General features: G+C 69.3%; 49 protein-coding genes (1 of these 49 only partly in view). 27 read left to right on the plus strand and 22 right to left on the minus strand.

What is annotated here, in order from left to right; all coding sequences use genetic code 11:
* The 6 genes in view from PV762_RS08985 to PV762_RS09010 are tightly spaced (at most 32 nt apart) and all read left to right on the plus strand, a layout consistent with a single transcriptional unit that may run on beyond the window.
* Positions 1-653, plus strand: the 3' end of a protein-coding gene (locus PV762_RS08985; RefSeq protein ID WP_421034681.1) for an ABC transporter substrate-binding protein. It extends 706 nt beyond the left edge of the window; the window shows 653 of its 1359 coding nt (coding positions 707-1359); the start codon falls outside the window, past its left edge; the stop codon is at positions 651-653.
* Between the two features lie 6 nt (positions 654-659).
* Positions 660-1520 (plus strand): carbohydrate ABC transporter permease, encoded by an 861-nt coding sequence (locus tag PV762_RS08990; RefSeq protein WP_421034682.1) that lies wholly within the window; start codon positions 660-662, stop codon positions 1518-1520.
* Positions 1521-1533: 13 nt separating this feature from the next.
* On the plus strand, positions 1534-2370 hold the full coding sequence (locus PV762_RS08995; protein ID WP_421034683.1) for a carbohydrate ABC transporter permease: 837 nt from the start codon (positions 1534-1536) through the stop codon (positions 2368-2370).
* A gap of 32 nt (positions 2371-2402) precedes the next feature.
* Positions 2403-3491 (plus strand): ABC transporter ATP-binding protein, encoded by a 1089-nt coding sequence (locus tag PV762_RS09000; RefSeq protein WP_421034684.1) that lies wholly within the window; start codon positions 2403-2405, stop codon positions 3489-3491.
* On the plus strand, positions 3488-4930 hold the full coding sequence (gene dalD, locus PV762_RS09005; RefSeq protein WP_421034685.1) for a D-arabinitol 4-dehydrogenase: 1443 nt from the start codon (positions 3488-3490) through the stop codon (positions 4928-4930). Before PV762_RS09000 ends, dalD begins: the two co-directional genes overlap by 4 nt.
* Positions 4930-5859, plus strand: coding sequence for an AraC family transcriptional regulator (locus PV762_RS09010; RefSeq protein ID WP_421034686.1), 930 nt, complete (start codon positions 4930-4932; stop codon positions 5857-5859). The genes dalD and PV762_RS09010 overlap by 1 nt, the downstream gene beginning before the upstream one ends.
* 84 nt (positions 5860-5943) lie before the next feature.
* Here the strand turns inward: PV762_RS09010 and PV762_RS09015 are convergent, their stop codons facing one another.
* From PV762_RS09015 to PV762_RS09045, 7 genes are all read right to left on the minus strand, one after another.
* A complete protein-coding gene (locus PV762_RS09015; protein WP_421034687.1) occupies positions 5944-6705 on the minus strand; it encodes an enoyl-CoA hydratase in 762 nt (253 codons plus the stop codon).
* A 93-nt stretch (positions 6706-6798) separates the two neighbouring features.
* Positions 6799-7650, minus strand: coding sequence for an alpha/beta fold hydrolase (locus PV762_RS09020; RefSeq protein WP_421034688.1), 852 nt, complete (start codon positions 7648-7650; stop codon positions 6799-6801).
* A 168-nt stretch (positions 7651-7818) separates the two neighbouring features.
* Positions 7819-9033 carry an acetyl-CoA C-acyltransferase gene (locus PV762_RS09025; protein WP_088406167.1) on the minus strand — a complete coding sequence of 405 codons (1215 nt, stop codon included), beginning with the start codon at positions 9031-9033 and terminating at the stop codon, positions 7819-7821.
* Positions 9034-9059: 26 nt separating this feature from the next.
* The gene (locus PV762_RS09030; protein WP_421034689.1) at positions 9060-11456 is read right to left on the minus strand and encodes a 3-hydroxyacyl-CoA dehydrogenase/enoyl-CoA hydratase family protein; all 2397 of its coding nucleotides are present in this window, start codon (positions 11454-11456) and stop codon (positions 9060-9062) included.
* Positions 11457-11532: 76 nt separating this feature from the next.
* Positions 11533-12009, minus strand: a complete 477-nt coding sequence (locus PV762_RS09035) for a DUF2147 domain-containing protein (protein ID WP_421034690.1) — start codon at positions 12007-12009, stop codon at positions 11533-11535.
* 80 nt (positions 12010-12089) lie between these two features.
* The gene (locus PV762_RS09040) at positions 12090-13880 is read right to left on the minus strand and encodes an acyl-CoA dehydrogenase C-terminal domain-containing protein (protein ID WP_421034691.1); all 1791 of its coding nucleotides are present in this window, start codon (positions 13878-13880) and stop codon (positions 12090-12092) included.
* A 64-nt stretch (positions 13881-13944) separates the two neighbouring features.
* Entirely contained in the window at positions 13945-14631 is a 687-nt protein-coding gene (locus tag PV762_RS09045) for a TetR/AcrR family transcriptional regulator (RefSeq protein ID WP_421034835.1), read from the minus strand.
* 323 nt (positions 14632-14954) lie between these two features.
* Here PV762_RS09045 and PV762_RS09050 point away from each other — a divergent pair, with 323 nt between their 5' ends.
* The 9 genes from PV762_RS09050 (at position 14955) to PV762_RS09090 (ending at position 26971) form a co-directional block, all read left to right on the plus strand.
* Positions 14955-15533 carry a chemotaxis protein CheW gene (locus tag PV762_RS09050; RefSeq protein ID WP_421034692.1) on the plus strand — a complete coding sequence of 193 codons (579 nt, stop codon included), beginning with the start codon at positions 14955-14957 and terminating at the stop codon, positions 15531-15533.
* On the plus strand, positions 15530-16978 hold the full coding sequence (locus tag PV762_RS09055; protein ID WP_421034693.1) for a CheR family methyltransferase: 1449 nt from the start codon (positions 15530-15532) through the stop codon (positions 16976-16978). The genes PV762_RS09050 and PV762_RS09055 overlap by 4 nt, the downstream gene beginning before the upstream one ends.
* The gene (locus PV762_RS09060) at positions 16975-17541 is read left to right on the plus strand and encodes a chemotaxis protein CheW (RefSeq protein ID WP_421034694.1); all 567 of its coding nucleotides are present in this window, start codon (positions 16975-16977) and stop codon (positions 17539-17541) included. The genes PV762_RS09055 and PV762_RS09060 overlap by 4 nt, the downstream gene beginning before the upstream one ends.
* Before the next feature lie 16 nt (positions 17542-17557).
* A complete protein-coding gene (locus tag PV762_RS09065) occupies positions 17558-19018 on the plus strand; it encodes a CHASE3 domain-containing protein (RefSeq protein ID WP_421034695.1) in 1461 nt (486 codons plus the stop codon).
* Between the two features lie 63 nt (positions 19019-19081).
* Positions 19082-21220, plus strand: a complete 2139-nt coding sequence (locus PV762_RS09070; protein WP_421034696.1) for a hybrid sensor histidine kinase/response regulator — start codon at positions 19082-19084, stop codon at positions 21218-21220.
* Complete coding sequence (gene cheB / locus PV762_RS09075; RefSeq protein ID WP_421034697.1) at positions 21217-22410, plus strand: chemotaxis-specific protein-glutamate methyltransferase CheB; 1194 nt, start codon at positions 21217-21219, stop codon at positions 22408-22410. Before PV762_RS09070 ends, cheB begins: the two co-directional genes overlap by 4 nt.
* Positions 22407-25415, plus strand: a complete 3009-nt coding sequence (locus PV762_RS09080) for a response regulator (protein ID WP_421034698.1) — start codon at positions 22407-22409, stop codon at positions 25413-25415. Before cheB ends, PV762_RS09080 begins: the two co-directional genes overlap by 4 nt.
* A 59-nt stretch (positions 25416-25474) precedes the next feature.
* Complete coding sequence (locus tag PV762_RS09085) at positions 25475-26209, plus strand: response regulator (protein WP_421034699.1); 735 nt, start codon at positions 25475-25477, stop codon at positions 26207-26209.
* 201 nt (positions 26210-26410) lie between these two features.
* Positions 26411-26971 (plus strand): HNH endonuclease, encoded by a 561-nt coding sequence (locus PV762_RS09090; RefSeq protein ID WP_421034700.1) that lies wholly within the window; start codon positions 26411-26413, stop codon positions 26969-26971.
* Here the strand turns inward: PV762_RS09090 and PV762_RS09095 are convergent.
* From PV762_RS09095 to PV762_RS09105, 3 genes are read right to left on the minus strand one after another with little or no spacing between them, the layout of a single operon-like run.
* Entirely contained in the window at positions 26959-29172 is a 2214-nt protein-coding gene (locus tag PV762_RS09095; protein ID WP_421034701.1) for a xanthine dehydrogenase family protein molybdopterin-binding subunit, read from the minus strand. The genes PV762_RS09090 and PV762_RS09095 overlap by 13 nt on opposite strands.
* A gap of 1 nt (position 29173) precedes the next feature.
* Positions 29174-30169, minus strand: a complete 996-nt coding sequence (locus PV762_RS09100) for an FAD binding domain-containing protein (protein ID WP_421034702.1) — start codon at positions 30167-30169, stop codon at positions 29174-29176.
* Positions 30162-30773 (minus strand): (2Fe-2S)-binding protein, encoded by a 612-nt coding sequence (locus PV762_RS09105; RefSeq protein WP_421034703.1) that lies wholly within the window; start codon positions 30771-30773, stop codon positions 30162-30164. The genes PV762_RS09100 and PV762_RS09105 overlap by 8 nt, the downstream gene beginning before the upstream one ends.
* 111 nt (positions 30774-30884) lie before the next feature.
* Here PV762_RS09105 and PV762_RS09110 point away from each other — a divergent pair, with 111 nt between their 5' ends.
* The 4 genes from PV762_RS09110 to PV762_RS09125 all read left to right on the plus strand — a co-directional run bounded on the left by PV762_RS09110 (position 30885) and on the right by PV762_RS09125 (position 33819).
* Positions 30885-31325, plus strand: coding sequence for a winged helix-turn-helix transcriptional regulator (locus tag PV762_RS09110; protein WP_421034704.1), 441 nt, complete (start codon positions 30885-30887; stop codon positions 31323-31325).
* A 207-nt stretch (positions 31326-31532) separates the two neighbouring features.
* The gene (locus PV762_RS09115; RefSeq protein WP_088406184.1) at positions 31533-32000 is read left to right on the plus strand and encodes a glycine zipper 2TM domain-containing protein; all 468 of its coding nucleotides are present in this window, start codon (positions 31533-31535) and stop codon (positions 31998-32000) included.
* Positions 32001-32206: 206 nt separating this feature from the next.
* Positions 32207-33058 (plus strand): three-Cys-motif partner protein TcmP, encoded by an 852-nt coding sequence (gene tcmP, locus PV762_RS09120; protein ID WP_421034705.1) that lies wholly within the window; start codon positions 32207-32209, stop codon positions 33056-33058.
* 20 nt (positions 33059-33078) lie between these two features.
* Positions 33079-33819: a DUF5131 family protein gene (locus tag PV762_RS09125; RefSeq protein ID WP_421034706.1), complete on the plus strand. Its 741-nt coding sequence runs from the start codon at positions 33079-33081 to the stop codon at positions 33817-33819.
* Between the two features lie 26 nt (positions 33820-33845).
* Here the strand turns inward: PV762_RS09125 and PV762_RS09130 are convergent, their stop codons facing one another.
* The 7 genes from PV762_RS09130 to cyoA all read right to left on the minus strand — a co-directional run bounded on the left by PV762_RS09130 (position 33846) and on the right by cyoA (position 40690).
* Positions 33846-34418 carry a response regulator transcription factor gene (locus PV762_RS09130; RefSeq protein WP_421034707.1) on the minus strand — a complete coding sequence of 191 codons (573 nt, stop codon included), beginning with the start codon at positions 34416-34418 and terminating at the stop codon, positions 33846-33848.
* Positions 34405-35814, minus strand: coding sequence for an ATP-binding protein (locus tag PV762_RS09135; RefSeq protein WP_421034708.1), 1410 nt, complete (start codon positions 35812-35814; stop codon positions 34405-34407). The genes PV762_RS09130 and PV762_RS09135 overlap by 14 nt, the downstream gene beginning before the upstream one ends.
* Positions 35815-35824: 10 nt before the next feature.
* Positions 35825-36601 (minus strand): SURF1 family protein, encoded by a 777-nt coding sequence (locus PV762_RS09140; RefSeq protein ID WP_421034709.1) that lies wholly within the window; start codon positions 36599-36601, stop codon positions 35825-35827.
* Entirely contained in the window at positions 36601-37011 is a 411-nt protein-coding gene (gene cyoD, locus PV762_RS09145) for a cytochrome o ubiquinol oxidase subunit IV (protein WP_421034710.1), read from the minus strand. The genes PV762_RS09140 and cyoD overlap by 1 nt, the downstream gene beginning before the upstream one ends.
* Positions 37008-37631, minus strand: a complete 624-nt coding sequence (gene cyoC / locus PV762_RS09150; RefSeq protein ID WP_421034711.1) for a cytochrome o ubiquinol oxidase subunit III — start codon at positions 37629-37631, stop codon at positions 37008-37010. The genes cyoD and cyoC overlap by 4 nt, the downstream gene beginning before the upstream one ends.
* 23 nt (positions 37632-37654) lie before the next feature.
* Positions 37655-39649 carry a cytochrome o ubiquinol oxidase subunit I gene (cyoB, locus tag PV762_RS09155; RefSeq protein ID WP_421034712.1) on the minus strand — a complete coding sequence of 665 codons (1995 nt, stop codon included), beginning with the start codon at positions 39647-39649 and terminating at the stop codon, positions 37655-37657.
* 66 nt (positions 39650-39715) lie between these two features.
* Positions 39716-40690: a ubiquinol oxidase subunit II gene (gene cyoA / locus PV762_RS09160; protein WP_421034836.1), complete on the minus strand. Its 975-nt coding sequence runs from the start codon at positions 40688-40690 to the stop codon at positions 39716-39718.
* 346 nt (positions 40691-41036) lie between these two features.
* On the opposite strand from cyoA, the gene PV762_RS09165 reads away from it, so the two are divergent.
* The 6 genes from PV762_RS09165 to PV762_RS09190 all read left to right on the plus strand — a co-directional run bounded on the left by PV762_RS09165 (position 41037) and on the right by PV762_RS09190 (position 48016).
* Positions 41037-42395 carry an MFS transporter gene (locus tag PV762_RS09165; RefSeq protein ID WP_421034713.1) on the plus strand — a complete coding sequence of 453 codons (1359 nt, stop codon included), beginning with the start codon at positions 41037-41039 and terminating at the stop codon, positions 42393-42395.
* A gap of 209 nt (positions 42396-42604) precedes the next feature.
* Positions 42605-43111, plus strand: a complete 507-nt coding sequence (locus PV762_RS09170; protein WP_421034714.1) for a MarR family winged helix-turn-helix transcriptional regulator — start codon at positions 42605-42607, stop codon at positions 43109-43111.
* A 25-nt stretch (positions 43112-43136) separates the two neighbouring features.
* Complete coding sequence (locus PV762_RS09175; RefSeq protein ID WP_421034715.1) at positions 43137-45365, plus strand: FUSC family protein; 2229 nt, start codon at positions 43137-43139, stop codon at positions 45363-45365.
* Positions 45362-45571 carry a DUF1656 domain-containing protein gene (locus tag PV762_RS09180; protein ID WP_421034716.1) on the plus strand — a complete coding sequence of 70 codons (210 nt, stop codon included), beginning with the start codon at positions 45362-45364 and terminating at the stop codon, positions 45569-45571. The genes PV762_RS09175 and PV762_RS09180 overlap by 4 nt, the downstream gene beginning before the upstream one ends.
* 1 nt (position 45572) lies before the next feature.
* Positions 45573-46514: an efflux RND transporter periplasmic adaptor subunit gene (locus PV762_RS09185; protein WP_421034717.1), complete on the plus strand. Its 942-nt coding sequence runs from the start codon at positions 45573-45575 to the stop codon at positions 46512-46514.
* 8 nt (positions 46515-46522) lie between these two features.
* Positions 46523-48016 (plus strand): efflux transporter outer membrane subunit, encoded by a 1494-nt coding sequence (locus PV762_RS09190; RefSeq protein WP_421034718.1) that lies wholly within the window; start codon positions 46523-46525, stop codon positions 48014-48016.
* A gap of 149 nt (positions 48017-48165) precedes the next feature.
* Here the strand turns inward: PV762_RS09190 and PV762_RS09195 are convergent, their stop codons facing one another.
* Together PV762_RS09195 and PV762_RS09200 are read right to left on the minus strand one after the other, a co-directional pair.
* Complete coding sequence (locus PV762_RS09195; RefSeq protein WP_421034719.1) at positions 48166-50637, minus strand: CehA/McbA family metallohydrolase; 2472 nt, start codon at positions 50635-50637, stop codon at positions 48166-48168.
* Between the two features lie 137 nt (positions 50638-50774).
* On the minus strand, positions 50775-51485 hold the full coding sequence (locus tag PV762_RS09200) for a PEP-CTERM sorting domain-containing protein (protein WP_421034720.1): 711 nt from the start codon (positions 51483-51485) through the stop codon (positions 50775-50777).
* A gap of 407 nt (positions 51486-51892) precedes the next feature.
* Here PV762_RS09200 and PV762_RS09205 point away from each other — a divergent pair, with 407 nt between their 5' ends.
* Positions 51893-52957: a flavodoxin family protein gene (locus PV762_RS09205; protein WP_421034721.1), complete on the plus strand. Its 1065-nt coding sequence runs from the start codon at positions 51893-51895 to the stop codon at positions 52955-52957.
* Positions 52958-53027: 70 nt separating this feature from the next.
* Positions 53028-53273 carry a hypothetical protein gene (locus tag PV762_RS09210; RefSeq protein WP_421034722.1) on the plus strand — a complete coding sequence of 82 codons (246 nt, stop codon included), beginning with the start codon at positions 53028-53030 and terminating at the stop codon, positions 53271-53273.
* Between the two features lie 117 nt (positions 53274-53390).
* Here PV762_RS09210 and ubiE read toward each other — a convergent pair whose 3' ends face one another.
* The 3 genes from ubiE to PV762_RS09225 form a co-directional block, all read right to left on the minus strand.
* Positions 53391-54122 carry a bifunctional demethylmenaquinone methyltransferase/2-methoxy-6-polyprenyl-1,4-benzoquinol methylase UbiE gene (ubiE, locus tag PV762_RS09215; protein WP_421034723.1) on the minus strand — a complete coding sequence of 244 codons (732 nt, stop codon included), beginning with the start codon at positions 54120-54122 and terminating at the stop codon, positions 53391-53393.
* 55 nt (positions 54123-54177) lie between these two features.
* Complete coding sequence (locus PV762_RS09220) at positions 54178-54612, minus strand: gamma-butyrobetaine hydroxylase-like domain-containing protein (RefSeq protein ID WP_421034724.1); 435 nt, start codon at positions 54610-54612, stop codon at positions 54178-54180.
* Between the two features lie 200 nt (positions 54613-54812).
* Positions 54813-56621 (minus strand): S8 family peptidase, encoded by a 1809-nt coding sequence (locus PV762_RS09225; RefSeq protein WP_421034725.1) that lies wholly within the window; start codon positions 56619-56621, stop codon positions 54813-54815.
* Positions 56622-56937: the final 316 nt, after the last annotated feature.

Raw genomic sequence — 56937 nt, forward strand, 5'->3', positions numbered from 1 at the left:
ACGCGACCGCCTTCTACGTCGACCTGCTCAAGCAATACGGCCCGCCCGGATCGGCCTCCAACAGCTTCAACGAGATCCTCGCGCTGACCAACGCCGGCAAGTGCGGCCTGTGGGTGGACGCCACCATCGCCGCGTCCTTCGTCTCCGATCCCAAACAGAGTCAGGTCGCCGCGCAGATGGCCTTCGCGCAGGCGCCGACGATGAACACGCCCAAGGGCGCGAACTGGCTCTGGTCCTGGAACCTCGCGATCCCCGCCGGCTCGCGCAAGGTCGCCGCGGCGCAGAAGTTCATCACCTGGTCCACGAGCAAGGACTACATCCAGCTCGTGGCGAAGACGCAGGGCTGGGCCAAGGTGCCGACCGGCACGCGCAAGAGCACCTACGCGAATCCGGAGTTCCAGAAGGCCGCGCGCTTCGCCGCCGCGGAGAAGGCCGCCATCGACTCGGCCAGCCCGAACGACCCCACGCTGCCCAAGAGCCCGTATGTCGGCATCCAGTTCGCCGCGATCCCTGAATTCCAGGCGATCGGCATCGCCGTCGGACAGCAGCTGAGCGCGGCACTGGCCGGCAAGACCACCGTGGACGCCGCGCTCAAGGCCGGCCAGACGACGGCCGAGCGCGAGCTCACCAAGGCAGGCTACTACCGGAAGTAAGCGGCCATGAATCGCTCCATGCCGCGCCTGCTGCTGGCGCCCGCCGTCGGCACGCTGTTCCTGTGGATGATCGTGCCGCTGGGCATGACGATCTACTTCTCGCTGGTCCGCTACAACCTGCTGCAGCCGGACCAGACCGGTTTCGCGGGCCTTGAGAATTTCGAGTTCTTCGTCACCGATCCGTCCTTCGGCACGGCGGTCACCAACACCCTGCTGCTGCTCGGCAGCGTGATCGGGATCACCGTGGGGATCGGCCTCGCGATCGCGCTGCTGATCAACGAGCCCTTCCCCGGCCGCGGGATCGTGCGCGTGCTGCTGATCTCGCCCTTCTTCGTCATGCCCACGGTCAACGCGCTGCTGTGGAAGAACATGATGATGAATCCGATCTACGGCGTGCTGGCGCAGGTCTGGACGGCTTTCGGCGCTCAGCCGGTGGACTGGCTGACCGATCACCCGCTGTTCTCGGTCATCGTGATGGTGGCCTGGCAGTGGCTGCCCTTCGCGACGCTGATCTTCATGACCGCGCTGCAGGGCATGGACCGCGAACAGCTGGAAGCGGCGCGCATGGACGGCGCCAACTACGCGCAGCAGGTGCGCTTCCTCTACCTGCCGCATCTGGCGCGGTCCGTCGCCGTCGTCGTGATGATCGAGCTGATCTTCCTGCTCGGCATCTTCGCGGAGATCTACACCACCACCGGCGGCGGCCCCGGCGACGCCAGCACCAACGTGACCTTCCTGATCTTCAAGCAGGCGCTGCTGAACTTCGATGCCGGCGTGGCCTCCGCCGGCGCGCTGTTCGCGGTGCTGCTGGCCAACATCGTCGCGGTCTTCCTGATACGCCTGGTCGGCAAGAACCTGGACCGCTGAGGAGACGCCCGTCATGACCCCGAGACGACCTGCCCCCTTCCCCGTCGCCACGGCGCTGCGCGCCGTCGCCGCCTGGGCCGTGGCGCTGCTGCTGTTCTTCCCGATCGCCTGGCTGGGCCTGACCGCCTTCAAGACCGAGCTGCAGGCGGTCGCCGTGCCGCCGCAATGGCTGTTCGCGCCCACGCTGGAGAACTTCCACGAGGTCCAGGGCCGCAGCGACTACCTGCACTACGCCCTCAACTCGGTGGTGACCAGCGTGCTGTCCACCGTGCTCGGGTTGATGCTGGCCGCGCCGGCGGCCTACGCGATGGCCTTCTTCCGCGGCCGCTGGACCCGCGACATCCTGATGTGGATGCTCTCCACCAAGATGATGCCGGCCGTCGGCGCGCTGGTGCCGGTCTACGTGCTGGCGCAGAAGAGCCAGCTGCTGGACACGCAGGCGGCGCTGATCATCGTCTTCGCGCTGACCAACCTGCCCATCATGGTGTGGATGCTGTACTCGCACTTCCGCGACATCCCGCCGGAGATCCTCGAGGCGGCCCGCATGGACGGCGCCACGCTCTGGCAGGAGGTGCGGCTCGTGCTGCTGCCGCTGGGCATGGGCGGCATCGCCTCCACGGGCCTGCTGTGCCTGGTGCTGTCCTGGAACGAGGCGTTCTGGAGCCTCAACCTCAGCGCCGCCAAGGCCGGCACGCTGGCCACGCTGATCGCCTCCTACTCCAGCCCCGAAGGCCTGTTCTGGGCCAAGCTCTCCGCCGCCTCGCTGATGGCCATCGCGCCCATCGTCGTGTTCGGCTGGTTCAGCCAGAAGCAGCTCGTGCAAGGGCTGACCTTCGGCGCCGTCAAATGACCCGGACCTCCCGGGACCTGCAGGACATTCCCATGGCATTCCTTGAACTGAACGGCGTCGAGAAATTCTTTGCCCAGCACCGCGCCATCCGCGGCATCGACCTGAGCATCGAACGGGGCGAGTTCATCGTCTTCGTCGGACCCTCGGGCTGCGGCAAGTCGACGCTGCTGCGACTGATCGCGGGCCTGGAGCGCATCGACGGCGGCTCGCTCCGGCTGGACGGCCGCGACATCACGGACCTGCCCTCCAGTCGCAGGGACCTGGCGATGGTCTTCCAGAGCTACGCGCTCTACCCGCACATGAGCGTCTACGACAACATGAGCTTCGCGCTCAAGCTCGCCGGCGCGCCGCCGGAGGAGATCCGCGCCAAGGTGGAACGGGCCGCGGAGGTGCTGAACCTGACCGCCTACCTCGATCGCACGCCCAAGGCGCTGTCGGGCGGCCAGCGGCAGCGCGTGGCGATCGGGCGGGCCATCGTGCGTTCGCCCAAGGTGTTCCTCTTCGACGAGCCGCTGTCCAACCTGGACGCCGCGCTGCGCGGGCAGACGCGCGTGGAGATCGCCAAGCTGCACCGCGACCTCGGCGCGACGACGATCTACGTGACCCACGACCAGGTCGAGGCGATGACGCTGGCGAGTCGCGTGGTGGTCCTGCGCGACGGGCAGGTCGAGCAGGTGGGCACGCCGCTGGAACTCTACGACCGGCCGGCCAACCAGTTCGTGGCGCAATTCATCGGCACGCCGCGGATGAACCTGGTGCCGTGCGGCCGGCTGCCCGAGGCGCTGCAGCGGCACGCCCCGCGCGCCGCGGCGAACGGCAGCATGGGGTTGAGGCCGGAGGCCATCGGCGTGGCGCCGCGCGGTCAGGGCGCGATGGGTGGCGCAGTGGGTGGCGCAGTGGGCGGTGCGATGGGCGGCACCGTGGAGCTGGTGGAAGCGCTGGGCGCCGAGACGCTGCTCTACGTGCGCACCGTCGAAGGCTCGCAGCTGGTGGCGCGGCTCAGTGAACGCACACGCTGCGAGGCCGGGGACGAGGTCTCGCTGCAGCTCGACACCGCGCAGGCGCTGTGGTTCGACGACGCCGGCCGCGTCGTGGCGCCGCAGGAGGGACTCGCCGCATGAGCATCGCGCAGGACACCCGCTTCGACGCCGCCACCGCCCCCGCCCCCGCCGGACCCTTCACCATCCTGCACCTGGGACTGGGCGCCTTCCATCGCGCGCATCAGGCGCTCTACCTGCAGGCGCTGCACGACCGCGGCGACGCCCGCTGGGTGCTGGCCGGCGGCAACCTGCGTCCGGACATGCCCGACACCATCGACGCCTTGCGGGCGCAAGGCGGCGCCTACACGCTGGAGACGGTGTCGGCGCAGGGGGAGCGCCGCTACGCCTGGGTGCAAACCATCCGTACGGTCGTGCCGTACACACCGGACCTCGCCGGCCTGATCGCCATCGCCGCGGATCCCGCCACGCGCATCCTGTCCTTCACGGTGACGGAAGCCGGCTACTACCTGGACAGCCGGAACGACCTCGACTGGTCGCAGGCGCCGGAACTGGGCGCCGACCTGGCCGCCGCGCGCGAAGGTCGTCCGGGCAGCACGCTTTACGGCGCGCTGACCGCGCTGCTGCGCGCGCGCAAGGCGGCAGGTGCGGGGCCGATCACGCTGCTCAACTGCGACAACCTGCGGCACAACGGCGACCGATCGCGCGAGGGCCTGCTGCAATTCGTGCGCGCGCTGGGCGACGACGCGCTGGCGACATGGATCGTGTCGAACACGACGAGCCCGAACGCGATGGTCGACCGCATCACGCCGCGCCCGACGCCGGAGGTCGCCGACCGTGTGCGCGCCGCCACCGGTCGCGACGATCGCGCCGCCCTGATGAGCGAAAGCTTCACCCAATGGGTCATCGAGGACCGCTTCGCCGCCGGTCGTCCCGCCTGGGAGACGGTGGGGGTGGACATGGTCGACTCGGTGCTGCCCTACGAAGAGGCCAAGATCCGCCTGCTGAATGCCACGCACAGCTGCGTCGCGTGGGCGGGCACGCTGGCGGGTTACCGCTTCATCCACGAAGGCACGCAGGATCCGCGCATCCGGCGGATGGCGGCCGACTACGCCACCGACGACGCCATCCCCGTGCTGCAGCCGAGCCCGCTGGACCTGGCGGCCTACCGCGACGTGGTGCTGGAACGCTTCGCCAATCCGGCCATCGCCGACACCAACCAGCGCGTGGCCATGGACGGCTTCAGCAAGATCCCGGGCTTCATCACGCCGACGATCCGCGAGCGTCTGGCGCGGGGCGAGGGGATCGCCAGCGTCGCGATGCTGCCGGCGCTGTTCCTGGCCTACCTGCAGCGCTGGCACGCCGGCCTGCTGCCTCATGAGTACCAGGATCAGGTGATGGACGTCGACGCGGCCCATGCGATCTGCGCCGCGGCAGATCCGGTGGCGGCCTTCGCCGACGATCGGCTGCTGTGGGGAGAACTGGCCGGCGATCCCCGGCTGGAGACTGCCTTGCGCGCGGCAACCGGACGGGTGCGACACTTCATCGGGGAGAGCCCTTGATGCCGACGACGCAAGCCGCACCGCGACGCACCCAGCCCGAGCTGGAGTACGCCTACTCCCGATCGCCGGAGCTGGGTTACGAGCCGTCGGAGAACGCGGGCTTCATCCGCTGCCTGTCGCACGGCTTCCCGACCCCGCTGGCGCGCTGGCACTGCCACGACGAGTACGAGCTGCACCTGATCACCGCGTCGTCGGGCAAGGTGTTCGTCGGCGACTGGATCGGCCAGTTCCAGCCGGGCCAGCTGGTGCTGACGGGTCCGCGCCTGCCGCACAACTGGATCAGCATGGACGTGCCCGAGACAGGCATTCCGGAACGCGACCTGGTCGTCCAGTTCCCGCATGAGCCCTTCGCCGCGGCCGCCGACGGCATCCCGGAACTGCGCGAGGTGATGCCGCTGCTGGAGCGCGCCCGCCACGGCATCGAGTTCTTCGGTCTGCAGGCGCAGGCCACCGCGCACTGGCGCCGCGTGAAGGCACGACAGGGCCTGGCGCGCTTCGGCGCCTTCTGCGACTGGATGGGGGAACTGGCCCGCTGCAGCGACTATCGCCTGCTGTCCAGCGCGCCGCTGCGCAGCGAGGACAGCGACATCGAGCTCGCGCAGGTGGACGTGCTGGTCAGCCGCATCACCGGGCAGCTCGGCGCGCCGCTGTCCGCCGCCGATCTGGCGCGGGAAATGGGCATGACGGAGAGCCGCTTCTCGCGCTTCTTCCGGCGCGCGACGGGCAACACCTTCACCGACTTCGTGAACCGCGTGCGCGTGAACCGGGCCTGCCAGCTGCTGCAGGAGTCCGACCGCACCATCACGCTGATCGCCTACGAGGTCGGTTTCAACAACATGGCCAACTTCAACCGGCGCTTCCTGGACATCAAGGGCGTGACGCCCAGCGAGTACCGCAAGCGGTCGGCCGGCCGCTTCGGCCTGACGTGAGCGGCCCGACCGGAGCGTGCGCTCCGGCAGGCCCCTGGCTCTCACGGGCAAGCCGCGAGGGGGGCGCGAGGCGGGGAGCGTCGCTCAGAACTTCGAGAAGTCCGGCTGGCGCTTCTGGAAGAAGGCCTGGAAGGCTTCCGTGGCCTCAGGGCTGCGCAGACGCGCGCTGAAGATCTCGGCCTCGGCCTGGATGGTCGCCAGCAGCTCGTCCTTGGACGTGCGACGCATCAGCTGCTTGCTCTCGCGCACGGCGCTCGGAGGCAGCTTGTTGAAACGCTCGGCGACGCGGCGCGCGTGCGCCACCACTTCCGACGCCGGCAGCACCGCGTTGGCGACGCCGCACTCGACCGCCTGCTCGCCGGTGAACGGATCGCCCAGCAGGATCTTCTCGGCGGCGCGGCGCGGCCCCATCAGGCGCGGCACCAGCAGGCTGGAGCCGAACTCCGGCACCAGGCCCAGACTCACGAACGGCATCGCCAGACGCGCGTCGTCGGCCACGTAGACGAAGTCGCAATGCAGCAGCAGCGTCGTGCCGATGCCGATCGCCGCGCCGTTCACCGCCGCCACGATGGGCTTGTCGCAGCCGATCATCGCGCGCATGAACTGGAACACCGGCGCGTCTTCATCGCGCGGCGGGCTGCCCATGAAATCCTCGATGTCGTTGCCCGAGGTGAAAATCTGCGGCTGGCCCTGGATCAGCACCGCACGCACGGCGTTGTCGGCGTTGGCCGTGACCAGCGCATCGGCCATATCCTGGTACATCGCGCGGGTCAGCGCATTCTTCTTCTCCGGACGCGCGATCTCGATGGTCTGCACGCCGTTGACGATGGCGGTCTTGATGCTCATGGAGCACTCTCCTCGTTGGGACGGCCGGTCTCGCGACGGCCGATGGGGGGACGACCGTTTCTCAACGGCCGTCTGTTCGAATGAATGTCGCGATCATGCCAGCCACGCGCTGACCTGCGGCCAGAGGCTGCGCTCGAAACGATCGCGGAAGAACCCGAAATGGCCGATGCGACGCTCGCCGATGTCCTTGGGAGCGATGCGGCGCATCTCGGGATGGGCGCCGGCGTAGAAGCCGTGCAAGGATTCCGTGTTGCGACGGGACATGAACTCGTCGTCGGTGAATGCCAGCGAGAGCATGGGCATCGACAGCGACGCGTACCGCGCGCGCAAGGCGTCGCCGCCCTCGCCCATCATGTACTCGCGGTCCAGGCACCAGCGGCGCCACTGCGCCATCACGCCGCGCGGCAGGTCGCCGACCTTGCGCAGCTTGCGGCCCGGGAAGTAGCCGAAAGCCGGCAGCGCCAGCGGGACCACGACGTACCAGAGCCACCAGACGTAGCGACGCAGGCCGATGGCGTTCTCGCGCCAGTAGCCGCTGCCGCAGCCGACCGTCACCGCGCGCGACACGCGCGTGCGGTTGGGAAGCATGCCGAGGATCTGCCCGCCGAGGCTGTGGCCGAGCCAGTGGATCTCGCGGCGGTCGCCGAGCAGTCGGTCGAGATGCGACAGCGCCGCAGCGGCGTCGCGCTCGGCCCAGGTGTGGATGTCGGCGTCGAGCCCTTTGAGAGACCGCTTCATCGCGTCCGGACGCGAGGCGCCCATGCCGCGATAGTCGAAGCTCATGACGAGCCAACCCTGCTGCGCCATCCAGCGCGCGAAGGCGGCGTAGTAACGCTGTTCGACACCCATCGCAGGAGCGATCAGCAAGCCCGCCTTCGCGGTCGCCGCGTCGCCGTAGAGATGGCCTCGAAGCTCGAAACCATCCTCCGCTCGGAAACTGATCATCGCGATCTCCCGATGCTCTTCGCGTCCTGCTCAGGGCGCCTACCTGCGCCTGGCCAAGCGCGGGCTCTCCACGCAGCAGGGGGCATCCCTCCGGGAACCCCCAGCAGCATTCCGGCCCCACTCGCAGCCGCTGCCCAAGGACGAGCGGACTGCGAAGGGATGCGCCTCTCAGAGACGCTCGATGATGCCCGCGGCGCCCTGGCCAGCGCCGACGCACATCGTCACCATGCCGTACTTGCCGCCAGTGCGACGCAGACCGTGGATCACGGAAGCCGCACGGATCGCGCCCGTCGCGCCCAGCGGGTGACCCAGGGCGATCGCGCCGCCGTTGGGGTTCACCTTGGAGCGGTCCAGCACGATGCCTTTGCTGTCCAGATCGTTCAGCACAGCCAGCGATTGCGCGGCAAACGCTTCGTTCAGTTCGATCCAGCCCAAGTCCTCGGCCTTGATGCCAGCCAGCTTCAATGCCGCCGGGATCGCTTCGATCGGGCCGATGCCCATGATCTCGGGCGGCACGCCGCGCACGGCGAAGGACACGAAGCGCGCCAGCGGGGTCAGGCCGAAACGCTTGACCGCGGCTTCGGAGGCCACGATCAGCGCGCCCGCGCCGTCTGAGGTCTGCGAGCTGTTGCCGGCCGTGACGCTGCCCTTGGCGGCGAACACCGGCTTGAGCTTGGCCAGACCTTCCATCGAGGTGTCCTTGCGCGGGCCCTCGTCGGTGTCGACGATGCGGCTCTTGACGATGACGCCGTCGCCGTTCAGGTCCGGCTGGCGGTCCTTCAGTTCGAACGGGGTGATCTCGTCCTTGAAGAAGCCGCCCTCGATCGCGGCCAGCGCGCGGCGGTGCGATTCCAGCGAGAACTCGTCCTGCGCCTGGCGCGAGACCTTCCACTTGTCCGCGACCTTCTCAGCCGTCAGACCCATGCCGTAGGCCAGGCCGATGTTCTCGTCGCGCTCGAAGATCGCGGGCGGGAACGAGGGCTTGTTGCCGCCCATCGGGACCATGGACATCGATTCGACGCCGCCGGCGATCATGACTTCGGATTCGCCCACGCGGATGCGGTCCGCGGCCATCGCCAGGGCGGTGATGCCCGAGGCGCAGTAGCGGTTCACCGTGACGCCGCCGACCGTGTTCGGCAGGCCCGACAGGACCGCCGCGACACGCGCGATGTTCATGCCCTGCTCACCTTCGGGGAAGGAGCAGCCGATGATGGCGTCCTCGATCACCGACGGGTCCAGGCCCGGCACCTGGGCCATGGCGGCCTGGATGACGCGCGACAGCATCTCGTCCGGACGGGTATTCTTGAAGTAGCCCCGGCCCGACTTGCCGATGGGCAGACGGGTGGCGGCGCAGATGTAGGCGTCTTGAACTTGCTTGCTCATGATGTGTTCCTTGTGTGCCGCTCGGATCAGTTGCGCACCGGCTTGCCGGTCTGCAGCATGCCCATGATGCGTTCCTGGGTCTTCGGATGCTCCAGCAGCGAGCAGAAGTGCTTGCGCTCCAGCGACATCAGGTATTCCTCGGTTACGAGCGAGCCGGCTTCGACTTCGCCGCCGCAGACGACGTCGGCGATCAGCGAGGCCAGGTGGAAGTCGTGCGCGCTGATGAAGCCGCCGTCACGCATGTTGGCCAGCTGGGCCTTCACGGTGGCGATGCCGGAACGGCCCGCGACCGGGAACTTGGCCTTGAGCGGGGCGCGGTAGCCGGAGTCCGCCATCGCCTTGGCCTGGGCCGTGGCGACGAACAGCAGCTCGTCCTTGTTGGGGACGATGATGTCGCTGTCGAGCAGGTAGCCCAGCTTCTGCGCTTCCAGCGCGGAGGTCGCCACCTTGGCCATCGCGGCGTTGGTGAAGCCGTCCTTCAGGAAGGCGAAGATGTCCGCGTTGGCGTTGCCGGCCGAGGCCATCTCCGCCGCGCGGCGCGCGATGTAGGTCAGGCCGCCGCCGCCCGGGATCAGGCCGACGCCCACTTCCACCAGGCCGACATACGACTCCATGTGCGCGACGCGGCGGGCGCAATGCACCGCCAGTTCGCAGCCGCCGCCCAGCGCCAGGCCGCGCATCGCGGCGATGACCGGGACGCTGGCGTAACGCACACGCAGCATCATGTCCTGCAGCTTCTTCTCTTCCGGCGCAATGCCCTTGGCGCCCTTGGTCATGAAGACCGGCATCAGCGCTTCGAGGTTGGCACCGGCGGAGAACACGTCGTCCGGCGACCAGATGACCAGGCCCTTGTACTTGGCCTCGGCGATCTCGACGGCCTTGAGCAGGCCTTCGGTCACGGTCGGGCTGATCAGGTGCAGCTTGGCGTTGATCGAGGCGATCAGCACTTCGCCGTCCAGCGACCAGACGCGGACTTCCTCGTTCTTGAACTCTTCGGTGCCGGCCTTGAGCGGCTCGACGGCGCCTTCGCCGACCAGCGACTCGGGGAAGGCCTGGCGCTCATAGACCGGCAGCTTGGCACGCGGCTTGAACTTGCCTTCGGCGGCGCTCCACGAGCCGTCCTTCGAGTGCACGCCGCCGTTCTCGGCGACCGGGCCTTCGAAGACCCACGCGGGCAGCGGCGCGCTCGACAGCGTCTTGCCGGCGTCGATGTCGGCCTTGACCCACTCCGCGACCTGCTTCCAGCCGGCGGCCTGCCACAGCTCGAAGGGGCCCTGCTGCGAGCCGAAGCCCCAGCGCATGGCGAAGTCGATCTCGCGCGCGGTGTCGGCCACGGTGTCCAGGTGCACGGCGACGTACTGGAACGAGTCGCGCAGGATGGACCACAGGAACTGCGCCTGCGGGTTGCTGGATTCGCGCAGCAGCTTGAGGCGGTCGGCGGGCTGCTTCTTCAGCATGCGCGCGACGATCTCCTCGGCTTTGCCACCGCCGGTGACGTACTCACCGGTGGCGAAGTCCAGGCGCTGGATGTCCTTGCCGACCTTCTTGTAGAAACCGGCGCCGGCCTTCTGGCCCAGCGCGCCCTTCTCGATCAGGCCCGCCAGCACCTTGGGCGTGGCGTAGGTCGAGTAGAAGGGGTCGTCCTTCAGGTTGTCCTGCATCGTCTTGACGACGTGCGCCATCGTGTCCAGGCCCACCACGTCCGCGGTGCGGAAGGTGCCCGAGGAGGCGCGGCCCAGCTTCTTGCCGGTCAGGTCGTCGACGACGTCGACGGACAGGCCGAACTTCTCGGCCTCGATCATCGTGGCCATCATGCCGGCGATGCCGACGCGGTTGGCGACGAAGTTGGGCGTGTCGTTGGCGCGCACGACGCCCTTGCCGACGGCCGAGGTCACGAAGCTTTCCAGCTGATCGATGACTTCAGGGTGGGTGGTCGGCGTGTTGATCAGCTCGACGAGGTACATGTACCGCGGCGGGTTGAAGAAGTGGATGCCGCAGAAACGCGGCTTGATCGATTCCGGCAGGACTTCCGACAGCTTGGTGATCGACAGGCCGGAGGTGTTGGACGCGACGATCGCGTGCGGCGCGACGAACGGAGCGATCTTCGTGTAGAGATCCAGCTTCCAGTCCATGCGCTCGGCGATGGCCTCGATGATCAGGTCGCAGTCCTTGAGCAGCTCGAGGTGCTCTTCGTAGTTGGCCTGCTGGATCAGCGCGGCGTTCTCGGGCACGCCCAGCGGCGCCGGCTTGAGCTTCTTCAGGCCCTCGACGGCCTTGGTGACGATGCCGTTCTTCGGGCCTTCCTTGGCGGGCAGGTCGAACAGGACGACCGGCACCTTCACGTTGACCAGATGGGCGGCGATCTGCGCGCCCATCACGCCGGCGCCGAGCACGGCCACCTTGCGAACTTGGAATCGACTCATGGTTTCTCCAATGAACATCCCGAGGATGTAGGAATGGGGTTGTACGGCGCGCTCGTGACGGCGCGTCCATCAATGCTTATTCGACGCGGATCCAGGTCTGGGTGCGGCCCAGCATCGGCATGCCGACGAAGCCGCGGACCTCCAGCTTCTTGCCTCCGTCGACCGGACGCAAGCGGACGCGATAGACCTTGCCGTTGCCCGGGTCGAGGATGTCGCCGCCGTCCCAGAGCGCGGCGTCGCCGACGTTCTTCTTGACGCCGCGCAGGATCGTCAGCCCGATGATGGGCTGGCCCTTGCGCTCGTCGCTGCATTCGTCGCACTTGGCGTCCTGCTTGCCCGGATCGGTGATCTTCTCGATCTTGCCGGAGAGCACGCCGTTGGTCTCGCTGATGCGGACCGTCGAGCGCTCCTGCTTGGTGTCGTCGTCGATGGTCTTCCAGACGCCGACCGGCGTGGTGGCCGTGGCAGCCGGGGCCGAAGCCTGCGCCAGCGCGAGGTTGGCGGACATGCCGAGGCCCAGGGCGACGGCGGTGGCGAACAGCGGTTTCATCATGTCTCTCTCCGATTCTTATTGGCGAACGCTGGTGGGGGAACGCGGGCGCCCCGCTCGAGGGGGCGCCCGTGACGCTGTCCTCAGAACAGCGCCTCGTCCATTTCCATGAGCGGGTTCAGGCCGGCGCGCGCGGTGCGGATCAGGCTCGCGGTCTCGGGCAGCAGCTTGGCGAAGTAGAAGCGCGCGGTCGACAGCTTGGCGGTGTAGAACGGATCGCCGCCGTCCTTCTTCTCCAGCGCCAGCTTGGCCATGCGCGCCCACATGTAGGCGAAGCACAGGTGACCGACGACGCGCAGGTAGTCCACCGCGGCGGCGCCGACTTCATCGGGGTTCTGGAAGGCCTTCATGCCGATCTCGGTGGTCAGCTTGGTGACCTTGTCGCCGATGTCGGCCAGCGGGTTGATGAACTCCTGCATCGCTTCGCTGGTGCCCTCTTCCTCGACGAACTCGGCGATCTTCTTGCCGAACTTCTTCAGGGTCGCGCCGTTGTTGGCCAGGATCTTGCGGCCCAGCAGGTCCAGCGACTGCACGGTGTTCGTGCCTTCGTAGGTCATGTTGATGCGCGAGTCGCGCACGAACTGCTCCATGCCCCACTCGTGGATGTAGCCGTGGCCGCCGAAGACCTGCATGCAGTGCGAGGTGGCGATCCAGGCGTTGTCCGAGATGAAGGCCTTGATGATCGGCGTCAGCAGGGCGACTTCGTCCTCGCAGGCCTTGCGCTCGTCGGCGTCGTCGCTGCTCAGCGCCTTGTCCAGCTGCAGCGCGGTGTAGGCCGACAGCGCGCGGCCGCCTTCGGCGAAGGCGCGCGCGGTCAGCAGCATCTTGCGGACGTCGGGGTGGACGATGATCGGGTCGGCGGCCTTGTCCGGCGCCTTCGGGCCCGACAGCGCGCGCATCTGGATGCGGTCCTTGGCGTAGACGACGGCGTTCTGGTACGCCACTTCCGTCAGGCCCAGCGACTGGTTGCCGACGCCCAGGCGGGCGGCGTTCATCATCACGAACATCGCCTGCAGGCCCTTGTTGGGCTGGCCGACCAGCGTGCCGACGGCGCCGTCCAGCACGATCTGCGCGGTGGCATTGCCGTGGATGCCCATCTTGTGTTCCAGGCCGCCGCAATACACGGGGTTGCGCTCGCCCAGCGAGCCGTCGGCGTTCACCTTGAACTTGGGCACGACGAACAGCGAGATGCCCTTGGAGCCCTGCGGCGCGTCCGGCAGGCGCGCCAGCACCAGGTGGATGATGTTCTCGGCCAGGTCGTGCTCGCCGGCGGAGATGAAGATCTTCTGTCCGGTGATCTTGTAGCTGCCGTCGGCCTGCGGCTCGGCCTTGGAACGCAGCAGTCCCAGGTCGGTCCCGCAATGCGGTTCGGTCAGGCACATCGTGCCGGTCCACACGCCCGAGGTCAGCTTGGGCAGGTAGGTGCTCTTCTGCTCGGGCGTGCCGTGCGCGTGCAGCGCCTCATACGCGCCGTGGCTCAGGCCCGGGTACATGGTCCAGGCCTGGTTGGCCGAGTTCATCATCTCGTACATGAACTGGTTCAGCAGGACCGGCAGGCCCTGGCCGCCGTATTCCGGATCGCACGACAGCGCGGGCCAGCCGCCCTCGACGTACTGCGCGTAGGCTTCCTTGAAGCCCTTGGGCGCCTTGACCTCGTGCGTGGCCTTGTCCAGCGTGCAGCCTTCCTGGTCGCCCGACAGGTTGATCGGGGTCAGCACTTCCTTGGCGAACTTGCCGCCCTCTTCCAGCACCGCATTGACGGTGTCCTCGTCGATCTCGGCATGCGCGGGCAGCAGTTTCAGCTCGTCGACCGCGTGCAGCAGCTCATGCAGCACGAACTGCATGTCGCGCAGGGGCGGGTTGTACTGGGGCATGGGGTCTCTCCTGAGGAATGGTTCTGAAAAAAGATCGGACGGGATCGGAAAGGTCTCGCCCCGCTCAGGCGCGCTTGCGGCCGGGAACCGGAGTTCCCGCGGCGGCGGCGCTGGCGGCGTGGGCGGCGGTCTGCCGCGTCTCGGCGTCGGCCTTGCGGCCGGCCGGCGTGGCGAAGCTGTCGAGGATGCGTTCCAGGCCCGTGCGGGCGCGGGCCAGCGCGCCCTCGCTGCGCAGGAAACGCGCGTCGTGATGCAGCGACAGGATCAGGCCGTGCATCTCGAAGAGCACCTGGTCCGGATCGGCGTCCGGCACCAGATGGCCGACCTCCTGCGCCAGCAGGATGGCCTTGCGGATGGCGGCGTGCCAGTCGCGCACCATGCCGACCAGGGCGTCGCGCACGAGGCCCGGCCGGTCGTCGAATTCGACGGCGCCGCTGATGTAGATGCAGCCCGAGTCGACCTCGACCGAGGTGCGGTGCACCCAGCGCTCGAACAGCGCGCGCAGACGCGGCAGGCCGCGCGGCTGGCGGATCGCGGTGTAGAAGACTTCTTCCTCGAACTTGGCGTGGTACTCGCGCACCACGGCGATCTGCAGTTCCTCGCGCGAGCCGAAATGGGCGAACACGCCGGACTTGCTCATCTTCGTCACATCGGCGAGCGCGCCGATCGACAGCCCCTCCAGCCCCATGTGCGAGGCCAGGCCCAGCGCCGCGTCGAGGATCGCGGCACGGGTCTGCGCGCCCTTGTGCATCGAGCGCGAGCCGCTGCGCGACGACGCGACCGGCTTGGCGCCCGTCGGCTTGGCGGTGGTGAAGGAGGAGGTGGACACGGTGCCCGGAATAATAAAACGAACGATCGTTCTATTTTGAGCAGTTCCGGGCCGGAAACGCAATCCTTGACCACCCTTTTTTAGTGATGGCGGCCTAAAAAGCAGCTCCGGGTTTACCCGGACCCGTAAGCGCCGACTTCTCTGCGACGCTGGGTCATCCGCGGGGCGTCGTCGCCGAAGTGACCTTCGACGAACCGGGCCCGCCGGATGCCGGCATAGACTGGCACAAACAGGGAGCCAGAAGAATGCACGAGCCATCGAATGGCGCGACTGGCGCGACTGGTGTTGCCCGGGTTTTCCGGGTGCTGGTGTGCCGGGTGCAGTCCCGCCTGTGCGGCCTGCCGCTGGACGCCGTCGAGGAAACCCTGCGCCCGCAGCCGTTGAAGCCGCTGGCGTCGCCGGTCGTCCACGTCCTGGGCCTGGCGCGGATCCGCGGCGACTGGGTGGCCGTCGTCGACCTGGCCGGGCTGCTCGGCCTCCCCTCCGGCCCGGCCGACCTCCAGCCGCGCCGCTACGTGATCGTGCGCGCGGGCGAACGACGCGTCGCGCTGGCCGTCACCGACGTGCTGGGCCTGCAGACCCTGCCCGCCGAAGGCGTCCGTTCTCTGCCGCCGCTGCTGCGCGACCGCGAGCACGCCGCCGTCGCCGCGCTGGCCGAGCGCGACGACGACCTGATCGCCGTCCTCGACCAGGCCCGGCTGCTGCCGGACGGCGCCTTGACCGCGCTTCATGACGACGGCAACGGCCGCGACGACGACCACGACGATGCCCATGACGCCGCCGGGCCCGCGACATCGCCGCCACGCGCAGGGACCGGCTCATGACGCGCGCCGCGCCGGCCGCCGTCGACCTCCCCTCGTTGCTGCCGCGGCTGCGTGCGCTGCTCGCCGCCCGGCTCGGCCTCCATTTCGATGAACGACAGGACGACCGGCTCACCGCGGCGCTCACGCGCGTCGCGGGGCCGGTCAGTCCAGCGCGCTTCCTCGACCAGATGGAGCTGGCGCCCACGCGCGCCCGGCTCGACGCGCTGGCGGCGGAACTGACCGTCGGCGAGACCTTCTTCTTCCGGCATGCCGAGCAGTTCGACGCACTGCGCGTCGACCTGCTCCCCCTGATGACGCGCGCCGCGCCGGGGTCGCCGGCGACCGGGCCCGGCGGAACGCGCAGACGCCTCCGCGCGCTGTCCGCCGGCTGCGCCAGCGGCGAGGAGGCCTACACCCTCGCGATCACCTTGCACCGCGCCGGCCTGCTGGCGCAGGGCGTCGACTGGGACGTGCTCGCGGTCGACCTGAACCCGACGGCGCTGGCCCGCGCCACCGCGGCCCGCTACGGCGAATGGAGTCTGCGCGCGACGACGCAGGAACAGCGGTCCCTGTGGTTCCACCGTGTCGATCCAGGCCAGTGGACGCCGCTCCCGACGATCCGCGAGCGTGTGCGATTCGCGCAGCGCAACCTCGGTCAACCCGACGCGCTGTTCTGGGCGCCCGGCAGCTTCGACATCATCTTCTGCCGCAACGTGCTGATCTACTTCGAGCCCTCCGCGCTGCGCCAGGCGATCCGCAACCTGATCGGCGCCTTGGCGCCGGGCGGCGTGCTGTTCCTCGGTCACGCGGAGACACTGCGCGGCAAAGAGGCGGCGGACCAGGAGGGGCTGGTGCTCAGGCAGGCGCACGGCTGTTTCTTCTACCGTCGGGAAACGCCGGCGAGCACGCGCTCATGGCCGCTCGAATGGCCGGCCACGGCGACGCCCGGGCCGGCTGTCGCCCCCCTCGCCGGACTGCCCGCGGCGGTGACCGCGGCGGAGCCGGTCTCGGACGCCACGACGCCGGACGGGGGCGCCGGCGCGGGCACGGGCGGTGACGACCAGGCCCTGCTGGACGAGGCGCTGCACCTGATCGAAGCCGGTCAGGTGGAGGACGGGCTGCGCGCCTGCGCGCGGCTGATCTCGCCCGGCACCCCGGCGACCTTGCAGGCCGAGGGCCTGTTCCTGCACGGTCTGGCGATGGAGGAACGCGGCCAGTTGCCCGCCGCCGAATGGCACCACCAGCGCGCCGCGGCGAAGGACGCCTCGTTCGCGCTGCCGCATCTGCGTCTGGGCCTGCTGGCGCGGCGTCGGGGCGAGGTGATCGCCGCTCACCGCGAGCTGCGCCGCGCGTTGGAACTGCTCGAGCACGAATCGGGCGACCGCCTGCGCCGCTTCGGCGGCGGCTTCGACCGCGAGGACCTGCGGCGCCTGTGCCGCGACGAAATGCAGGAGATCCGCGCATGACGCAAGCGTCCCGCGAGCTGCTCGCCGAATGGCGCGACGCCTTCGACCGCTCGTTCGGCGAACCCCGACGCCACGCCGACGAAGAGGCGGTGCTGGACGTGCTGGGCATACGGATTGCCGGGGGCCCGTTCGCCCTGAACTTGGCCGACCTGGCCGGACTCACGCCCGCCATGCCCGCCGCTCCCTACCCCGCCGCCGCCCCCGGCCTGCTCGGACTCGCCGGTCATCAGGGCCAGGTCTTGCCGCTGTACGACCTGCAGGCGCTCATCGGCCGCGGCCATGCGACCGACGTGCGCTGGTGGGCGATCGCCCGCGCGGCGCCGCTCGCGCTGGGCTTCGAAGGCTTCGACGGCCAATGGCGGCTCGCCGCCGGCGACCGGCTGCAGCAGAACGACGCCGCCGGCACCGGCTGGGCCGTGCGCTGCGGGGGCGCCCTGCGCCCGCTGATCGAGTTCGACGGCCTGATCGCGGCCGTGTCCGCGAACGCCTCGATGGAAGCCACCGGCAGGTCGCCGGCGCCGGCGAACACGACGACAACAAGCGCCGGCGCCGCCGGCCGATGACAGGGAGACCCGTGCCATGTGGACCTTCGGAAGAAAGCTGTCGGTGGGCTTCGCGCTGTCCTTCGCGCTGCTGCTGCTCATCGGGATCCTGTCCTACCGCGGCGTGGACGTGCTGACGCAGACCAGCTACCAGGTCACCCGCACGCATGCGGCGCTCGCCCACGTCACCACCGTGATGAGCCTGATGAAAGATGCGGAGACCGCGCAGCGCGGTTATCTGCTGACCGGCGAGGAGGGCTACCTCGAGCCCTACCGCAGCGCGGCCGCCAACATTCCCCGGGTGCTCGCGGAGCTCAAGGCCCTGATCCGCGACAACCCGGCGCAGCAGACCCGGCTCAACCAGGCGAGCACGATGATCGACGGGCTGATGCAGCTGCACAAGGAGCGCATCGAGACGCGGCGGACCAACGGCCTGGAGGCCACGCTGAAGATGGTCGCGCTGGGCGAGGGCAAGCGCCGCATGGATGAGCTGCGCGCGGTCGTCGGCCAGATGGAGGAGGAAGAGAACGACGTGCTGCGCGAACGCGCGCGGGAAGTCGAGGCGACCTCCGGCACGGTGCGCTCGGCCATCGTCTGGGGCACGGTGGCCGGCGCGCTGCTGGTGCTGGTCGCGGCGCTGACGCTGAGCCGCGCGCTCAGCGGCCAGGTCGGCACGGCGGTGAAGCATGTGCAGCGCTCGTCCGCGGAGCTGCAGGCCGCGGCGAACCAGCAGGCCGCCGGTGCCCGCGAAACGGCGACCTCGATGACGGAGATCTCCACCACCATCTCCGAGCTGCTGGCCACCTCGCGCCAGATCGCCGACAGCGCGCAGCGGGTCGTCGTGATCGCGGAGCAGACGGCCGGCCTGGCGCGCGGCGGCGACGGCACGCTGCAGTCGGCGCGCGAGAGCATCGCCGCGATGCGGCGGCAGATCGACCTGGTGGTCGACCACATGCTGGACCTGGGTCGCAAGTCGCAGCAGATCGGCGTCGTGCTGGACCTGGTCGGCGAACTGGCCGAACAGACCAACATCCTGGCGATCAACGCGACCATCGAGGCCACCGTCGCGGGCGACGCGGGTCGGCGCTTCAGCGTGGTCGCGGACGAGATCCGCAAGCTCGCCGACCGCATGACGGCGTCGACCAAGGAGATCCGCCTGCAGATCGACGACATGCGCGGCGCGGTCAACACCACCGTCATGGCGACCGAGACCGGCTCCAAGGCGGTCGACGCCGGCGCGCGCCAGTTCGACGACGTCGCCGCGAGTTTCGCCAAGATCGCCGCGCAGGTCGTCACGACCACCGACGCGGCGCGCGAGATCGAACTGTCCACCAAGCAGCAGGCCACCGCCGTCGAACAGCTCAACGTCGCGCTGTCCAACACGGCGCAGGCATCGCGCGAGACCGAAGCCAGTTCCGGCCAGACCTCGCAGACGGCCACCGAGCTGGCGGAGATGTCCCGCGACCTGCTGCGCCTGGTGCAGGCGCAGCCGACCTGACCGACCGGAACACCCGCCCCGTCAGGACACCCGAGCAAAGACCCCCAGCAGAAACACCGCGCCGTGGCCAAGGACCCCTACCGCTTCTTCCGCGTCGAAGCCCGCGATCTGCTCAGGCAGATGAGCGAGGCCGTGCTCGCCGCCGAGCAGGCGCCCGCGCCGGACCTGCCCGCGCGGCTGCTGCGGCTGGCCCACACGCTCAAGGGCGCGGCCAGCGTCGTGCGGCTGCCTGCGATCGCCGCCCAGGCACATGCGATCGAGGACCTGCTGACGCCGCTGCGCGACAGCGGCGAGCCGCCGGGGCGCGCCGAACTCGACGCGCTGCTGGCCTTGATCGACGCGGCGGAGGAGTCGATCACGGCGCTCGACGCGCCGACGGCAGGTGCGGGGACGCCGGGACCGACCGCTTCTCCTCCGGGCGGACCGGGGCTCTCGCCGGCCCGCGGCACCGGATCGAAGGCCTCAGACACGATGCTCGCCAGCGCGTCGGGCGCTGCAACGGAAGCGCCCGTGGCGCCCGCCAGCAGCGAGCCGGCCCAGGACGCCGCCGACGATCCCGCCGGCGCGGTGCTGACCATTCCGCAGCTGGTGCCGGAGGAACTCGACGGCCTGCTCTCCGACATCGCGCGCACGCAGGGACACCTCGCGCCGCTGGAGCGCGCCGGGATGCTGCTCCGCGAGTTGCGCGGCGCGCTGCAGGGCCAGCAGGAGATCCTGGCCGGGCCGCTCGCGCGCATCGAGGATCAGATCGACCGCGGTGCGCGCCAGCTCGCGCGCGAGCTCGTCGCCCTGCGCGACAGCGCCGAACAATTGCGCCTGCTGCCGGCCATGCAGCTCTTCGCGCCGCTCCAACGCGTGGCCCGCGATGCGGCGCGCTCCCAGGACAAGCAGGCGAGGCTGACCGGCCACGGCGGCGACGTGAAACTCGAGGCCGAGCTGCTGAACGCCATCTCCGGCGCGCTGGTGCAGATGGTGCGCAACGCCGTGGCGCACGGCATCGAATCGCCGGCCGAACGCGCCGCCGCCGGCAAGCCGCCGCAGGGCCGCATCGAGCTGCGCATCGAGCGGCGCGGCCGCGAGGTGCTGTTCTGCTGCTCGGACGACGGCGCCGGTCTGGACCTGGACGCCGTGCGTCGCACCGCCGTCGACAAGGGTGTTGCCGGCGCCGCCGACCTCGATGACGAGGCCCTCGTCGAACGACTGCTGCGCGGCGGCCTGAGCACCGCGCGTCGCGTCGACGCGCTGGCCGGACGCGGCGTCGGCATGGACCTGGTGCGCGACACGGCCGACCGCCTGGGCGGCCGCCTCACGTTGCGCAGCCGGCGCGGCGAAGGCACCACCGTCGAGCTCTGCGTGCCGCTGCAGCTGGCCGCCCTGCGCGCGATCCGACTGTGCGCCGGCACCGTGTCGGCCTGGGTCCCGCTGGAAGCCGTCGAATGCGTGCTGCAGCGCCCGGAGCTGAACGGGTCGCACGTGGCCCTCGGCGACGAACTGCTGCCCCATCTCTCGCTCGCCGAGGCCTTGCGCCCCGGCGTTCCGGCCTCCGCGCCCCGCTCCGCGCTCGTGCTCCGCGCCGGCGGTCATCGCGCGGTGCTGGGCGTGGATTCGCTGGACGGCGTCACCAGCGTCGTGCTTCGACCGCCGCCGGCGCTGCTGCCGGCTTCCCCGCTGATTTCCGGCCTCGCGCTGGACGCGGCGCAGCAGCCGGTCCCGGTGCTCGCCCCGGAGGGCCTGATCGCCGCCGCGCGCCAGTCCCGCCCGCGGGCGGCCGCGCCGCCGCCGCGCACCGGCACCATCCTGGTGATCGACGACTCGCTGACGACGCGCATGCTCGAACAGAGCATCCTCGAGGCCGCCGGCTACCGCGTGCACATGGCCGCTTCCGCCGAGGACGGCCTGGAAGCCGCGAAGCGCGAGCGTTATGCGCTCATCCTCTGCGACGTGGAGATGCCCGGCATGGACGGCTTCGACTTCATGGCCCGCATCCGCGCGGACGCCGCACTGCGCGACATCCCCGCGGTGCTGGTGACCTCGCGCAACGCGCCCGAGGACCTTGCCCGCGGCAAGGCCGTCGGCGCCGACGGCTACATCGTCAAGGGCGAGTTCGCGCAGAACGAGTTCCTCGCGCAGGTCGCGCGGCTGGTCGCGCGTTCGACGCAGAAGGCCGCCAACAGCGCGCAGGCGCAGGGAGCGTCGGCATGAACGGCGGGACGGGAGACACGCGCGGCAGCAGCGGCTTCGGCGGCCTGGGCGGCGGTTCGTCGTCGCCGACGAAGACCTTGCGCGTGCTGGTGGTCGAGGACTCGATCACCGTGCTGGCCCACATCCGCGAGGTGCTCGCGGCGCATCCCGACATCGAGGTCGTCGGCGAGGCCCACGACGGCGCGACGGCCGTGGCGCTGTGCCAGCGGCTGCGGCCCGACGTCGTCTCGATGGACATGATGCTGCCCGGCATGAACGGCCAGGAGGCGACCGAGGCCATCATGGCCCACAGCCCGACGCCCATCCTGATCGTGTCGTCGTCGACCAACCGCGGCGAACTGCTGCGCACCTACGAGGCGCTGGCCGCCGGCGCCGTCGAGGTGCTGGAGAAGCCGAACGCGGGCCAGCCCGAGGGCGAATGGGAGAGGCGCTATGTGACCCTGCTGCGGCTGGTGGCGAGGATTCGCGTCATCACGCATGTACGGGCGCGTCTGGGCGGCGGTGGCGGCGGTGGCAGTGGGGTCGGCACCGCCGGCAATGCCGCCGCCGGCGCGACGTTCGCGGCCTCGCGGCCCGCACCGCTGGCGCCCCCGCTGACGCCGCGTCGCGCGGTGCTGGCGCTCGGGGCGTCCACCGGCGGCCCGGGCGCGCTGATGAAGGTGCTGCAGGCGCTGCCCGCGCCGGCGCCGCTGCCGGTGCTGATCGTGATGCACATCAACGCCGTCTTCAGCCGCGGCTTCGCCGAATGGCTGGACGCGCAGACGCCGCACCGCGTGCGCTACGCCCAGGGCGGCGAGCGGCTGCGCGACCTGGCCGGCCAGATCGTGCTGGCGCCGCCGGACGTGCACATGATCGTGCGCGGCGGACAGATCGCGCTCGTCCACACGCCGCCGCGGCATTCGTGCCGGCCGTCGGTGGACGAACTTTTCGAATCGCTGGCCGCGGAGAACGGCCCGGGCGTCGCGGCGGCGCTGCTGACCGGCATGGGACGCGACGGGGCGCAAGGCCTGCTCGCGATCCGCCGCGCCGGCGGCGCGACGCTGGCGCAGGACGAGGCCAGCTCGATGGTTTACGGCATGCCGCGGGAGGCTGCCCAGTTGGGCGCCGCCGAGCGGGTGCTGCCGCTGGCCGACATCGGCCCCGCCCTGCTGGGCTTGAGCGGCGTCGCTTGGGGAGGAGCCCACACATGAACAAGAGAACCCTCATCGTCGAGGACAGCCTGACGGTCCGGATGGACCTGCGGGAGGCGCTCGAGGAGGCCGGCTTCGACTGCGTCGAATGCGCGACGCTGGCGCAGGCCCGGGCCGCGCTGGCCGAGGCCATGCCGGCGCTGGTCCTGCTGGACAACCAGCTGCCCGACGGCGACGGCGGCAGCTGGCTGGCCGAATTGCGCGCCACGCCCCAGGGCGGCGCCGACTGCGTCGTGCTCATCCTGTCCAACGCCTCGCAGGCCGGCGACCGCCTGCGCGGCATCGCCCACGGCGCGGACGAGTACGTCGGCAAGCCCTACGACCGCAGCTACGTCGTGGACCGCGCCCGCGAGCTGGTGCGCCAGCGGCAGGCCCGGCTGCAGACGCCGGAGCCGCATATCGCCTCGGTGCTGCTGATCGACGACAGCGAGACCTTCCGCGAGGCGCTGTGCGAGGCGCTGGAGCCGCACGGCTACGACATCTACATGGCCGCGCACGGCGAGGAAGGCCTGCGCCAGGCCGCCGCGCTGCGGCCCAACGCGGTCATCGTCGACCAGCACATGCCGGGCATCGACGGCGCCTCGGTGATCCGCCGCCTGCGGCTGGATCCGGCGCTGCGCCACACGCCCTGCCTGCTGCTCACCGCGGACGAGGGTCCGGAAGCCGAGCTGCGCGCGCTGGAAGCCGGCGCCGACGCGTTCGCGCGCAAGCAGGACGACGTCGACCTGATCCTGGCGCGCGTCGCCGCGATGCTGCGCAGCGCCAAGTCCAGCCTGCCGGAACAGGGAGCGAGCCTGCTCGGCCCCAAGCGCCTGCTGCTGGTCGACGACAGCGCCAACGTGCTGGCGGAACTCGGCGCCACGCTGCGCGACGACGGCTACGACGTGATCGCCGCCGGCACCGGGGAACTGGCGCTGGAGCTGCTCGCGGTGCAACCGGTGGACGCGGTGCTGCTGGACGTGCAGATGCCGGGCATCGGCGGTCTGGAGACCTGCCGGCGCATCAAGGCCGCGCCGGCGCTGCGCGACATCCCGGTGGTGCTGCTGACGGCTTTCGAAGGACGCGCGTCGATGCTGGCCGGCCTGGAGGCCGGCGCCGACGATTACGTCGTCAAGGCCAACGGCGAGGTCGAGCTGCTGAAGGCGCGGCTGCGCGCGCAGCTGCGGCGCAAGCAGTTCGAGGACGAGGCGCGCCGGGTCCACGCCGAGCTGCACAGCAGCGCGATGGAAGCCGCCGAGGCGCGCGCCGCGCGCGAGCTGGCCGACAGCCGCGCGGAACTGCTGGCCGTGCTGCAGCAGCGCAACGACGCGCTGGAGCAGCTCAACGCGGAACTCAGCCGCGCCAGCAGCGCCAAGACGGCCTTCCTGTCGACCATGTCGCACGAGCTGCGCACGCCGCTGAACGCCGTGATCGGCTTCGCGCAGCTGATGCGCGACGGCGCGGCGGGTCCGGTCAGCGACCGGCAGTCCGAGTTCTGCAACCACATCCACAACGCGGGGCAGCATCTGCTGTCGCTGGTCAACGATCTGCTGGACATGGCCAAGATCGAGGCCGGCCGCGTCGACCTCGACATCGAGCCGGTGGACCTCGACGAGCTGCTGCGCGACGCGCTGGCGATCGTCCAGGAGCGCGCGCGGCTGAACCGCGTCCAGATGGACTTCTTCGGCGTGGGCGGCGGCCAGCGGCTGTGCGTCGACCGCCGCCGGCTGCGGCAGATCATCTACAACCTGCTGTCCAACGCCGCGAAGTTCACGCCCAAGGGCGGCAACATCCGGCTCGAGGCGCGCCGCGTGACGCGGGTCCGCGCGCGCGAGGCCCTGCCGGGCTTCCCGGACGGCCGCCGTTCGGAACTGCCGGACAGCGAGTACGGCGAGTTCATCCAGATCAGCGTCACCGACAACGGCATCGGCATTCCGCCCGAGGGGCTGGACAAGCTGTTCCAGCCCTTCAACCAGGTCCGCAACGTGCTGACGCACAAGGTCGAGGGCACGGGCCTGGGCCTGGCGACGGTGGCGCGCCTGGTGCAGCTCCACGGCGGCGCGGTTGCGGTGAGCAGCGCGCCGGACAAGGGCAGCTGCTTCACCTGCTGGCTGCCGTGGCGCGATCCGACGGTGCCCGACGTCATTCTCCCGGATGAACCCAACGCGATCCCGCTGGCGCTGGTGATCGAGCACCACGAGCCCGCGGCCGCGCTGATGCAGACGCAGCTGAACGCGGCGGGCTTCCGCGTGCGCCACGTGGCGTCGGCCGAGGCGGCGCTGGAACTCGCGCCGCAGTTGCGGCCCGACCTGATCACGCTGGAGGTCAACCTGCCGGGCGGCCTGGACGGCTGGGAGCTGCTGTCGCGTCTGAAGAACCTGCCGGGCTGGGCGCACATCCCGGTGGTGGTGGTGTCGGTGGATGCGGGGCAGGAAGTGGCGCTGTCGCTGGGTGCGTCGGCGGTGCTGCACAAGCCGGTGTCGCGCAAGGCGCTGAGCAAGGAGCTGGAGATGCTCGGCTTCAAGCCGACGGCCACGCGCAAGTTCCTGGTGCTGGCGATCAGCGACGCGCCCGGTGATCTGCAATCGCTCAGCGCGCACCTGTCGCAGCCGGGCTTCTCGGTGCTGCGCGCGACCGGGGGCAAGGAGGGCATCGAACTGGCGCGGCGCCACGTGCCCGACCTGATCGTGCTGGACCTGCTGATGACGGAGGTCGACGGCATCGGCGTCGTCGAGGCGCTGCAGCGCGATCCGCTGACGGCGGCGATCCCGGTGATCGTCGTCGCGGCCTCGCAGCTGACGACGCGCGACCGCGAGCTGCTGAACCGGCACGTGCAGCGCGCGACCCGCGATCCGGCGGCGGACGGCGCGACATCGGCGACCGGCGCGGGCGCCCCTGGCGCCGACGGCACGGCCGGCGCGCCTGGCGCTCGCGGCACGTCGAATCCTCAGGGACACTTCATGGACGAGGTCAAACGCGCGATCAGCCGCACGAGCTGGGGCGACCTCGATCCGCTGGACGAATGAACGAACGGACCGTGTGACGAGGGAGACACGACATCACGATGCAAGCGACCGCGATTCCCATGACCATCGTCCTCGTCGAGGACTCGCTGACCATCCGTCGGCAGCTGCTGCAACGGCTGGACTCGGTGCCGGGGCTGCGCGTGGTCGGCGAGGCCGCCGACGAATCCACGGCCCTCACACTGATCGGCCACCTGCGGCCGGACGCCGTGCTGCTGGACCTGTCGCTCGCGCAGGGCGGCTCGGGGCTGGCGGTGCTCAAGGCGCTGCGCAAGCAGGGCTACGCGGGGCAGGTGCACGTGCTCTCGCACCAGACCGACGCCTACCGCGCGGGGGTGCTGGCGGCCGGCGCGAACGGCTTCTTCGACAAGGCCGAGGAACTCGACGTGATGCTGCGCCACCTCACGGGCCAGCCCGAGGTGCCCGCGCCGGAACCGCTCTCCCCGGCGGCGCTGCGGGAGCGCCTGGACCGGGCGGTGAAGCTGGCGATGCGCGATGGCTCGGAGGTCGTCGTGCACGTGATCGCGGCGCCGCCCGCCTTGCTGCCGCCGCTGGCGGCGCAGTTGATCGTCGGTCTGGAGCACGGCGACCTGGTCGGCTGGAGCGGCGCGCCGGGCGATGCCCAGCTCTGTGTCGTGCAGATCGACAGCGACGACACGCCGACGCTGCGGGAGCGGTTGGACGCGTTGGCGCCCGACACGCGACTCGGACAGGCCCGGCTGCCGGACGACGCCCTCTCCGCGGGCGGGCTGGTGGCGGTCGCGGAGCTGAGAGCGCTGGGGAAATTGCCTTCCTGAGCGCATGACACGCTCGTGACCGGGAAGCCTGACCCGAAAGAGTCAACTCATCCTGGTCATTTCCCGACTTGAACCTCGTGCATCGGGCGCCTAAGTTCGGCGAACAGCTGAAAAAACGTCTCGGCGGCGCCACCGTGGGCGTCCGACACTTGAGTTGCCCCCTCCGACTGGATTACTCTCTGTCGCAGGAGGTCAACGACCGTGGACGTTCTCCAGCTGGACATCTCGGGCCGACCGCAGGCCTGGATCTCGTCGAAGGAAGCAGCGGTGCTGTACGCCAGCGACGCCGTCGCGTGGACACTGGGAGAGCCCTTCCACGTCCTGCGCGGCGGATACCAGCGGCTGACCGGCCTGCAATCGCGCATCGAACTGCACCCCATCGTCGCGGTCCGCGGCGCGGTCCCGAGCCGCGCCTGGCGCCAGGCGCCGGCACTGTCCAACTTCAAGCTCTTCGCGCGGGATCGCCACGTCTGCGCGTACTGCGGGCACGTGCTGCATTCGGACCTGCTGACGCGGGAGCATATCCAGCCGGTGTCGCGCAACGGACGGGACACGTGGATGAACTGCATCACCGCCTGCCGCGCCTGCAACGGCCGCAAGGGCAACCGCACGCCGGAAGAGGCGCACATGGCGCTGCTTTACCTTCCCTACGTGCCCAGCCTGCATGAGGACATGATCCTGCGCGGCCGCCGCATCGTGGCGGACCAGATGGAGTTCCTGCTGGCGAGCGTGCCCAAGTCGTCGCGGCTCTACACCTCGTAGAGATCCTCCACGCGGATCGGCAGATGCCGCACGCGCCGGCCCGTCGCGTGGAACACCGCGTTGGCGACCGCCGCGGCCACGCCCACCATCACGACCTCGCCCAGGCCCTTCACGCCCTGCGGATTGAGCCTGGGATCGGGCTCGTCGATGAAGTCCGCATCGATGCGGCCGATGTCGGCGGCGACCGGGATCACGTACTCCGCCAGATCCGCGTTGAGGAACCCGCCGTGACGCGGGTCCACTTCGCTGATCTCGCGCAGCGAGGCGCCGATGCCCCAGACCACGCCGCCTTCGACCTGGCTGCGCGCGGTGCGACGGCTGACGACGCGACCGCAATCGATGACGCTGGCACACCGCGCGACACGGATGCGGCGCGTGGTCGGTTCGACGTGGACCTCGATGAAATGGGCGGCGTAGCTGAATGCTACGAAGTCCGGATACACCGGCCCCGCCGCCGCGGGCAGGCCGCCGTCCAGGCGACCGAAGACCTGCTCCGGCTGCCCCGGCGCGCGCGTCTGGCTGCGGGCTTCCGCGACCTCCTGTCCACTGGCCTTCAGCAGGTCGAGCAGGCTGCCGCCGCCGTTCGCACCGGCCTTGGCGCGCAGGTCCTCCATCAGCCGACGGCACGCCTCCTCGACGGCCGGCAGCGCGGTGGCCGTGCCCCACGACCCGGCCGTGACGTGCTGCGGCGCGACCTGCGTGTCGCCGATGCGGAGCTCGATGGCACCGACCGGTGCGCCGGTCAGGCGCGCCACGCTGGTGGCGATCGCGGTGCGCATGCCCTGACCCATCTCATGGCCGCCCACCGACACCTGCAGGCGGCCGGACGCCTCGAGCCGCACATGGGCGCGCGCGGGCGCGGAAGCGGCCTTGTAGGCCCCGATCGCCACGCCCAGGCCCACCAGCGTGCCGTCAGGCAGCGTCATCGATCGCGGCGCTGCGCTGCGGCGTTTCCAGCCGATCAGATCGGCCCCACGTCGCAGGCAGGCACCCACGTGGCGTGACGAATACGGCTTGCCGGTCAGCGGATCGGCGGTGCCGTCGTTCAGCAGCCGCAGCGCGACCGGATCGATGCCGGTGGCGGTGGCCAGCTCATCCATGGCGAGTTCGAAGGCGAAGACCGAGGGATGCTCGTGCGGGCCGCGCATGAACCCCGGCGTCTGGACGTCGGTGCGGATCAGCCGGTCGGCGCTGCGGAAGTGCCTGATGTCGTAGAGCCGCGCGGTGGTGTCGCTGCCGGTCGAGGGGAAGAAGTCGTGACGCGAGGTCTGCTGGTCCGTCTCATGGATTGCCGCCAGCACGCGCCCCTGCCGGTCGGCGCCCAGTCGCACGCGCTGCACGCTGCGCGGCCGGAAGGAACTGTTGTGGAAGAGCAGCGCGCGCGGCACGACCAGCTTCACCGGCCGACCCAGCCGGCGCGCGGCGATGGCGACCAGCACCGTCTGCGATTGCAGCGAGTTCTTCTGACCGAAGCCGCCGCCAATCGTCGGCGACATGACGCGCACCGCCGACGGCGGCAGGCCGAGCTGACGCGCCAGACCGTGGCGCACGGACTCGGCGTTCTGCGTGGGTTCGTGGACGATCAGCGTGTCGCCGTCCCATAGCGCCAGCGTGGCGATCAGCTCCATCGGGTTCTGATGCTGCGCCGGCATCTGCGCGGTGACGTCGATGCGCACCGGCGCCTGCGCGAAGGCCGCATCCGCGTCGCCGAGCCGCTTGTCGGCGAGGAACGGGAGCGGCAACGCCGCCGGCTGTCCGATCGCCTGCGCGCCGGGCGACTCCGGCGTCGCCGCGACCGGGGCCGGCGTGATGCGCGCCGAGACGCGCCACGCGCCTTCGCGCGCGGCCTCGAGCGAGTCCGCGACGACCAGCGCGATGTACTGGCCGCGATAGGCCACATCGGCGCTCGCCAGCGGCTGCATGCTCTGGAAGCCGAAGCCGCCGCCCATCAGGAAACCGGCCCCCTGCAAGGGACCGATGTTGGCGTGCGTGAGCACGAGTCGCACGCCAGGCACGCGTTCCGCCGCAGCGGTGTCGATCGCATCGATGCGCCCACGGCCGACGGGCGCCGGCACCAGCGCGGCGTGCAGCACGCCGGCGGGGACGTGGTCGGCCGCATAACGCGTCGCGCCGCGCACCTTGTCGCGTGCATCGACGCGCTCGGGGCCTTCGCGGCGTCGGGAGGAAGAAGACGTCGACATGTCAGAGCCTTTCCTTGGATTGCATCAGCGCGTCGGTGAGCGTGTCGATCCCGAGCGCGACCTTGAAGCGGTTGTGCGGCAGCGGCCGCGCGTCGGCGAAGACCAGTTCGGCCGCCTGGCGCGCGGATTCGCGGGTCAGCGCGCGACCGCGCAGGTGGCGTTCCGCCGCGACGGCGCGCCAGGGCCGCGTGGCGACGCCGCCCAGCCCGATGCGCACGTCGATGACCTGCCCCGCCGCCATCTGCAGGCCGACGGCGGCCGACACCAGCGCGAAGGCGTAGGACTCCCGGTCGCGGACCTTGTGATAGACCGAGGCCTTCATCGCCGGCGAGCGCGGGATGCGGATCGCCACGATCAGTTCATCGGGCGCCAGCTGCGTGTCCAGGTGCGGCGTGTCGCCGGGCTCGCGATGCAACTCGCCGAACGGGACGCTGCGCGCGCCGCGCGGGCTGCGCAGGTCGACCACCGCGTCGAAGGCGACCAGCGCGATGGCGAGGTCGCCGGGATAGGTCGCGACGCACTGGGGGCTGCCGCCGAACAGCGCATGGCCGCGGTTGGCGCCCTCCAGCGCCGAGCAGCCGGTGCCGGGCTCGCGCTTGTTGCACGGGTAGGCGGGCGTGCCGCGGAAGTAGGCGCAGCGGGTGCGCTGCAGCAGGTTGCCGCCCAGCGTGGCCATGTTGCGGATCTGCTGAGACGCGGCTTTCCACAGCGACTCGCTGAGCGCGGGGAATTCGCTGCGCACGCGCTCGTGGTCGGCGATTTCGCTCATCGTGATGCCGGCGCCGAAGCGCCATTCGCTGCGGCCGAGGTCGATGGTGCGCAGGTCCTGGCAGCGCGTCACGTCGATCAGCGCGGTGGGCGCCTCGACGTTCAGCTTCATCAGGTCGAAGAGCGTGGTGCCGCCGCCGAGGTAGCGCAGGCCGGGCGCCTCGTCCGCGGCGCGGCGCGCCAGCACGGCGTTCGCGCTGTCCGGGCTGCCGTAGCTGAAGTCACGCATGGTCGCCTCCCTTCATCCGCTGGGCGCCGTCGCGCACCGCTTCGAGGATGGCGACATAGGCGCCGCATCGACAGAGGTTGCCGCTCATGTATTCGCGGATCTGGTCGTCGGTCTGCGCATGGCCTTCGCGCACGCAGGCGATGGCGGCCATGATCTGGTCGGGCGTGCAGTAGCCGCATTGCAGCGCGTCGTGATCGATGAAGGCCTGCTGCATCACGTGCAGTGCGCCGTCGGCGCGCTCCAGCCCTTCGATCGTGCGGACCTCGCGGCCGTCGCACTTCGCCGCCAGCGTCAGGCACGACGCCACGCGGCGGCCGTCGATGTGCACGGTGCAGGCGCCGCACTGGCCGTGGTCGCAGCCCTTCTTGGTGCCGGTCAGCTGCAGGTCTTCGCGCAGCACGTCCAGCAGCGAGGCGCGCGCCTCGATCCGCAGCGAATGCGGACGGCCGTTGACCACGACCTCGCAGCGCGGCGCACTCGTGGGCGGTGCCGCGGCGGGACCGGGCGCGGCGCATCCAGCGGTCAGCGCTGGACCCGCAACGCTCGCGGTGGTTACCATGAACGCTCGGCGATCGAGGGTCGTGGCGGAGGAGGAGTCGCTCATCGGAGGGTCCTTCGACAGGGGGAATGCGCGAGCCTAGAGGCGCGTGAAGAGCCTGTGAAGTACGCACTTTTCGGGCGCCTGATTACCCGCCGGTAACCTTTGGACCCCGCCGTGACCACACCGACCTCCCCTGCCGCTTCCTCGCATCACTTCGTTCATCCCCACAGCGGCGAGCCGCTGGATCCCGAGATCGAGGCCGTGGTCCGCGACATCATCGGCAGGGTCGCGGACAAGTGGTCGCTCATTGCGCTGGAGGTGCTGACGGAGCACGGCCGGCTGCGTTTCACCGAGGTCCGGCAACGCGTCGGCGCGGTGAGCCAGAAGGTGCTGACGCAGGTGCTGCGCGGGATGGAGGAGGACGGCCTGCTCACGCGCACGGTGCATGCGGAGGTGCCGCCTCGCGTGGAGTACGAGCTGACGTCGTTGGGACGCGAATTGAGCCGTGCGCTGTGTGGCGTGTGGCAATGGGCCGAGCGCCACCGGGACGAGATTGCACAGGCGCGGCAGCGCTTCGCATCGCGCACCGAAGGCAAGGCCGCCCGGAGCGCCTGAGCCCGTCCTTCGCCGGGCGAAGGATTTGCCCGTGTCGACGGTGCAGTCGTCCGTCCCTGCTTAAGAGCCCCCAAAGCCGCCTGCGGTAGAGTCTCTCTGTGCCGCCTTGACGGGCGGCGGGGCCGATGGCGGCGAGGTAAAGACTTGTTGCGTGGTCAACCCGGACCTCCGGTTGTTCGTTGGCCGTGCACCGATTGGAGAACTGAGATGAAGAAGCTGCTGATTGCCACGATGGTGGTGGCCCTGGCCGCCTGCACGACGACGAATCCCGACGTGGTCCAGCGCGGCGACGCGCAGCGCCTGTCGCAGGTGCAGGACGCCACGGTGCTGTCCTGGCGTCCGGTGACGGTGGACGGCTCGCAGAGCGGCGTCGGTGCCGTCGCGGGCGCGGTGGCGGGCGGCGTGGCCGGCGGCAGCGTCGGCGGCAGCCGCGAGGGCGTGATCGTCGGCGTGCTGGGCGCGGTGGCCGGCGCGGCGCTGGGCAACGCGGTGGAGCGCAGCACGACCAAGGAACAGGCTGTCGAGATCCTGCTGCAGCTGCGCAACGGCGAACGCCGCGCGATCGTCCAGGCGCAAGGCAACGAGAACTTCGCCTCCGGCGAGCCGGTGATCATCGTCACCACCGGCGGCAAGTCGCGCGTGATGCGCGCGCCGGCGGCGACCCGCACGAACTGAGCGCTGCTCAAGGCGAGCATTGCTCGCGCATCACGACGAAGGGGCCTCGCGGCCCCTTCTGTCGTTTCTGGTTCTGACATCAGCGAGCTGATCGCGACTCAGACCTCCATTGCAGTCATCGCTCTTCCTTAGAAGTGTGGATGAAAGAGGTTCTTCAGCAATGCTTTGGGTTTGTTCTCGGAGAACCTCCTGCAGAACATGGCGGGATGAACAAACGTACCTCCTTCATCCTGCCCCGCCATCCTGACCCCTGCCCCGGAATGCCCGTTGAACGCGGGCCCGCCGACGAGGGAGTGGGATGGTGGGTTCCCGAAATCAAGCACACCTGCCTGGCGAAATACATCGACGGCACGCGCAAGGCCCAGACGAAGTTCCCGCGTCGTGTCCTGATCGACCCGTTCTGCGGCCCCGGCCGCGTTCAGATAAAGGGGGAGCAGGACACTCGCGACGGCGGCACGATCGTGGCATGGCGGCAGTCCGTCGCCTCGGGGTGTCCTTTCACGCATGTCTTCGTGGGCGATCTCGACGCCGATCGGGCCGAGGCCTGCGAGCAACGTCTTCGCGCCCTGGGCGCACCCGCACGACGCTTCGTGGGTCCGGCGGCCGAGACTGTGCCTCTCATGGTTCGCCAAGTTCCTCGCGGAGCGCTTTGCCTGGCCTACCTGGATCCCTACAACCTGCAATACCTGTCCTTCCCGCTCATCGAGCAACTGAGCCGCTTGAAGTGCGTGGACTTCGCCGTGCACTTCAGCCTCATGGATCTGACACGCAATGTCGACATGGAACTTGATCCCAAGCGTGATCGGTTCGCTGAGGCCGCGCCCGATTGGCGCCTCAACATGCCGAACGGTTTGTCGAAAGCGAGCCTCAAGGACTGGTTCTTCGACTACTGGTGCGGGAAGATTCGTGGACTCGGCATGACGATCAGCGACGTGATGCCGCTGATCGAATCCGAAGGCCGAGCGATTTATCGCCTGGTCTTCTTCAGCAGGAATCCGTTCCCGGAACGGATCTGGAACGACGTCGCTAAGAGTCCCAACCTGTCGCTACCCTTCTGATCAATCGCCTGGACTGCTTCATGACCACTGTCAGCCGCATCGAATGGACCGAACGCACGTGGAATCCGACGGTCGGATGCACCAAGATCTCCCCCGGATGCAAGCACTGCTACGCCGAAGTGATGGCGCGGCGCCTGCAGGCCATGCGCGCACCGGGCTACGCCAACGGCTTCGAACTCACGCTGCTCCCCGATCGGCTCGAGGACCCTCTCGGTCGAAAGAAGCCGACGGTGTACTTCGTGAACTCGATGTCCGACCTCTTCCACGACGAGATCCCGGATGCGTTCATCACCCAGGTTTTCGACGTCATCGCCCGGACGCCGCAGCACACTTACCAGATCCTCACCAAGCGCGCCGACCGTCTGGCCGCCTTCTTCTCAACGCATCCGGTGCCGCGCAATGCGTGGATCGGCGTCTCCGTGGAGGATCGGAAATATGGTCTGCCGCGCATCGATCAACTCCGGAAGGTGCCGGCGTCGATTCGATTCCTTTCGGTTGAACCGCTGCTAGAGGACCTTGGTTCGATAGACCTGAGCGACATGCATTGGGTGATCGTCGGCGGCGAGTCGGGGCCGAAAGCCAGGCCGATGAAAAAGGCCTGGGCGCTGGCCGTGCAGCAACAATGCGAGGCTCAGGGGGTCGCCTTCTTCTTCAAACAATGGGGCGGTTGGGGCGCCGATGGGAAGCGGCGTGCCAAGTCGGCCAACGGTCGCGTGCTCGAAGGACGCACTTGGGACGAGATGCCCGCCACGGCGCCCTGAGATTCCGCAGGGACGAGGCGCTCGTCCTATTTCACCCGCTGCTTCTCCAGCTTGCGCGCCAGCGTGCGCCGGTGCATGCCCAGCCGCCGTGCGGTTTCCGAGATGTTGAAGTCCGTCGCCGCCAGCGTCTCGTGGATGTGCTCCCACTCCAGCGTCTTGATGGACGTGGTCGCGCGGTCGGTAACCTCGACCTCGGCATCGCCCTGTGCGCGCGAGAACGCGGCCTCGATGTCGTCGGTGTTCGCCGGCTTCGCGAGGTAGTGCCGCGCGCCCAGCTTGATCGCCTCCACCGCCGTCGCGATGCTCGCGTAGCCGGTCAGCACCACGATCACCATCTCCTGATCGTGCTCGTGCAGCGTCTGCACGCAGGCCAGCCCCGAGCCGCCGCCCGCCAGCTTCAGGTCGACGACCGCGTACTCCGGCGCCTCCTCCGGCCCGCGGTCGGTCAGCAGCTTCTGCACCTGCTCCACGCTCGTCGCGCGCAGCACCTGGTAGCCGCGACGTTCGAAGGAACGCGACAGCGTGCGCGCGAACGCATCGTCGTCCTCGACGATCAGCAGCAGGCGGTCGGTATCCGCGGCGAGGTCATCCGTGGTCATGGGCAGCATTGTCAGGCAGTCCCAGGGGCGCCAGTGCGGACAGGGGCATGCGGATCTCGACCTCCGCACCGCCGCCCTCCTCGGCCGTCCGGTTGCGCGCCTGCAGCTTCCCGCCCAGCGAGCGCACCACGTTCAGTGCGAGGAACAGCCCCAGCCCGCCGCCCGGCCGGCCCTTGCTCGATTGATACGGCTTGCCGAAGCGTTCCAGCATCTCCGGCAGGAAGCCGGCCCCGCGGTCGCTGACCCGCAGCACCAGCCCGCCGTCCTCGGCCAGCGCGCGCAGCGTCACCGGCCGGCCCGGCGCCGCCTCCAGCGCGTTGTCCAGCACGTTGTCGATCATCTGCTTGAGCCCGACGTCCGACACGATGCGCACCTTCGGCAGGTCGGCCGCCGGCAGGTACTCCAGGCCGTGATGCGGGCGCGTCGCGCGCCAGTGCTCGGTCAGATCGTCCAGGAAGACCTGCAGCGTGGTCACCATTGGCGCCTCGCCGCGCAGCTCGCCCGCCGACATCAGGATCCCGCTCACGATCGCCTTGCAGCGGCGCAGCTGGATCTGCATCTCCTCGATCTCCTCGCGCAGCTCCGGGTCGCCGGCGAACGGCGCCATCCGCGACCAGTCGCCCAGGATCACCGACAGCGTCGCCAGCGGCGTCCCGAGTTCGTGCGCGGCGCCCGAGGCCAGCAGGCCCATGCGGACGATGTGCTCCTCCTCGGCCGCGCGCTGGCGCAGGTCGGCCAGCCGCGCATCGCGTTGGCGCAGGTTGCGGCCGATGCGCTGGATGAAGATCACCAGCAGCGAGGCGTTGATCGCGAAGCAGATCAGCAGACCGCCGATGTAGTGCGTCGGCAGCGCCAGGCCTGCCATGTCCGGCACCAGCAGCGGCAGGTGCCACTGTGTCAGCGCGACAAAGCAGCCGCCCGTCACCGCCACCGTGAACCAGATGTAGCGCGAGGGCAGCAGCACCGCGCCCACCGCGATCTGCAGCAGGAACAGGAAGATGAAGGGATTGGTGACGCCGCCGCTGTAGTACAGCTGGCCGCTCAGCACCGCGATGTCCACGAGCAGGCCGGCGAAGAGCTCGGCGTTGCGCACGCTCGGCACCCAGCGCGTGCGCAGCCAGCAAGCCACGTTGAACAGCACCAGGATCGCCAGCAGCGTCAGCATCTCCGGCATCGGCAGCCGGATGTGCAGCGCGAAGTGCACCGACAGCACCGTGCCGAACTGCCCCGCCGCCGCCAGCCAGCGCAGCTGCACCAGCTGCTGCAGGTTGTTGCGGCCGGCCTGCAGCGCGCCCTCGCCCGAGGAGTCCGCGATCCCCAGCGTCCCCGCCGCGCCGTCCAGGTAGCGGCTGTCGTCGGGGTGGTCGTCGTCCGGATCGGGACGGCTCAGCGGCATGGTCGCAACCTCAGTCCTGCGCCGCGTCCGGGTGCGCGGCACGCCGACGCTCCGCGCGCCACAGCCAGAAGCCCACGCCGGCGAGCATCGCCGCCATCGCGAACCAGGTCAGCGCGTACTGCAGGTGGTGGTTGTTGAAGCGCACCACCGTGAGCCCGCCGCGCGGCCAGCGGGTCTGGTCGTCCGCCGCGGCGGCATCGACGAAGTACGGCGCCACCGGCCCCTCGACGACCTGCCTAGCCTTGGCGATGGCCTCGACGTCACGCGAATACCAGCGGTTCTGCGCCGGGTCGTTCTTCTGCAGCAGGCTGCCGCCGGGCTCGCTCAGGCGCAGCAGGCCGACGACGCGGTCCTCGCCCTGCGTCTCCGACGCCGTGCGCGACGCGCGGGTCTTGAACTCCGGCGTGACGAAGCCGCGGTTCACCAGCACCCAGTCGCCGCGTTCCGTGCGCAGCGGCGTCAGCACCCAGTAGCCGGTGCCCAGCTCGGTGCTCGCCCCCACCAGCGTCTCGCGCGAGTGGTCGAAGCTGCCGGTGAGCGCCACCTTGCGGTACTCGTCCCCCTCCTTCGTGATCGCGTCCCAGCGGTCCGCGCCGGGCGCGCGCTCGGGCGCGGCCGCCAGCCGCTTGTCCAGCCGCGCGATCAGGTCTTCCTTCCAGGCCAGCCGCTGCACCTGCCAGACACCGAGGAAGACGAAGAGCACAAACGAAAGGGCCGCGCCCAGCAGCAACGCCCAGAAGGCGATGCCGCGGCGCGGCCGCAGCGGTTCCGGTGGGAACTCGGTCATCAGGGCATGTTGCGCATGTCGTGGACCGGCATCATGTTGCTGTTCAGGTGGAACATCACCCAGATCGAGCCGGCCAGCATGATCACCACGACCGCGATCGTGAAGATCAGCGACAGCATGGACCAGCCTCCCTCGACCTTCGAGTTCATGTGCAGGAAATAGATCATGTGGACCACGATCTGCACGGCCGCGAAGCCCAGCAGCACGATGCCCATCGCCGCCGACGACGAGATCGACTTCGTCATCACCAGGAAGAAGGGGATCGCCGTCAGGATCAGCGACAGCAGGAAGCCGACCAGGTAGCCCTTGACGGTGGCGTGGTAGCCGACGTCATCGTGGTCGTCGTGGTCGTCGTGACCATGGCCGTGATCGTGCGAGTCGTGGTGGTGGTGATTGTGGTCGGCGCTCACGGCAACACTCCCATCAGGTAAACGAAGGTGAAGACACCGATCCAGATCACGTCCAGGAAGTGCCAGAACATCGACAGGCAGATCAGGCGACGCTTGTTCTCCTTGGTCAGGCCCAGCTTGGAGACCTGGACCATCAGCGTCACCAGCCAGATGCAGCCGAAGGTGACGTGCAGGCCGTGCGTGCCGACCAGCGTGAAGAACGAGGACAGGAACGCGCTGCGCTGCGGACCCGCGCCTTCATGGATCAGGTGCGCGAACTCATAGAGTTCCACCGCGAGGAAGCACAGGCCGAGCACGCCGGTGATGGCCAGCCAGACCAGCGTGCCCTGCTTCTTGTTGGCCAGCATCTTGATCATGGCGAAGCCATAGGTGATCGAAGACAGCAGCAGGAAACCGGTGTTCAGCGCCACCAGCGGCAGGTCGAAGAGGTCGGCGCCCGACGGGCCGGCCGCGTAGCTGCGGCCCAGCACCGCATACGTCGCGAACAGCACCGCGAAGATGAGGCAGTCGCTCATCAGGTAGATCCAGAACCCGAGCAGCGTGCCGTGCTGCGGGTGATGGTCGCCGTTGTCGTAGAACACCGGCGCGCCGGTGTTGTTCGTCAGGGTCGTTGCTTGCATGTTGGAGTTCGCTCGCTGCGGAATCAGGCCTGGGCGGCCAGCACCTTGGTGCGGGCTTCTTCCGTGCGGGCCACTTCATCCGCAGGGATGTAGTAGTCGCGCTTGTAGTTGAAGGTGTGGACGATCGCCGCGATCACGGTCACCGCGAAGGCGACACCCGCCACCAGCCACATGTGCCAGATCAGGGCGAAGCCGAACAGCGTCGACAGGCCGGCCAGGATCACGCCGGCGCCGGTGTTCTTGGGCATGTGGATCTCCTTGAAGCCGCCCACCGGACGCTGGTGGCCGCGGGTCTTCATGTCGTGCCACGCGTCATGGTCGTGGACCACCGGCGTGAACGCGAAGTTGTACTGCGGCGGCGGCGACGAGGTCGACCACTCCAGCGTGCGGCCCTGCCACGGATCGCCGTCGACGTCGCGCAGCTGGTCGCGCTTGAAGTAGCTCACCACCAGCTGGATCAGGAAGCTGCCGATGCCGGCCGCGATCAGCAGCGCGCCGAAGGCCGCGATCTGGAACCAGATCTGGAACGACGGTTCGTCGAAGTGGCTCATGCGGCGCGTCACGCCCATCAGGCCCAGGACGTACAGCGGCATGAAAGCGACGAAGAAGCCGATCTGCCAGAACCAGAACGAGCACTTGCCCCAGAACGGATCCAGCTTGTAGCCGAAGGCCTTGGGGAACCAGAACGAGATGCCCGCCAGCAGGCCGAACAGCACGCCGCCGATGATCACGTTGTGGAAGTGGGCGATCAGGAACAGCGAGTTGTGCAGCACGAAGTCGGCCGGCGGCACCGCCAGCAGCACGCCCGTCATGCCGCCGATCACGAAGGTGACCATGAAGCCCACGGTCCAGTACATCGGGACTTCGAACTTGATGCGGCCGCGGTACATCGTGAACAGCCAGTTGAAGATCTTCGCGCCCGTCGGGATCGAGATGATCATCGTCGTGATGCCGAAGAACGAGTTGACGCTGGCCCCCGATCCCATCGTGAAGAAGTGGTGCAGCCACACGAGGTAGGACAGGATGGTGATCACGACGGTCGCGTACACCATGGAGGCGTAGCCGAACAGCTTCTTCTGGCTGAAGGTGGAGACCACTTCAGAGAAGATGCCGAAGGCCGGCAGCACCAGGATGTAGACCTCGGGGTGGCCCCAGATCCAGATCAGGTTGATGTACATCATGGCGTTGCCGCCAAGATCGGTCGTGAAGAAGTTGGTGCCGACGTAACGGTCCAGCGACAGCAGCGCCAGGGCCGCGGTCAGGATCGGGAACGAGGCGACGATCAGGATGTTGGAGCACAGCGAGGTCCAGGTGAAGACCGGCATCTTCATCATGGTCATGCCCGGCGCGCGCATCTTGATGATGGTCGCGATCAGATTGATGCCCGAGAGCGTGGTGCCGACCCCCGCGACCTGCAGCGACCAGATGTAGTAGTCCACCCCCACGCCCGGACTGGCGAGCAGCCCCGACAGCGGCGGATAGGCCAGCCAGCCGGTGCGCGCGAATTCGCCGACGAACAGCGAGGCCATGCACAGCACGGCGCCGCCGGTGGTCATCCAGAAGCTGAAGTTGTTCAGGAACGGGAAGGCCACGTCGCGCGCGCCGATCTGCAGCGGCACGACGTAGTTCATGAAGCCCGTGATCAGCGGCATCGCCACGAAGAAGATCATGATCACGCCGTGGGCGGTGAAGACCTGGTCGTAGTGGTGCGGGGGCAGGAAGCCCAGCTGGTCGCCGAAGGCGATGGCCTGCTGCGCGCGCATCATGAGCGCGTCGGCGAAGCCGCGCAGCAGCATGACCAGGCCCAGCACGATGTACATGATGCCGATCTTCTTGTGGTCGATGCTGGTCACCCAGTCGCGCCAGAAGGGGCCCCACAGCCTGAACTTGGTCATCAGCACGAGCAGCGCGAGGCCGCCCAGGGCGACCATCGCGAAGGTGCCGATCAGGATCGGCTCGTGCAGCGGGAGGGCCTCGAGGCTGAGGCGCCCGAAGATGAGCTTTTGAGCGTCAATCATCTTGGATCTCTGTTGTGCTTGCGGTCCCGGCGCTGCGGCTCACAGCGGACGCACCGGGAATGCCGATCAGTTACGGGTGGCCGAGGCCTGCCATTGCGAGGCGTACTGCCCCGCGTTGTCAGGCGTGCACAGCGCGGCCACGAAGATCCGCTTCTGCTCGTTGCTCCAGGGCTTGCTGGCCAGGCCGTCGATGGCGCCCTTGCCGCCGCCGCCGGCCGCGTCGATGGCCATCATCTGGCCCATGCACATCTTGGAGCCGTCGACGCAGCGATTGACGACCGCGTCGAACAGGCCCGGGGCGATGCTGGAGAAGCGGCGCACCGGCTGACGCTCGGACGGCTTCTCGAGATCGAGGTACAGCTCCTTGGTCAGCGCGACGCCGTCGGCCTTGTTGCGCTCGACCCAGGCGGCGAACTCGTCGTTCGACAGGCCGTGGAACTTGAAGCGCATGTGCGAGAAGCCGTCGCCGCTGAAGTTCGCGGAGAAGCCGTCATACACGCCGGGCTTGTTGATGACCGCGTGGAGCTGGCTCTGCATGCCGGGCATCGCGTAGATCATGCCGGCCATGGCGGGCACGTAGAACGCGTTCATCACGGTCGAGGAGCTGATCTTGAAGTGGATCGGGCGATCCACCGGCGCGACCAGTTCGTTGACGGTCGCCACGCCCTGTTCCGGATAGATGAACAGCCACTTCCAGTCCAGCGCCACGACCTCGACGTTCAGCGGTTCGACGCCGGCGGGGATCGCGCGCTGCGCGTCCAGACGTTCGAGCGGGCGGAACGGGTCCAGCTTGTGCGTGCTGATCCAGGTCATCGCGCCCAGCGCGATGATGATCAGCAGCGGCGCGCCCCAGATGATCAGTTCCAGCCGGGTGGAGTGGTCCCACTCCGGCGAGTAGGTCGCCTGGGTGTTGGACGCCCGGTACCGGAACGCGAAGACCAGCGTGAGGATGATCACCGGGACGATGATCAGCATCATCAGCAGCGTCGAGGCGACGATGAGCTGCGCCTGCTGGTTCGCGATGTCGCCCGAAGGTTTCATCACGACCAGGTTGTTGCAGGCGGCGAGGGGCAGCGCCAGCGCCAGCAGCCCGAGACGGGCCAATGGGCGCACAGCGCGTGCGAGACTTGTCTTCAGTGATGCTTTGAGGTACATGGGACTTCAGCAGACCTTCTGGCGTTGTTCACTCGGGCCCCTCGCCGCACATGACGGAGTTCATGGCGGCATCCATGGCGGGATTCCCGACTTCAGACACCCAGTGGGGTTTCTTCCGAAGGGAAAGCGATCAGGGGGAAAACGACACTTGTCGACCGTGGCACGCCGGGCGCAGATTTTGCCCGATTGACTCAAGCTAACTATTGGACATTTTGTCCCAGGCAGGAGACGTATGAACAGCAGCACCCTTCCAACAGCCGGGCAACACCTGGCGACCGTGGGCCAGCCGCTGCCGCGAGGCACGGGGGTCGCGACGAAAGAGGAACAGGATGCGGTCGCCCCCGGCGACATCGCGGTCGGCGTGGTCATCGGGCGGGCGTCCGAGTACTTCGACTTCTTCGTCTACGGCATCGCCTCGGTCCTGGTGTTCCCCTCGATCTTCTTCCCGCACATGGAGCGGCTGGAAGGGACGCTGTACGCTTTCGCGCTGCTGGCGCTGGCCTTCGTGGTCCGGCCCATCGGCACACTGGTCGGGATGGAGATCCAGCGGCGCTTCGGCCGCAGCGTGAAGCTGACGGTGGCGCTGTTCCTGCTGGGGGTATCGACCTGCACGATCGCCGTGCTGCCCGGATTCAACACCTGGGGCGGCGCCGCCATCGGCCTGCTGGCGCTGTGCCGGATCGGTCAAGGCCTGGCCCTGGGCGGCTCCTGGGACGGTCTGCCCTCGCTGCTGGCGCTGAACGCGCCCCCCGGCCGCCGCGGCTGGTACGCGATGCTGGGGCAGCTCGGCGCGCCCATCGGCTTCCTGATCGCCGCGGCGCTCTACGCCTATCTGTGGAGCAGCCTGGCGACCATCGACTTCCTGAGCTGGGGCTGGCGTTTCCCGTTCTTCGCCGCCTTCGCGATCAACGTGGTGGCGCTGTTCGCCCGCCTGCGCCTGGTCGTGACGCACGAGTACGAGAAGAACCTCGAGGAGCATGAGCTCGACCCCTGCGACGTCGACGAGCTGTTCGAAAAGCAGGGGACCACCTTGTTCATCGGCGCGTTCGCGGCACTGGCTAGCTACGCGCTGTTCCACATCGTCACGGTGTTCCCGCTGTCGTGGGTGATGCTGTACGGCGACCAGAACGTCACCCAGTTCCTGATCGTCCAGATCATCGGCGCCCTGCTGGCGGCGGGGGCGATGCCCATCTCCGGGCTGATCGCCGACCGCATCGGCCGCCGCAGCACGCTGGGCATGCTGGCGACGACGATCGGGATCTTCAGCCTGTTCGCCCCCATCCTGCTGGACAGCGGCGCCATGGGCCAGAACATCTTCATCCTGGTCGGCTTCGTGCTGCTGGGGCTGTCGTACGGTCAGTCGTCGGGCGCGGTGACATCCAACTTCCTGCCCCACTTCCGCTACACGGGCGCGGCCCTGACGTCGGACCTGGCCTGGATCATCGGCGCCGCCTTCGCCCCGCTGGTGGCGTTGGGGTTGTCGGCCAAGTTCGGGCTGTGGGCGGTCACCGCCTACCTGCTCTCGGGCGCGATCGTGACCCTGGTGGCGTTGCGGACCAACCGCATGCTGACCATGAAGGACAAGGACTGACGCTCGAAATCGCGACACGGGCTTGACAGCCCGCGACGCGAAAAAGCAACGGCCGATCGACAGATCGGCCGTTTTCTTTTGCTCGGCCCCGCCGCGGGACGCGACCGGAGACCGGGCGCACCACGCCGCCGCAAGGCGGCGTGCCGGGCTGCCCAACCGGAATGCCCCTACTGAATTAGATAGCAAGCTACCTAATTAGAATGCGGGGCATGACGACCTCGAACCCCAAGTCGCCGCGCGCCCTGACGCGCACCGCCCGCGAAACGGCGTTGATGTCCGTCGGCGTGACGCTGCCGGTGCTGGAACGCGCCTACCGCGCGAAGGCCAACCTCGCCATCGCGCACGTGGGCCTGTCGCAGGCGCTGGCCTGGCCCCTGGTAATGATCGGCCGTCAGGGCGACGGGCTGCGGCAGGGCGAACTGGCCACGCTGCTGGGCATCGAGGGGCCGTCGCTGACGCGTTCGCTGGACCAACTGCTCGGCGGCGGCTTCATCGAACGCCACGAGGATCCCGACGACCGCCGCGCGAAGACGCTGCACCTGACCGCCCTGGGCGCGGACGCCTGCGAACAGATCGAGGACACGCTGCGCGACCTGCGCAACGAGCTCTACGACGGCATCCCCGACGCCGACATCGAAGCCGCGCTGCGCGTCTTCGCCACGCTGGCCGAACGCGTCGGCGCGCCGAAGGCGATCGTGCCGCCGCGGCGCAAATGAGGCGACCTCAAGTCGTTCACCGGCCATGAAGTTCCCTGCCCTCTCCTTCCCTTCGCTGCGCAGGCCGTCGATGCGGCTACCGAAGCTGCCGGCGGTGCTGCGCCCCGGCTTCACGGGCGCCGAATGGCTCTTCTCGTTCAAGGCCTTCGCCGCGGCGATGCTGGCGGTGTTCCTCGCCAGCTGGGCCGGTCAGCCGCGGCCGTTCTGGGCGCTGATGACGGCCTACGTCGTCGCGAATCCGATGGCGGGCGCGGTGCGCTCCAAGGGCCTGTTCCGGTTCATCGGCACGCTCGTCGGCGGCGCGGCGGCGGTGATCCTGGTGCCGCGCTTCGCCAACGCACCGGAGCTGCTGAGCCTGGCGCTCGCGCTGTGGGTGGCGGGCTGCCTGTGCCTGTCGCTGCGCGACCGCACGCCGCGCGCCTATGCCTTCATGCTGGCCGGCTACACCGCCGCGCTGATCGGCTTCCCGTCGGTGGACACGCCGCTGGCGATCTTCGACACCGCCGTGGCGCGCCTTGAGGAGATCGGCCTGGGCGTGCTCGCGGCGACGCTGGTCCACAGCGTCGTGCTGCCCAAGAGCCTGTCGGCCTCGGTCCTCGGACTGCTGGACCGCACGCTCGGCGACACGCGCGCCTGGCTGACCGACATCGCCGGTCGCCGCGACGGCGGCGCGGATCGTCGGCGCGTGGCCGCGGACATCACGCAGCTGCGGCTGCTGTCCATCCACATCCCCTTCGACACCAGCCACCTGCGCTGGACCGCCGATGCTGTGCATGCGATGCAGGACGGCGTGGCCGCGCTGACGCCGCTGCTGGCGGGCGTGGAAGACCGACTCCAGGCGCTGGAGGCCCACGCTGCTGGCAACGATCGCAACAGCGGTAACGGCAAGGGGAGCGACAGCGCCGGCGATGCCCTGCCCGACGACGTGCGCGCGATGCTCGACGCCATCGGCCCGTGGCTCGCGCTGCCGGCCGCCGAGGCCGAAGCGCAGTCGCCCGTCCTGCGCGGGCAACTGGCCGCGCTGACCGGCGAGGCGGCGCGCGAGCGCCTCGCCGATGATCCCTTGGCGCGCCTGCTGCGTGTCGCGCTGGCGGAGCGGCTCGGCGCGCTGCTCGACGGCTGGCTGCATTGCATGCAGCTGCGCGCCGACATCGACCGCGGCCTCGCGGGCGAAGCCATGCGCTCGCGACCGGCGCCGGCGCTGAGCGGGCCCAAGCTCCACCGCGACATGGGCATGGCGCTGTGGTCCGGCGCGGCCGCGCTGATCGCGATCCTCGTCTGCTGCGCGTTCTGGATCCTCACGGGCTGGCCGATGGGTTCCGCGGCCGCGATGATGGCGGCCATCTTCTGCTGCTTCTTCGCGGCGATGGACGACCCGGTGCCGGCCATCAACGGCTTCCTGCACTGGACCCTGCTGTCCATGCCCTTCGGCGCGCTCTACGTGCTGGTGCTGCTGCCGCTGGTGCAGGACATGTGGACGCTGATGGCCGTCTGCGCGCCGATGTTCCTGATCGTCGGCGCTTATGTCGGCCGGCCGTCGACCTTCGGCGCCGCCCTGCCCTTCCTGTTCGGCGTCATCGGCACGCTGGCGATGCACGACACCGCGCAGGCCGACCTGACCAGCTTCCTGAATTCGATGTCGGGGCAACTGGCCGGCGTGTTCGTCGCGGCGCGCGTCACGCGGCTGATGCGCTCCGTCGGCGCCGACTGGAGCGCCCGCCGCATCCAGCGCACGACCTGGCGCGAGCTCGACGAACTCGCGCGCCTGCCGCGCTCTGCCGGCCGCGCGCAGGCCTACCTGCTGCGCATGCTGGACCGCATCTCGCTGCTGGCGCCGCGCGTCGCGCAGTCGGGCGGCTCGGTGCCCGGCGTGCCGACCGACGACGCGCTGCATGACCTGCGCGTGGGCGCGGATCTCGTGGCGCTTCAGGGAGTTCGCGGCCGTTTGGCGAGCGAAGCGACGCTGCCGCTCCAACCCCTGCTGGTCGCTATCGGCGACTGGCAACGCGCGCGCATCGCCGGTCGTCCCGACATGATCGCTTCACCGCCCGCCGCGCTCCTGGAACGACTGGACACGGCACTTGCACGCCTGATCGAGGTCTACCCGGCCACGCGCCCGCTGCCGCCCGAGGTGATCCCCGCTGCCAGCGCGTTGATGGGCCTGCGACGCAACCTGTTCCCGCAGGCGCCGGTGCCGCGCCTGCCGATCCGTGAGACCGACCCGATCGCCCTGGACAAGGAGGACCCGGCATGACCGGCGCAGTGGATTTCTTCGGGCTCTACCTGCCCTGGCTGATGCCGCTCGCGGGGCTGGCGCTGCTGGCGCTGTCCGCCGTCCGGCGCGTGCTCGCGTGGACCGGCGCCTACCGCTGGATCTGGCATCCGGCGCTGTTCGATCTGGCGCTCTACGTAGTGCTGCTGTGGGGCCTGAGCGCGGCCTCGCTTTTCTGGATCCGATGACATGAAGCTCTCCTCTTTCCCCCTTCGCCGGGCGATCTCCATCGCCGTCACCCTGGCCGCCGTCGGCGGCGCCCTGTGGGCCGCGGGCAAGCTCTGGGATCGCTACGAGCTCCAGCCCTGGACGCGCGACGGCCGCGTGCGCGCCAACGTCGTGCAGGTCGCGCCGGACGTCTCCGGTCTGGTGACCGCCGTGCCGGTGCAGGACAACCAGGCGGTCGCCGCCGGTGCGTTGCTGTTCGAGGTCGACCGCGCGCGTTACGAGCTCGCGCTGCGGCAATCGCAGGCGCAGCTGTCGGCGCAGAAGGTCGCGCTGGCGCAGGCCCTGCGCGAAGCGGATCGCAACAAGGGACTCGGCGCGCTGGTCTCGCAGGAAGCGAGCGAGCAGACCCGCAGCCGCGCCGAGCAGGCGCGCGCCGCCGTCGCCCAGGCCGAGGTGGCGGTCGACAGCGCGAAGCTCAACCTGGCGCGCGCCGAGATCCGCGCGCCCTCCGCCGGCACGATCACCAACTTCGATCTGCGCCAGGGCGCCTACGCGACCGCGGGGCATCCGGTGCTCGCGCTGGTGGACGCGGGCTCGCTCTACGTCGAGGGCTACTTCGAGGAAACCAAGCTCCCCCGCATCCACGTCGGCGACGCCGTCGAGGTCAAGCCGATGGGCGCGAGCCGGGCGCTCACCGGTCGGGTGGAGAGCCTCTCCGCCGGCATCGCCGACCGCGACCGCAGCACCAGCGCCAACCTGCTGCCGAGCGTGAATCCGACCTTCAACTGGGTGCGGCTGCCGCAGCGCGTGCCGGTGCGGGTGAAGCTCGACCCGCTGCCGGCGGGCGAGCGGCTCGTCGCGGGGCAGACGGTCACCGTGCAGGTGATCGCCGGATCGGCGGCCACTGCGACCACCGCGACTGCCGCGAGCTCGGCCGCGATGAAGACGGAGACCCAGTCGTGAAGAGCGCGATGAAGCCCCTGTTGGCGGTGATCGCGGCGGCCACGCTGGCCGCCTGCTCCACGACGCCCAAAGGTCCGGATTACCAGGTACCGGTCGAGGCCGTCGTGCTGAAGCCGCGCGCGTCTGCGCCCTGGCTTGAGCAGCAGCGCGCCGCAGCGTCTGCGCAGACTGCCGGCACATCGCCGCCCTTCGACGCCACGCCGCTGCCCGCGCATTGGTGGCGCCTGTTCAACGATCCCAAGCTGGACGGACTGATCGAGCAGGCGCTCGCGCACAACACCGACCTGCGCCAGGCCGTCGCGAACCTCGAACGCGTCCAGGCCCTGGCGTCAGAAATCGCCGGCGGCGAGAAGCCGACGGTCAGCGTCAACGGCGGGCCGAGCTACGGACATCCGTCGGGTCTGTCGATGCTGAAGAAGGACGACGTGCCGCCGGACACCTACCGCTACAGCGCGGGCGTGGGCCTGTCGTACCAGCTCGACCTGTTCGGCCAGATCCGCCGGGCGATCGAGTCCTCGCACGCGAGCACCGAGGCCGCGGCGGCCGCGCTCGATCTCGTGAAGGTGAACGTGGCGGCGGGCACGGCGCGCGCGTATGCGGAAGCCTGCGCGACGGGTCAGCGGCTGACGTCCGCGCAGCACTCGGTCGATCTGCAGCGCGAGGCCATCGATGTCACCGAGCGCCTGCAACACGCTGGCCGCGTCGGCGAGATCGACGCGGCGCGCGCCCGCAGCCAGCTTCAGCAGTTGCGCGCGGCGCTGCCGCCGCTGGTGGCGCAGCGGCAGTCGGCGCTGTATCGACTCGCGACGCTGACCGGCGAGCTGCCGGAGGACTTCCCGCGCGATCTGGCCGAGTGCCACGTCGCGCCGCAGGTCACTGGCACCATCCCGGTCGGCGACGGCGCGGCGCTGCTGCGCCGCCGCCCCGACATCCGGCAGGCCGAGCGCGAGTTGCACGCCGCGACTGCGCGGATCGGCGTCGCCATCGCGGATCGGTATCCGAAGATCAGCCTGGGCCTGTCGGCCGGCTCGGCGGGCACGCTCGCGGGCTTCGGCAAGAGCGACACGCTGAGCTGGAGCCTGGGGCCGCTGATCTCGTGGACCTTGCCGAACAACGGCGTCGCCGACGCGCGGATCGCGCAGGCCGAAGCCGGCACGCGGCAGGCCGCGGCGCGCTTCGACGGAACCGTGCTGAACGCGCTGCGCGAGACCGAGACGGCCCTCAACCAGTACGCGCGGGAGCTGGATCGCCGCGCGGCGCTGCAGGCCTCGCGCGACGAGGCCGCGATCGTCGCCGGGCAGGCGCGAAGGCTGTATCAGGGCGGCAAGGTCGCCTATCTGGACGCGCTCGATGCCGAACGCGCGCTCGCCGCGAACGACGCCGCGCTGGCCGCTTCCGAAGCCACGCTGATCGACGAGCAGGTGCAGCTGTTCCTTGCGCTGGGCGGCGGTTGGGAATCGTCCGAACAACAGGCCAATGCCGCGGCGCACGCCGCGCGCTGACGAAAAAAAAGGCGGTCCTTCGCGGGACCGCCTTTCTCTGACTTCGTCGGCTGCTGGCCCTCACCCCTGCCCTCTCCCGCAAGCGGGAGAGGGAGCAAGAGCGCGCCAGTTCCTCCTCCTGGCCGCTCCTCAGCGGCCGTGTTCCTGCATCACGGATAGCTGACGGTCAGCTTGTAGTTCGAGGTCGTGCTCGACCCTGCGTACGACATCACCTTGATGTAGACCGTCTGCGCGGTCGCGCCGTTCTGATAGGTCAGCGACTCGCTGCTGCCGACGGCTTCCGACCGGGCCAGGCCGGCGCCGGTGGACTTCACCACATACAGGTCGTAGTCGATGCTGGACTCGGTGGGGCCGGCCATGTCGACGCGCAGGCGCTGGTTCGCGGCCAGTGCGACCTTGTAGTAATCGACGTCGTTGGCCGTGCTGATGAAGCCGGTCAGCTGGTTGCGGGAGCCGACGGCGTTGGCGGTCGAGATCGCGTTGTTCGGCTCGACCTCATCGGCCGTGTCGACCACGTTGGTCACGGTGAAGCTGACCGGCGCCGACGTCGTCGTGTTGCCGGCCGCGTCGTAGGCCTTGGCGACCAGGCTGTGCGTGCCGTTGGCCAGTTGCGCCGAGTTGACCGCGATCGAGTACGGCGCGGTCGTGTCGATGTCGCGCAGCGCGCCGTCCAGCCAGAACTCGACCTGCGTCACGCCGACGTTGTCGCTGGCGGTGGCGGAGAACGTGATCGTGCCGGTCGTGCCGTTCACCGCGGCCGTCACCGACGGCGGCGTGGTGTCGCCGCCGCTGACGCCCTGGTTGACCCAGATCGGCGCGGACCACAGCACCTTGCCGTCGTCCTGCGTGACCTTGGCGTAGTAGAAGTGCTTGCCGTTGGCCGGCGTGACGGTGGCGGTCGGGTTGCTGGTCAGCAGCGTGACCGTGCCATTGCGACCCGGGACGCCTTCCCAGATCTCGGTCTGCACCACCGTGCGGCCGTTCGGGTTGTAGAACCCGACGTTGAGCGACAGCGCGCCGGCGTTGTCGAAGCGCTCGCCCATGATCTTGCCGTTGGCGCTGAAGATCAGCTGCGAGTTCTTGTCCAGCGTCGCGAAGACGCGGCGCGCCTTGAGCGCGTCGACCAGCGCGGCCTTGCTCAGCGGCGTGCCCGTCGGGATCAGCACCGCGGTGCGGTTGGTGTAGGACTTGCCCCAGTTGGCGCAGTGGTTGTCCTGGTTGGTCGCCGGCGCGACGTGGAAGCCGCGCTCCAGCAGCTTCTTCCACGAGCCCTCGTACGAACTGCGCGAGGTCTCGCTCTCCGTCGTGTTGGACGAGAACGCGGAGGTGTTCATCACCTCGGACATCACCATCACCTCGTCGCCGTCGGCGCTGTAGGCCATGTCGGTGCCGTTGATGATGAACTGGCCGCTCGAGTCCGGATGGTTGAACTGGCCGATCAGGCCCTGGGCGCGCATCACCGAGTACAGCGTCGCGTAGTCGCTCTTGGCGATGAAGCGGTCGCCGAAGAGTTCGTTCTGCTGGTTGTACTCCCACGAGAACAGCTCGTTGCTGTTGAAGATGTTCAGGTGGCCACCGTTGCTGATGACACCCCACTCCATGCCGTACATGGCGAGGAAGCCGGCGTTGGCCGCGCTGTAGTCGGCCGCGATCTGCAGGCCGCGCTGATAGCGCGCCTTGGCCGCCGTGGCGCTGCCGCTGGCGTTGGTGCTGGACGAGCCGTCGTAGTAGTGGTTGTGGTCGGTGTTGGCGAAGATGTCCAGGCCCGCGTTCTTCGCATACGGGAAGGCGGCATCCGGGCCGAAGGCGCCGGTCTGCGCCGGCTGCGACGAGCTGCAGCTGCCGATCGCGCCGCCGCCGTCGGAGTCGTTGGTCTGGCCGTGGAAGCTGCCGTAGTAAACGGTGTAGGGCCAGGCGCCCGCGCCCACCGCCGCCGACTGCGCGCGCACGCGCTGGTCGGCTTCGCCCGAGGCGCCCGCGGCCAGCGGACGCAGCGTGCCCATCGCGATCTTGGCCGGCTTGCCGAGGGCGAAGTTCCAGCTCTGCTCGACGGCGTGGCCGCCTTCGCCAGCCTGCTGGGCGGCGAGGAGTTCAGCGAACTGCGCGTCGGCGCCGGAGGTCTTGAGCTCGGTCTCCGCCTTGGCGCTGAGCGCCGTCAGCGTCGCGGTGTAGATGCCGTCCGGCAGGCTCGCGTTGCCGCGGCCGGCCCAGTTCAGCGCAACGCTCTTGACGTCGCCGGCGTACTTCTCGACGCCGGTCCAGTGCTTGATCACGGCGCCGGTGGGCGAGCGCAGCTCGACGCGGTAGGCCAGCAGCGTGCCGGCGGGCGCGCCAACGTAGTCGAGGTGGACAGCGAAGTCGCGCGCACCGGTGGCTTCGGCGCCGGTGAAGGGCACGTCGAGCGCGGCGTCGAACTCGTGGTGGTCCGGGTACTTGGCTGCGGGATCGGCGACCAGGGCGCTGGCGCGGTCGTCAGGCGTGGCGGCCTGTTGTTGCGTCTGCGACTTCTCGCCGTTGAGGCCGCCGCCGCAGGCGGTCAGCACGACGGCCACGGCCGCGAAGGTGGTGACGCGCAGCACGGCGCGGCCGGACAGCAGCAGGGAGGGAGGGATTCGGCTCATGAGAACCTCGCTGGGCGCGGCGGGCGCGCCGTTGGATCGGAAGGAATCGGGGGCGGCAGGCGCCGCGTTGGGCGCCTGGGAGACCCGATGCTCGAACGTGGGGGATCGGTCGGCGGTCGATCGGCGATCGTTGGCGATCAGGCCTGACGCTGACGGCGGCGCAGGACCAGGGCCATCGCGCCGAGGCCCGCCAGCATCAGCGCGTAGGTCTCGGGTTCCGGCACGGCGGCGGCGATGATCTCGGTGCCCGAGAGGGTGACCATGTCGTAGCGGATGGTGCCGGCCGAGCCGTAGTTGCTGCTGCTGCCGGTGGCCAGGTAGCTGCTGGTGCCGGGCGCGAACATGCTGACCAGCTGGAAGGCGAAGTCGGCGTTGTTGGCGACACCCACGATCGACGAGAAGTCGAAGCTCAGGCCCTTGACGAAGGTGCTGTCGGTGGCCATCTTGAAGGTGGTGGCCTGGGTCCAGTTCTCGCCGTCGATCGTGTAGAGCAGCGTGGTCCAGGCGGAGGCCGTGGCGCTGTTGCGCTGATCGAAGCTCAGGACGAGGTTTTCGTAGGCGGTCGTGTCCACGCCGTACTGGACGCCGCGGGTCATGTTGCCGGTGCCTTGGGCGCCGTAGTTGGCGGTGTTCAGGGCCTGCCCGGACGCGGGGTCGGACGAACCGGTCTGGCTGACGAAGGTGGTGGTCACGCCGCCGAGGGTGGTGAACGACGCGCCGTTCATGCTGAACGACTGCTTGGTGCTGCCCTTGTTGTAGTCCCACTGGGCGACGGTGTCGGCGTGGGCGTTCAGGCCGCCGAGGGCCAGGAAGGCGCCGAGCGCCAGGACGAGCGGTTGGAATTTCATGGTGGTGGCTCCGTGAGGGATGACGCTGTCAAATTGTTTGCGCAAACGTTTTCGGGAAAAATTTGTCAGCAAATGTGTGAAGAACTGCGCTTGACTTGCATCGAAAAGTGAACGGGCGGAGCGTAGGTTCGCTTCGTGACAAGCAGGTTGCGGGGAAGCCCGGAGACGGGAATGCCTCACCCCGCGTTTGAGGGGGGCGGTTGCACGAAGGGGGTGCGGGTTTGAAGCGGTCACGCCGCGTCGGGTGCATCCCGCACCGACGTGGCACATCGTTCGTGCGAGGCGTCAGGTCGCCTTGACGGAGAGGGTTGCGTAGGACACGGCCCGCTTCACAAGACTCCTCCGTCCGACGGCACGCGCAGGTACTCCCCCGAATACTGTCCCCACCGCCACCCGAAAGACCGCCGATGACCGTGATCCGCAAGGGCCAGCAGCCTGCGGAGCTGACCCGCGAGCAGTTCCACGAGCGCTTCATGCGCCGCTTCCAGGACCCCGCCTACCGCGCGGAGCACGAGGCCATCGCCCGCCTGGAAACCATCGCCTTCGAGGCGATGAAGGAAGGCCGAAAGGCGCCGATCACCCGTCCGGCGGGCAACGGGTTCAAGGATCCGTCCTACGAAACCGCCGTCGAATGGCTGGACACGCATCAACGGCTCAAGAGGGCCCAGCAGCGCTGGAGCGATCCCGCCACCCGCTCACGCGTGCTGCTGGTCTGCGGCAGCGACCGCAACGACGGCACCTGCCCCGGCGAGATGTCCAAGACCTGGCGCCTGACGCAGATCGCCAAGGAACAGCTCACCCGCCATGACGTGATCGTCGACGTGCTCGACCTGAGCCTGATCACCTCGGAATACGGTCGCCAGATCCATCCCTGCAAGGGCTGCGTGTCGACCGCGATGCCGCTCTGCCATTGGCCCTGCAGCTGCTATCCGAACCATGCGCTCGACCAGTCCAGCGACTGGATGAACGAGATCTACGAGCGCTGGGTCTCGGCGCACGGCGTGATCCTGCTGACCCCCACCTACTGGTACCAGTCGCCGAGCGCGCTGAAGCTCATGATCGACCGGCTCGTCTGCGCCGACGGCGGCAACCCGGATCCGACCTCCACCCACGGCAAGAAGGCCGAGGAAGCCAAGGCCATCGAGGAGAAGGGCTGGGACTATCCCAAGCACCTCGAAGGTCGCACCTACGGCCTGGTGGTGCACGGCGACGTCGCCGGCGTGGAAGCGCAGCGCCGCAACCTCGGCGACTGGCTGGATTGGATGGGGCTGATCGATGCGGGCAATCTCTCGCAGCTCGACCGCTACATCGGCTACTTCGAGCCCTACTTCAACAGCCACGAGGCGCTTGACCGCGACGAGGCCGTGCAGAACGAAGTACGCCAGGTCGCCGACCTCGTCGGCGACGCGGTCAAGCAGTTGCGGGAGGGAAACCTGCCCCCTTCCAATCGCAAGGCCGTGCGCCCGAAATGACGGCGGCCTCGCCATTCCGTTCGACCTCCCCTCGATTCATCGATTCCACATCGACTCAAGGAGCACTCCGATGGCCCATTCCCCTTCCCGTTCCTCGCAGCAGCTGCCGACACTGCCGCCCGATACGCCGCCGTTCCCGACCTCCGATGCCGACATCGACGCCGATGATCTCGACAGCGTCTACGGCCAGCTCGTGAAGGGCGTCGGCCATGAGTTCGTCACGGAAGGCAACGTCGACGAGCTCGCGCGCCGCGCCGAAAAGGACGGGCATCCGATCCTGGCCACCGAACTGAAGGAGTGGAAGGCGCCCTGCTGACGCCTCCGCTTCCCTCCGCGCCGCCCGCCTCCCCGCGAGGGGGGCGCCAGAACGCAGCAAGGGCCCGCGAAGGGCCCTTGTCCATTTGGATCCGGTAAGAAGCTGGAAGATGTCAGCTCAGCACTTGATGCCGGCGTGCAGCGCCACGACGCCGCCGGTCAGGTTGTGCACGTCCACATGGCCGAACCCCGCCGTCTTCATCATGGCCTTGAGCTCGGCCTGCGGCGGGTGCATGCGGATGGACTCGGCCAGATAGCGGTAGCTGTCCGCGTCGCCGGCGATCAACGACCCGATGCGCGGCAGCACCTTGAAGGAGTACCAGTCGTAGGGCTTGCGCAGCGGCTCGGCGACCTGCGAGAACTCCAGCACCAGCAGCCGGCCGCCCGGGCGCAGCACGCGGTTCATCTCGGCCAGCGCCTGGTCCTTGTGCGTCATGTTGCGCAGGCCGAAGGCCACGCACACCAGGTCGAAGGAGCCGTCCTTGTAGGGCAGCGCCTCGGCGTCGCAGAGGTTGGTCGGCAGGACCATGCCCTCGTCGATCAGCCGCTCGCGGCCGGTGCGCAACATCGCCTCGTTGATGTCGGTGTGCACGACCATGCCGCGCTCGCCGACCTTCTTCGCGAACAGCCGCGCCATGTCGCCGGTGCCGCCGGCGATGTCCAGCACGCGGTCGCCCGGCTTGAGGTTGGCCACGGCCAGCGTGTACAGCTTCCAGGCGCGGTGCATCCCCATCGACATCAGGTCGTTCATGACGTCGTAGCGCGACGCGACCGAATCGAACACGCCGCGCACGCGCTTGGCCTTGGCGGTTTCGTCGACGGATTCGAAGCCGAAGTGGGTGGAGCTCATGGGGGGGTCCTGCTGAATGGGGGAACGTCGGGGGCGATGTCCGAGCGAGGGCGATTCAATGGCTGCCGCAGCTGCCGCCGCCGTGCGCGTGGCCGCCCGCGGTCTTCGTCGACATGGGCGCGTCGCGGTCCAGGCCCGCGGCGGCGAGCCTCGCTTCGTAATCGCGCATCAGCGCGTCCTGGTCCCGGCCCAGCTCGTACAGATAGGCCCAGGTGAACAGGCCGCTCTCGTGACCGTCGGAGAAGGTCGGCTTCAGCGCATAGTGGCCGACCTGCTCGACCGCCACGACGGTCACGTCGCGCTTGCCGGTCTGCAGCGTCTCCTGGCCGGGGCCGTGGCCCTGCACCTCCGCCGACGGGCTGCGCACGCGCATCAGCTCGAACGGGATGCGGAACCGCGCGCCGTCGGTGAAGGCGAGCTCCAGCACCTTGGACTGCTGGTGCACGACGATGTCGGTGGGGAGCGGCGAATTGGGGGCGAGACCGGCCATGAAACCGCGCGAGGAACGCGTTGGGAAAACGAGGGAGCAGTGTAGCGGTCCGCTCCGGGCGACGAGGCCCGCCGCGCTTTCGCCGGGGCGAGCAAAAAAAATCCCGCCAGCTTTCACTGGCGGGATTCAACGGGAGCCCCGTTCGGGCCCGAGGCACCCGGCTTACCAAACGAGGAGAGTGGCAAGTCCTTCCGGTCGCATCACCAGCCCAGGTTCAGCGTGTACGTACCGCTGCCGCCGGAGTAGTAAAGCGCCCGCACGTACACGACGATCGACGACGATCCGGTGTTCTTGTACGTGAAGCTGTCGACGGCGCCGGCGCCGTTCTCGCTGGCCTTCAGCTGCGTGCCGCTGCTGTTCTGCAGGTACAGGTCGAAGTCCTTGCCCGCCGCCGGCGTCAAGGTCGCGCTCAGCGTCTTGCCCGCGGGCAGCGTGATCTTGAAGTAGTCGTTGGTGTCGGACGAGGACAGGTTGCCCGCCACCTGGACCGGCGCAGCGATCGTCTGCGGCGCCGTGCGGCTGTTGTTGGGCTCGACTTCCGGAATCGTGCCGCCGCCACCGCCGCCGCCCTTGATCGCCGTGATCGCGGCGTTGGCATCCAGGATCCCGGAGCCGCACTGGCTGCAAGTGCCGGGGAAGGCCCGGGCGCTGCTCTTGAGGGCGGCGGTGATCTCGTCCGGCGTGGCCGTCGGCTTGGCGCTGTACATCAGCGCCGCGACGCCCGCCACATGCGGCGTGGCCATCGACGTCCCCTGGTAATAGGCGTAGCTGTCGTTGCCCGGGGTGCTGGTGCCGCTGTTCAGCGTTGACAGGATGCCGTTGCTGGCGCTGGAGCGCACGTCGCCGCCCGGCGCGGCCAGCGTCACGATGGACCCGTAGTTCGAGTAGTACGCCCGCGACCCGTTGCGGTCGGTCGCCGCGACCACCACCACGCCCGAGCAGTTCGCGGGGCTCGAGTTGGAGGCGTTCTGGTTCTCGTTGCCGGCCGCGACGATGACGCTGGCGCCGCGCGATCGCGCGCCGTTGATCGCCGTCTGCGTCGTGGTGTCGCAGGCGCCGCCGCCGCCCAGCGACAGGTTCAGCACCTTGGCCGGCGTCGCGTTGGTCGGCAGACCCGACACGGAACCGCCCGACGCCCAGGTCATGCCGTCGGCGATGTCGGAGGTGTAGCCGCCGCACTTGCCCAGCACGCGGATCGGCTGGACCTTGGCGTTGAAGGCGATGCCCGCCACGCCCAGGTTGTTGTTGGTCTTGGCCGCGATCGTGCCGGCCACGTGCGTGCCGTGCCAGCTGGAGGTGGCGGCCGGGTCGCCGGCCTGGCATTCGTTGGCGGCGTTGAAGTCGCCGGGATCGCTCGGGTCGCTGTCCCGGCCGTTGCCGTCCACCGAGACCGTGGTGTCCACGATCATGTCGTAGCCGGCGACGATCTGGCCCGACAGGTCCGCATGCGGCCGGTAGCCGGTGTCGATCACCGCCACCACCACGCCGGTGCCGGTCGCCTGGTCCCAGGCCTGCGGCGCGCGGATGCCGCCCGCCGTCTCGGACAGGTCCCACTGCTGGCCGTAGCTGCTGTCGTTGGGCACCATCAGCGCGTGCATCTTGCGGTCGGGCTCGACGTACTCGACGTTGGCGTCCTGCGCCTTGATCCGGTCGCCCAGTTCCCGCAGTTCCTGCAGGCTCATCCGGCGGTCCAGCCGGAACACATGCGCGCCGGTGCCCATCTGGCGCACCAGCGAGAGGCGCGCGCCCAGCGGGGCGGCCAACTGCTGCAGGCGCTCGGTACGGGCGCCGATCGCGTCGCTCGCCACCGATTGCGCCTGGATCGCGACGCCCAGGCGCCCTTGCACCACCGTGCTGCCGTCCTTGTATTTCACGATCAGACGATCGGTCTGTTCGCTCAGTTGCCGCGGGGCCTTGTCGATGTCCACGGACGACACGCCCGCCTGGGCGACGCCCATCGTGACGAGACCCACAGCCAGCGCGACGCTGAGCTTGTTCAATCGCAACATGCTTGTCATCTCCAGAGTTCTCGATCGGCGCCGGGTTCACCGACGCCCGCAAAGCCCCGAACGCCCTGGCGCGTTGGCACCTCTGGTGGGGCACGCCGACCGGCCTATCCGATTGGCGTGCGATGCAGTGTAGGAAGACAGTCGGGCGCCAACCGCCCCACCTGCAACAGTTAACAGGAAGGAATACCCCTATAACCTTTTTGTGTCTAAACGCACAATTTGGTCCGCCAATCGCCCCTTTCTTACGCCTAACGCGCTGATTCGTAAGGTTTGCGCGCGGTTTGCGCCCCCGCGCGAACGGCGTGCCCGGGGTGCC

It is taken from the genome of Mitsuaria sp. CC2 (genome assembly GCF_048957715.1).
GTDB lineage: Bacteria > Pseudomonadota > Gammaproteobacteria > Burkholderiales > Burkholderiaceae_C > Roseateles.

Excerpts from the sequence above, each read along its gene's own strand:
- PV762_RS09210 (WP_421034722.1), top strand. The coding sequence starts at position 53,028 with ATGGCCCATTCCCCTTCCCGTTCCTCGCAGCAGCTGCCGACACTGCCG.
- PV762_RS09200 (WP_421034720.1), bottom strand. The coding sequence starts at position 51,485 with ATGAAATTCCAACCGCTCGTCCTGGCGCTCGGCGCCTTCCTGGCCCTC.
- PV762_RS09170 (WP_421034714.1), top strand. The coding sequence starts at position 42,605 with ATGACGACCTCGAACCCCAAGTCGCCGCGCGCCCTGACGCGCACCGCC.
- PV762_RS09020 (WP_421034688.1), bottom strand. The coding sequence starts at position 7,650 with ATGATCAGTTTCCGAGCGGAGGATGGTTTCGAGCTTCGAGGCCATCTC.
- PV762_RS09125 (WP_421034706.1), top strand. The coding sequence starts at position 33,079 with ATGACCACTGTCAGCCGCATCGAATGGACCGAACGCACGTGGAATCCG.
- PV762_RS09065 (WP_421034695.1), top strand. The coding sequence starts at position 17,558 with ATGTGGACCTTCGGAAGAAAGCTGTCGGTGGGCTTCGCGCTGTCCTTC.
- PV762_RS08990 (WP_421034682.1), top strand. The coding sequence starts at position 660 with ATGAATCGCTCCATGCCGCGCCTGCTGCTGGCGCCCGCCGTCGGCACG.
- PV762_RS09050 (WP_421034692.1), top strand. The coding sequence starts at position 14,955 with ATGCACGAGCCATCGAATGGCGCGACTGGCGCGACTGGTGTTGCCCGG.
- PV762_RS09180 (WP_421034716.1), top strand. The coding sequence starts at position 45,362 with ATGACCGGCGCAGTGGATTTCTTCGGGCTCTACCTGCCCTGGCTGATG.
- PV762_RS09165 (WP_421034713.1), top strand. The coding sequence starts at position 41,037 with ATGAACAGCAGCACCCTTCCAACAGCCGGGCAACACCTGGCGACCGTG.
- dalD (WP_421034685.1), top strand. The coding sequence starts at position 3,488 with ATGAGCATCGCGCAGGACACCCGCTTCGACGCCGCCACCGCCCCCGCC.
- PV762_RS09135 (WP_421034708.1), bottom strand. The coding sequence starts at position 35,814 with ATGCCGCTGAGCCGTCCCGATCCGGACGACGACCACCCCGACGACAGC.
- PV762_RS09080 (WP_421034698.1), top strand. The coding sequence starts at position 22,407 with ATGAACAAGAGAACCCTCATCGTCGAGGACAGCCTGACGGTCCGGATG.
- PV762_RS08995 (WP_421034683.1), top strand. The coding sequence starts at position 1,534 with ATGACCCCGAGACGACCTGCCCCCTTCCCCGTCGCCACGGCGCTGCGC.
- PV762_RS09000 (WP_421034684.1), top strand. The coding sequence starts at position 2,403 with ATGGCATTCCTTGAACTGAACGGCGTCGAGAAATTCTTTGCCCAGCAC.
- PV762_RS09220 (WP_421034724.1), bottom strand. The coding sequence starts at position 54,612 with ATGGCCGGTCTCGCCCCCAATTCGCCGCTCCCCACCGACATCGTCGTG.
- ubiE (WP_421034723.1), bottom strand. The coding sequence starts at position 54,122 with ATGAGCTCCACCCACTTCGGCTTCGAATCCGTCGACGAAACCGCCAAG.
- cyoB (WP_421034712.1), bottom strand. The coding sequence starts at position 39,649 with ATGATTGACGCTCAAAAGCTCATCTTCGGGCGCCTCAGCCTCGAGGCC.
- PV762_RS09185 (WP_421034717.1), top strand. The coding sequence starts at position 45,573 with ATGAAGCTCTCCTCTTTCCCCCTTCGCCGGGCGATCTCCATCGCCGTC.
- PV762_RS09195 (WP_421034719.1), bottom strand. The coding sequence starts at position 50,637 with ATGAGCCGAATCCCTCCCTCCCTGCTGCTGTCCGGCCGCGCCGTGCTG.
- PV762_RS09030 (WP_421034689.1), bottom strand. The coding sequence starts at position 11,456 with ATGAGTCGATTCCAAGTTCGCAAGGTGGCCGTGCTCGGCGCCGGCGTG.
- cyoA (WP_421034836.1), bottom strand. The coding sequence starts at position 40,690 with ATGAAACCTTCGGGCGACATCGCGAACCAGCAGGCGCAGCTCATCGTC.
- PV762_RS09105 (WP_421034703.1), bottom strand. The coding sequence starts at position 30,773 with ATGAGCGACTCCTCCTCCGCCACGACCCTCGATCGCCGAGCGTTCATG.
- PV762_RS09100 (WP_421034702.1), bottom strand. The coding sequence starts at position 30,169 with ATGCGTGACTTCAGCTACGGCAGCCCGGACAGCGCGAACGCCGTGCTG.
- PV762_RS09015 (WP_421034687.1), bottom strand. The coding sequence starts at position 6,705 with ATGAGCATCAAGACCGCCATCGTCAACGGCGTGCAGACCATCGAGATC.
- PV762_RS09035 (WP_421034690.1), bottom strand. The coding sequence starts at position 12,009 with ATGATGAAACCGCTGTTCGCCACCGCCGTCGCCCTGGGCCTCGGCATG.
- PV762_RS09225 (WP_421034725.1), bottom strand. The coding sequence starts at position 56,621 with ATGTTGCGATTGAACAAGCTCAGCGTCGCGCTGGCTGTGGGTCTCGTC.
- PV762_RS09060 (WP_421034694.1), top strand. The coding sequence starts at position 16,975 with ATGACGCAAGCGTCCCGCGAGCTGCTCGCCGAATGGCGCGACGCCTTC.
- PV762_RS09010 (WP_421034686.1), top strand. The coding sequence starts at position 4,930 with ATGCCGACGACGCAAGCCGCACCGCGACGCACCCAGCCCGAGCTGGAG.
- cyoC (WP_421034711.1), bottom strand. The coding sequence starts at position 37,631 with ATGCAAGCAACGACCCTGACGAACAACACCGGCGCGCCGGTGTTCTAC.
- cheB (WP_421034697.1), top strand. The coding sequence starts at position 21,217 with ATGAACGGCGGGACGGGAGACACGCGCGGCAGCAGCGGCTTCGGCGGC.
- PV762_RS09175 (WP_421034715.1), top strand. The coding sequence starts at position 43,137 with ATGAAGTTCCCTGCCCTCTCCTTCCCTTCGCTGCGCAGGCCGTCGATG.
- PV762_RS09025 (WP_088406167.1), bottom strand. The coding sequence starts at position 9,033 with ATGAGCAAGCAAGTTCAAGACGCCTACATCTGCGCCGCCACCCGTCTG.
- PV762_RS09190 (WP_421034718.1), top strand. The coding sequence starts at position 46,523 with ATGAAGCCCCTGTTGGCGGTGATCGCGGCGGCCACGCTGGCCGCCTGC.
- PV762_RS09130 (WP_421034707.1), bottom strand. The coding sequence starts at position 34,418 with ATGACCACGGATGACCTCGCCGCGGATACCGACCGCCTGCTGCTGATC.
- PV762_RS09140 (WP_421034709.1), bottom strand. The coding sequence starts at position 36,601 with ATGACCGAGTTCCCACCGGAACCGCTGCGGCCGCGCCGCGGCATCGCC.
- PV762_RS09095 (WP_421034701.1), bottom strand. The coding sequence starts at position 29,172 with ATGTCGACGTCTTCTTCCTCCCGACGCCGCGAAGGCCCCGAGCGCGTC.
- PV762_RS09085 (WP_421034699.1), top strand. The coding sequence starts at position 25,475 with ATGACCATCGTCCTCGTCGAGGACTCGCTGACCATCCGTCGGCAGCTG.
- PV762_RS09205 (WP_421034721.1), top strand. The coding sequence starts at position 51,893 with ATGACCGTGATCCGCAAGGGCCAGCAGCCTGCGGAGCTGACCCGCGAG.
- PV762_RS09115 (WP_088406184.1), top strand. The coding sequence starts at position 31,533 with ATGAAGAAGCTGCTGATTGCCACGATGGTGGTGGCCCTGGCCGCCTGC.
- PV762_RS09045 (WP_421034835.1), bottom strand. The coding sequence starts at position 14,631 with ATGCACAAGGGCGCGCAGACCCGTGCCGCGATCCTCGACGCGGCGCTG.
- PV762_RS09040 (WP_421034691.1), bottom strand. The coding sequence starts at position 13,880 with ATGCCCCAGTACAACCCGCCCCTGCGCGACATGCAGTTCGTGCTGCAT.
- PV762_RS09055 (WP_421034693.1), top strand. The coding sequence starts at position 15,530 with ATGACGCGCGCCGCGCCGGCCGCCGTCGACCTCCCCTCGTTGCTGCCG.
- tcmP (WP_421034705.1), top strand. The coding sequence starts at position 32,207 with ATGAACAAACGTACCTCCTTCATCCTGCCCCGCCATCCTGACCCCTGC.